Below are 53,155 nucleotides of genomic sequence, written 5' to 3'. Positions count from 1 at the left end.
CGACCAGCCCGTCGTCCGCGAGCGCGCTGAGATGGTGCGAGACCGTACTCGGATCTCGCCCGAGTTCGTCCGCGAGCCGGCCGTTGGGAGCGCGACCGAGGTCTGCGAGCGTTTCGAGGACCGCGCGCTTTGCCGGCTCCGCGAGGGCGGCCCGCAGTTCGGCGTCGTCAGCATCGCGGAAGTACCGCCGCTTGCCGTTGATCTTGATCCCAGTCACCAGGCCCTCGTCCTCGAGCACCCGAACGTGGTGGCGGACCGTCGAAAGCGGGATGTTGGTCCGGTTGCTGACCTCTGAGAGGTACGAACCGGGCTCGCGCTCGATCACCTCGTAGACCGCCCGCCGGCGGTCGTGCTCGAGCGGGTCCGAATCGTCGTACGTACTGTATCGAAACAGCGGGAGGATCTTCCACGGGAGGGCCGAGCCGGCCCGCTGCAGGTCGCGGAGGGTTCGGAACTGTCCCAGCCAGTTGGCCGTCGCGGTGCTCGCGCCGCTCGTGGCCCCCGAGCCGCCGGCAGCGCCAGCCGCCGCGCCGGAGGCGGTGATCGCACCCAGGGCCCCGACGAGCACCGCGTCGGTCGCCGTCTCCGTCGGACCCGATGTCCCGGCCACGCCGGCGTCGCTCCCGTCGCCACCGTCACCGTCGCTCGTGCTGTCGGCCGTCGCCGCGCCATCGCTCGAGTCGCCGCCTGCGTCCGAACGCTGGCCGCCGACCGCGGTCTCGGTCTCGAGCGAGGCGTCGACCGCCGTTCCGTTACTGGGTTCGCCGACGGTGCCCGTCGTCTCGTCGACCGTCGCGTCGACGGTGTCGGTCGTGGTCGAGACGGTGTCATCGATGACGGCGGTCGTCTCGTTGACGGCCGTGCCGACCGACCCGTTCGATCCGACCACCGCTCCGGTGGTGTTCTCGACCCCGTTGGTCACGGTGTCGGTGGTCTCTCGAAGCGTATCCGTGGTCTCGTTGGTGGTGTTCTCAATGGTCCCCGTTGTTCCATCGGTGGTATTGAGCGAGTCGCCGACCGAAAGGGCGCTCGAATCCGCAAGCTCCGAGCCGCCGCTCGAGGTGCCCGCAGCGATACCCGCGACGCCCCCACCGAGGAGCGCCGCAGCGACGATGATCGCGACTACGCGCGTCGCGACCGATGGGGTCGATGCCATATCGGTTGCTCGGCTATGGGTGATCGACCGTAATACGCTTTTTCCGTTCCGTGACGGTCGGCCGATCTGAGCAGCGAGATTCGGGGCCGTCGTAGAATCGATCCAGCAAGGTATTTCAGCGTCGGGCGGCCGAATTCGGGTATGGATCCGGCGCTCGGCCCGCCCGAGGCGATGGCCGCAAAGCGCGACGAGCTGACGCCCATGATGGCGCAGTACCACGACCTCTGTGCGCGGTACGACGACGCGATCGTCCTCTTTCAGGTAGGGGACTTCTATGAAACCTTCTGTGGCGCGGCCGAACGCACCGCGCGCCTGCTCGAGATCGCCTTGACGAGTCGAGAGGATAGTACCGGCGAGTACCCGATGGCCGGCATCCCGATCGACAACGCCGAGTCGTACATCGAGGAGTTACTCGAGGCCGGCTACCGGGTCGCCGTCGCCGATCAGGTCGAGGAACCCGGTGAAACGTCGGGCGTCGTCGAGCGCGCCGTGACGCGCGTGATCACGCCCGGAACGCTCACCGAGGACGAACTGCTCGCGAGCGACGACAACAATTTCGTCGCGGCGATCGCCTGCGACCGCGGCTCGAGCGCCGAGGATCGCGCCCTCGCGCTCGCCCTGCTCGACGTCTCGACGGGGGACTTCCTCGCGACGAGTTCGACCTCGCGGGAGGCGATCGCCGACGAGGTGAGTCGGTTCGATCCCGCGGAAGCCGTCGTCGGCCCCGACGCGCCCACCGACTTGGTTCCCGATGGCTGCATGGTTTCGCCCTACGACGCGTCGGCGTTCGACCGCGAGCGGGCCGGCGAGAAGGTCGCCGCGTACTTTCGCAATCCCGACGCCCTGCTCGCCAGCGACGTCGAAATTCGGGCCTGCGGTGCGCTCCTCTCCTACGCCGAGTACGTCCGCGGCGGCACACACGAGGGCGAGCGCGGCGAGACGGACGATAGCAGCGCAGACGAAGCCGCCGATGCCGCCCCCGTTGAGGGCGACGATACTCGCCTCGAGTATCTCACCCACCTCACGCGGTACGACCCGCGTGAGTACCTGCTACTCGACGCAGTTGCCCTCCGGAGCCTCGAGCTGTTCGAACCGCGCGCGGTCCACGGCCGGGACGACGCGACGCTCGTCGGCGTCTTAGACGAGACCGCCAGCGCGCTGGGCGGTCGCAAGCTCAGAGACTGGCTCCGGCGACCGCTGCTCGAGCCCGACCGGATCGAGGCGCGACTCGACGCCGTCGAGGAACTCACGAGCGCGGTCCAGACGCGAGAGCGGCTCCACGACCGGCTGCGGGATGTCTACGACCTCGAGCGGCTGATCGGCCGGATCTCCCGCGAGCGGGCGAACGCGCGAGATCTGCGCTCGCTGCGGGACACGCTGGCCGTCGTCCCCGAGGTCCGCGAGCAACTCAAAGACGCGGACTGCGAGCGCTTACAGCGGCTGTACGACCGCCTCGATCCGCTGACCGACGTCCGCGAACTGATCGAGGATGCGATCGTTTCGGACCCGCCCATCGAGATCACCGAGGGTGGGATCATCGCCGAGGGGTACGACGAGGACTTGGATGACCTGCGCGGGACCGCCCGCGACGGGAAGCAGTGGATCGACGACCTAGAGGAACGCGAACGCGAGCGGACCGGGATCGACTCGCTGAAGGTCGGCTACAACTCGGTCCACGGCTACTACATCGAGGTGACGAATCCGAACCTCGAGTCGGTGCCAGAAGACTACCAGCGCCGCCAGACGCTGAAAAACTCCGAGCGGTTCGTCACGCCGGACCTCAAAGAGCGCGAAGACCAGATCGTCGGCGCAGAGGAACGCGCGGACGAGCGCGAGTACGAACTCTTCCGTGCGGTGCGCCGTGAGATCGCAGACGAGGTCGAACGCGTCCAAGGGCTCGCCGAGGCGCTTGCGACGCTCGACGCGCTCGTCTCGCTCGCGACGGCCGCTGCCCAGTACGACTACTGCCGGCCCGACATTCTCGAGCGAGATGGGGGTCAGACCCTCGAGATCGAGGGCGGCCGTCACCCCGTCGTCGAGCGCACGCAGGAGTCATTCGTCCCGAACGACGCCCGCTTTACCGACGACCGGCGGTTAGCGGTGATCACGGGACCGAACATGTCGGGCAAATCGACGTACATGCGGCAGGTCGCCCAGATCGTTCTCTTGGCGCAGGTCGGCAGCTTCGTCCCTGCCAGCGCCGCCCGGATCACGCCCGTCGATCGCATCTTCACCCGCGTCGGGGCCAGCGACGACATCGCCGGCGGGCGCTCGACGTTCATGGTCGAGATGGACGAACTCGCGACGATCCTGCGCGAGGCCGATGAGCACTCGCTCGTGTTGTTAGACGAGGTGGGCCGAGGCACTTCCACAGCCGACGGGATGGCCATCGCGCAGGCGATCACCGAACACCTCCACGACGCCGTCGGCGCGACGACGCTGTTCGCGACTCACCACCACCCGCTGACCGAACTCGCCGACGACCTCGCGGCCGCGTTTACGCTCCACTTCGAGGTCGACCAGCGCGACGGCGAGGTCGTCTTCCACCACGAGATCGCCCCCGGCGCAGCGACGGGGTCCTACGGAGTGCAGGTCGCGACCGCCGCGGGAGTTCCCGAACCCGTCGTCGACCGAGCGCGGACACTGGTCGCGGACGCGGAGGACGGCGACCTCGAGGCAGGCGGCGAAATCGATGCAGGCGGCGAAGCAGCCAAAGAGACGACGATCAAGTCGGCCGACGAATCGGCGTCGACGGCCACCGCAGATGGTGGCGACGTGCCGACCGACGTGGCCGCGGAACTCCGTGCGCTCGATCTGGCCCGACTCACCCCCGTCGAGGCGCTGACGGAACTCGACCGCCTGAAGCGGTCACTCGAGGACTGATCCCCCGTCGGCCGTCACATCTCGGCCAGCGATTTTCGGTAGATAAGCAACTCGAACGGCTCGTCGAACCCGTCGATTCGTTCGCGGTGTACTTCTTCGAAGCCCTGGGACTCGTACAGACTGCAGGCCGCGGTCTGTCTCGCCATCGTATCGAGGACGAGCTCGTCGGCTCCCGTTGATCGGGCGCGGCGCTCGAGAGCCTCGTACAGTCGTCGGCCGTAGCCGCGTCGCTGGTGGTCGGGAGCGACGCGCAGCCGCGTGAGTTCGACCGCCGATGGCGCGAGGTCGGAAACGACCGTCGCGACGGACTCCGACCCGTCGACCGGGCGGAACGCACCCATCGCGACGATTGTATCGTCGCGTTCACCGACGAGGAACTCGCCGCCAGCGTCGACGTAGGTCTCGCGGACTCGCTCGAGGTCGTCGTCCGAGACCGACTCGACGTAGGCCCCGACATCGCGCATGGCCGCTTCGTGGAGTTCGCGAACCCGCGAACCGTCTGCCGGCTGGTACCGTCGGATCGTCACTGCTGGAGTCACGGCCGAACGAACGAGACGGATAATGAATAGTTGACGGGATGATAGTTGCAGAGATTGCGAGGACCTGCAGAACACACAACTATTTGGCCATCAACACACTCATATGACATATCGAACGACGATCGGCTGGTCGCTCATCTCCTCGGGCATCGTCACACTGCTGCTCGCGTATCTGCCGGGGAAGTCGTGGTGGTGGGGCGTCGGGCTCCTCGCTCTGGGAATCGTGATCTTCACCGTTCGCCGGTAGCTGTCCGCCAGAACTCGAGTCGCCCGACGGTACCGGCCAACGTGGAGTCGAGCTCACCGATCGGCTGTAAGGTTCTTTTACGGTGGCGGTGAACGGCCGACGTGACGGCACACGGAGGTACGAACCGTGGCACCACTCACACTCGAGAGTCCGACATTCGACGACGGCGAACGGATCCCCGAGGAGTACGGCTATACAGAGACGAACGTCAACCCGCCGCTCGAGATCGATGGCGTTCCCGACGACGCCGAGTCGCTCGCGCTGCTCGTAGACGACCCCGACGCGCGGGAGCCGGCAGGGAAGGTGTGGGACCACTGGATCGTCTGGAACGTGTCGCCCGAGCGGACGACGATTCCGGAGGAGTGGGACCCCGACGAGGCGGTCGAAGGAACGAACGACTTCGGCGGCCGCGGCTACGGCGGCCCGAACCCGCCGGACAGAGAACACACCTACCGATTCCGGCTGTTCGCACTCGACACCACGCTCGAACTCGACTCCGACACCGACGCGGACGCCCTTGAATCGGCGATCGAGGGCCACGTCCTCGCGGAGGCGAGCCTCGACGGGACGTACCCGCCCTGACGGACCGACGATTCGACCAAGAACGGGACGAAATCACTCCGCTGGCGGCTCGAGCGCGACGAACTCGAGGTCGTGTTCGGCGAGCAGCCGCTCCGCGCGGCCGGTCACCGACGGTGCGACCAGAATTCCGCGGACGGCGGCGTCAGCGTGTAAATCTCGCTCGAGAGCGTCGACGTAGCGCCGGAGCTGACTCACCGCGTCGGGACCCACCCGACGACGCTTCAGTTCGACCACGACGGCCCGGCCGGCGTCATCCTCGCCGTAGATGTCGACCGCACCCGCCGGCGTGTCGCGTTCAGTAGCCAACGGTGTGAAGCCGGCCTCGAGCAGGTCGGGCTCCTCTAAAATCCGCTGGCGGAGGTCCTCCTCGGTGCCGACGAGGGCAAGTTCCGTCTCGTCGGAGCCCGAAAACGCCGACACCTGTACCACCTCCCGAAAGCGGACCCGTAGGCGCTCGTCCGGCGTCGACCGCAGGCTCTCGATGACGAGCGCGCCGTCGTCGCAGACCGCCTCGTGGTCACAGCCCGGCGGCTGCCAGTTGACCGGCTGTTGTCCCTCGTCGGTGTGGACCAGCGCCGCGCCGTCGGGCTTGAGCATGACGTGACGGTCCCCCGCCTCGAGGTAGCTCGTCGCCCGACCGTCGTAGTCGACGGTACAGCGGCCGTAGACGGTCACGATCGCGTCGCGGTCGATCCCGCGAGCGACCGTATCGCGCGCGGCCGCCGCCGTCGGATGCTGGAGGGTCTCCGTCCGCCGTTCGTCCGCTGGATCGCTCACTGGAATCGAGTAGGAGTGGGACGGATAAAAGGTGCCCGACGGCGGGCCGGCTCGGTCGTCTGCATCGCGCCGTCAGACCCAACGCAGAAGGTACTTCTGCACTCGTCTCCGCGCTCGAAACGCGATGTCGAATATACCCACTCGTCGCGGATTCCTCGCGCTGACCGGCACCGGCGCGGCCGCGTCGCTCGCCGGCTGTTCGCAACTCGAGTCGATCACCGGGGGCGGCTCCGGCTCCGACGAGGCGCTGACGGTCACGGTCCAGCCCGATCAAGAGCCGCTATCGGCTCTCGAGGAGGAGCTCCGTGCCGGTCTTGAAAGCGGCAACATCAGCCAGCAGGAGGCCCGGCGGCGGTTTCGAGAGAAACAGCGGAGCCTGACCGAGGAGGCGGCGTCGACGTTCGAGGAAACGGCCGCGAGCAGCGACGATATCTCGATCACGAAGTCGGCCCCGTCGTATGGCTTCTTCCTCGTCAACGCGTCGGGATCGGCGCTCGTCGACGCGCTCCGCCGTGGCGAGATCGCCGCGATCTATCCCCAATCCCAGTACGAGCAGTTCGCCAAGCAACGGGATCGGTTCGAGCGACAGCGCGCGACGATGCGCGGCCAGCAAGACGGGAACGGCACGACGACCGGTGGAAACCAGTCTCCCGCGAACGAGTACGGGAACAGTACCGAGTCCGGGACGTAGCCCGCCTCGAGTCGCTCACCTCGAGCGCGCGAGCGCCGTTCACTCGACGGCGAACGGGCTGTCGCGATCGACCCAGTCCCACCCTGGCAGCCGTTCCTGGAAGCCGGCGGCCAGTGCGGCCTCGCAGTCGTCGACGCCGGCGTTTTCGCTCTCGTCACCGTGGTGACCGACGTCGACGTAGTGAAACGTGGCTTCGCCGAGCGTCCGCAGGGGCTGGGTGCCGGCGATCGTCGCGGCCAGTTCGCGACCGAGGAGTTCGTCGACGACGAACCCCGGATAGTCTCCCTCGACATCGAGTTCTCTGAGGAGCGCGACCATGGCGGCGACGTTAACGGCCAGGTCGCCGTCCGCGAAGACGGTATCGACTTCCCCGCGATACTGCGCTTCGGTGACCGCGTCGACCTCGGTATCGAAGCGCTCGCCAAGGTCGTCGCGGACGTCGTTGATGAGCGGGACGACCGTCTCGGCTCGATCGGCGACCCAGGACCGTTCCTCGCTGACGCGGGCTGGCGTGAGACGCATGTGCGATGACCGACGGTTCTGTCCGCCAAAACGCTTTGCTCACCGCTCGTAAACCGATTCTCGACCGGCCGTTAACCGTCGTTCGACGGTCTCCGTCCAATTGGCCCCGATTTTTGCGAAGGCTTTTATACCACGCAAAGAATAGCCTCGGGTAAGCGGGTTCTCCCTGGAATTGTCCCGCACGGACCAGGATAACCGATCCGGGAGCGTGTTCGTCAGGCACGGAAGAGGATACGATGATCCGGAAGGCGAGACGGAGTGTGAGCTACGTTGTCCCACGCGGGCGACGGTGCTCGCGCTCACACCCGGTTCCGACGCGGTGGTCACTGAACGGCGGCCGCTGCGGAACCGGGTTCCGATCTCAGTCACCGATTGATGATCCGTCGCCTGCCGTCGCGGACCCCGGGCGGCGAGTTCACGCAAGCCACATTCGGCGATTATGAGCACTGTAGAGCAGCAACTCGACGATTTGAAAGCACAGATCACGAGCGAGCTACCGAGCGATATCTCGGTCTCGTCAGTGAAATACGAGGGCCCCGAACTGGTGGTCTATACTCGCGATCCGAAGAAGTTCGCCCAACAGGGCGATCTCATCCGCCAGCTCGCAAGCAAGCTCCGCAAACGGATCACCGTCCGACCGGACCCAAGCGTCCTCTCGCGGCCCGAGCAGGCCCGCGAGGAGATCATGAACGTCGTCCCCGAGGACGCGGGCGTGACCGACCTCGACTTCCACGCCGACACCGGCGAGGTCGTCATCGAGGCCGAAAAGCCCGGTATGGTGATCGGCCGCCACGGCTCGACGCTCCGCGAGATCACCAAAAACGTCGGCTGGACGCCCGAAGTCGTCCGCACGCCGCCGATCGAGTCCTCGACCGTCTCGAACGTTCGCAGCTTCCTCAAGCAAGAGCGCGACGACCGACGCGACATCCTCGAGAAGGTCGGCCGCCAGATCCACCGCGAGGAGATGTCCGACGACGAGTACGTCCGCATCTCCACGCTAGGCTGCTGTCGCGAGGTCGGTCGGGCCTCCTTCATCCTCTCGACGCCCGAGACACGGATCCTCATCGACTGCGGCGACAAACCCGGTGCCGAAGACGAGGTGCCGTATCTCCACGCACCCGAGGCCCTCGGCGCGGGCCCACAGACCATCGACGCGGTGGTGCTTACCCACGCCCACCTCGACCACTCCGCGCTGATCCCACTCCTGTTCAAATACGGCTACGACGGCCCGATCTACTGTACCGAGCCGACCCGGGACATGATGGGGCTGTTGACGCTGGACTATCTCGACGTCGCCGCCAAAGAAGGCCGCGCCCCGCCCTACGAGAGCGAGCAAGTCCGCGAGGCGATCAAACACTGCATCCCGCTCGAGTACGGCGACGTCACCGACATCGCGCCGGACGTCAAACTCACCTTCCACAACGCCGGCCACATCCTCGGCTCGGCCGTCTCGCATTTCCACATCGGCGACGGCCTCTACAACGTCGCCTTCTCCGGCGACATTCACTACGAGGACACCCGCCTGTTCAACGGCGCAGTCAACGACTTCCCGCGCGTCGAGACGCTCGTCCTCGAGTCGACCTACGGCGGTCGCAACGACTACCAGACCGACCAGGAAGACTCAGAGCGCAGCCTAAAGGAGATCATCAACGACACCTACGAGCGCGGCGGCAAGGTCGTCATCCCCGCGTTCGCGGTGGGTCGCTCCCAGGAGATCATGCTCGTCCTAGAAGAAGCAATGCGAAACGGCGACATTCCGTCGATGCCGGTTCACTTGGACGGGATGATCTGGGAAGCGACGGCGATTCACACCACCTATCCCGAGTACCTCCGCGACGATCTGCGCGACCGGATCTTCCACGACGACGAGAACCCATTCCTCGCCGAGGAGTTCAACCACATCGACGGCGGTGAGGAGGAACGACAGGACGTCTCCGACGGGGAGCCCTGTATCATCCTCTCGACCTCGGGGATGGTCACCGGCGGGCCGATCATGTCCTGGCTCTCTCACATCGGTCCCGACCCGGACTCGACGCTCGTCTTCGTCGGCTACCAGGCCCAGGGGACGCTCGGTCGCCGCATCCAGAACGGATGGGACGAAATCCCCACCAGCGAAGTCGGTGCCATGGGCAACGGCGGCGGCCGCGGCACCCTCTCGCTAAACATGGACGTCGAGACGGTCGACGGCTTCTCCGGCCACGCCGACCGCGCCGGCCTCGAGAACTTCGTCAAGACGATGAATCCCCGTCCCGAGAAGGTGCTCTGTGTCCACGGCGACGAGCGCTCCACGCAGGACCTCTCCTCGGCGCTCTATCACAACTACGACATGCGCACCTTCGCGCCGAAGAACCTCGAGACCTTCCGCTTCCTGTGAGACCCCTCGGGAAACTTCCCCATAACGCGGGCACGGCATCGTCGGTCCGTCGACAGCGACCGAGCTCTCAGTCGTGAGGAGGAGCCACGGTCGGTCGATTCGGCCCCCGTTGGAACCGTCGTCGCCGCGTGACCGAACCGCCGCTATTTTCGATTTGATATAACCGATATAAAGTTTTATTTACTAGTTTATTGGTGTGCCAATTGCGATGCAAGAAGATCCGCATGATGACAGTGGTACCGATTCCCCGAACCGTCGGGACGTTCTCAAATCTCTCGGCGTCGCGAGCGCGGTTTCGGTGAGCACGTTCACGGCCGTCGGGGCGGCCGAAGAGGGGTCGTCCGTCGAGTACGATCAGACGGTTATCGACGAAACTCTTGAGGCACACGCGACCGAGACGGTCGAGCTGCTCGCCGACGCCAGCCTCCTTGAGACGCCGTCTCTCGACGGATTTCCAACCGACGTGCACGTTCCGATGCACGAACAGTTCGAACGCGGCGAGGGAACGACCGTTCTGACCCCCGATATGAACGGCATCTCGAAAGCGACGGTCGAGACCGCGACCCGGACCAACGACGGAACGCTCACACTCGTTGCCGAGATTGACGAGGGGCGGAGCTACGCGATCTACGATCCGGACGACACCGAGTCGAAGTACGCCTACGATCCGAAGCTACAGCGTCTCACTGGCGGGTCGAACGCGAGCCCCGCCGCTGCCACGAGCGACGGCGGTATCAGGCCGGATGGGAGCGTCGCTATTGGGGGAGAGAACGAGGCCGAGAAACGCGACGCAACAGATCGCTCCGGCGTGAGCGTCGCATCCCACGATTTGAGCTGGGTTCCGTGCCAACAGTTCTCGACGGGCGAGTGGCAAGGGGAGGATTGTCACCGCTGTACCGACCGGCCCTGTAGCGACGCGCACTACGGCCTCTCCGACGGTTATATCAAGCGGGAAACGTCGTGTGCGACTCGTTTTGACTGGTCCTGTTACGATCACAATACGTGCAAATGCGCCAGTCCGGGTCCGGACGACCCTGCGTGAAAACCGACCGCGGTTTAGAACGGAGACCAGGCGCCGGTCGGTGACGCCCCTCGTCCCAGGTGCCATCAGGAGAGTTGCTTCGAGACCCACTCGAGGTTCGTCGCGAGAACCGCGAGCGCGAGCGCGCCCAGCGAGAAGAGGATCAGGAACGTCGAGACGACGCTCACAAGCGGATCCAGCGCCTGCCGGATCTCGGTCCAAGCAAGGACCGGAATGGTCTCGGTGGCGGGCGTCGAGAGGAACATCGCCATCACGAACTCCTGGAGGCTAATGATGAACGCGAGCAGCGTCCCGACGAAGATGCCGTGTCTCACGTTCGGCAAGACAACGTGTCGAAACGACTGTAGCGGTCCAGCGCCGAGGTCGTGTGCGGCGTCTAGTTGCTGCCAGTCGAACCGACTGAACACCGACCGCATCACGAAGTAGACCAGCGGCATCGCCCAGAGCGTGTGCGCGAGGATAATGCTCAGGTAGGAGCCGCGCAGGCCGACCTCGTTGAAGTACATCAGGAGCGTGATCCCGAGGATGACCGGCGGAATCAGCAGCGGGACGAGGACGAGCGGCGTCACCAGCGAGCCGAGCGATCCGTCGTCGATCTCCTGTCCAAAGGCACCCGCGACGCCGAGTCCCGTCGCGAGGATCGCCGTCCCGACGCCGATGACGATGCTGTTCGTGAACGCTCTGAGCCAGCGCGTGCTATCGAGGAACTCGGTATACCAGGTCAGCGAGAGACCCTTGGGCGGGAACGCGATCTGGCCGGACGCCGAGAACGACGTCGCGACGATGACGAACAGCGGGAACAACATGAACGCGAGCAACAGGAGGTAGCCCGCGCGGAACGCCACGGTCTCGAACGTTTCCCTATGCAAGTTCAAACTCACCTCCGAGGCGATTGAGAGCGGTTACGAGGACGGCGATACATCCGAACATCGAGACGAGCATGACGACCGCCAGCGCGGCGGCGATCGGATAGCGCAGATCGGACAGCATCAGGTCCTCGATATGGATGGCGAACGTGACGCCGTTTGAGAGGAGTTCCGGCGCGGCGTAGCCCCCGACACTCCACGCGAACGAGATCACCGTCGCGACGATTATCCCCGGCATCGCCTGCGGGATAACTACCTCAAGGACCGCACGCGGCCGGCTCGCACCGAGGTCGCGGGCGGCCTCGACGACCCGCTGATCCATCGTCGCCATGACGCTGTAGATCGCCAACACAGCGTACGGGAGGACGATATACAGCTGTCCGACCACCGCACCGACGGTGGCGGGGACGAACTGGATCGGGCTCGAGACGAGATTTAGCGACAGCAACACCTTGTTGAGCGTCCCGGTCGGTGCCAGCAACGGATTGAACGCGTACGCCCTGATGACCAGCGTCGTCAGCAGCGGCATGACGACCGAGAACAGCAGGAGCGACTTTACGAGGCCGGTCGACTGCCAGATCGCGTACGCGTAAAACAGGCCAATCGCGACGGACAGAACCGTCACGACCGCGCCGAGCCGGAACGAGTAACTGATGACGCTCAAGAGGAGGTCGTCGGTCAGTACCGTCGCGTACGCGTCGAGCGACCACGTGCCCTTGGCGTAGACGAGGTCGCTCGAGCCCTCGGCGACGCTGATACGCAGCAGGATGACGAAGGGGATCACGAAGATCAGCAGCTCGAAGGCGAGCAGCGGCGCCATGATCAGCAAGGCCCGGTTCGAAGGCGACCGCTCAGTGATCGAGGCCCAGTAAGACGCGATCGGCCGCGGGAGGTTCGATTTCACTCTCGTCATGGTCGTCACAGTTCGACCCGCGTTCCGTCAGTGCGGAACGCGAGCGCGTCGGCCCCGTTCCACTCAATGCGGACCTCGTCGCCGGCGGCCAGCGTTTCCACGCCCGCGTCCGATCGTTCGACGAAGAGCGACGCACCGTCGATCGAGACGGAGTAGCGAACGGTCGAGCCGCGATAGACGACGTTCCTGATCGTTCCGGTGACGGCGTTTGCCGTGCTCCCGTCGGCGACGGCTCGCTGCTTGGTGGTGCCGTCGCCGGTAGCGTCGGCCGCCCGATCGATCGAGAGAATTTCGGGCCGCAGCGAGATCGTGAGGTCGGTCCCCTCGTCGACGGCGGGCTCACGGTCGGTCGGGAGGACGAGTTCGGCGCCGAGTTCGGTGTCGACGTACGCTGCCTCCGCGGTCGTCCGCGAGACCGTCGCATCGACGAAGTTCGTATCGCCGAGGAACGCCTCGATGAAGCGGTTTTTCGGGTTCTCGTAGACCTCGTGTGGGTCGCCGATCTGGATCAGTTCGCCCTCGTTCATAATCCCGATCCGATCGGCCAGCGTGAACGCCTCGTCCTGATCGTGCGTGACGTGGACGAACGTCTTCTCCAAGTCGTCGTGGATCTCGCGGAGTTCGATCTGCATGTCCTCGCGGAGCCGCTTGTCGAGGTTCGACAAGGGTTCGTCGAGCAGGAGGACGTCGGGATTGACCGCGAGCGAGCGGGCGAGCGCGACCCGTTGTTTCTGCCCGCCGCTCAGCGTGGTCGGATCATCGTCGCCGTAGCCGGCCATCTGAACGCGCTCGAGCATCTCTCGGGCGCGGTCGCGGCGTTCGTCCTTCGAGACGCCTTGCATCTTGAGCCCGAAGGTGACGTTCTCCAGAACCGTCTTATGGGGGAACAGCGCCCAGTCCTGAAACACCGTCGAGGTCGTTCGGTCGTAGGCCGGTTGGTCGGTGACGTCGTCGTCGCCGATCCGAATCGTCCCGTCGGTCGGCGTCTCGAGGCCGGCGATCATCCGCAGCGTCGTCGACTTCCCGCTGCCGCTGGGGCCGAGCAGACAGAGCAACTCGCCGTCGTCGATATCGACCGACACGTCCTCGACGGCGGTCGTCTCTCCGTAGCGCTTCTCGAGCCCTTCCAGTGTGATTTCAGACATTGTCTCGGTGATTAGGACTGCTGTTGCATGCTGGTGAACGCGTCCGAGAGGTCGCTGCTGTAGTCTGCGAGGTAGCTCCAGTCGGGGAACGCGATGTTTTCGGCTTCCTCGGTGGTGGTCGGGAGGTCTTCCTCGAGGCCCTTCGCGTACTCGATGTTCCGGTTGCTGAACATCATGGGGTGATGTTGGGACCACTCCGACTGGACCTCTGAATCGAGCAGGAAATTGATGAATTTCTCGGCCTCGTCTCGCTTGTCGGTACCTCTGACGACGCACCAGTTGTTGAGCCAGCCGGTCGTCTGTTCGGGCATCGTGTGACTCAGTCCGTCGTAGTCGTCGATGTCGTAGGCCGTCTGGTCGTAGTACCACTGAGCGGCGTCGATGACGCCGTTGTCGAAAGCCTGCCAGATATCCGCGCCGGAGCTCGCCCAGCTCTCGATGTTCCAGCCCTCGATCGTCGAGAGGACGTCCTCGTGGAGGGACGCGTCGTACATCTCTTCGGCGCTGGGTTTCGCGTCCATCGCGATCGCCGCGGCGTAGAGCGGATACCACCAGAAGCCGGTGTCGATGCCGACGGCGGTGTCCGTTGCGGCGGTGTTGAACTCGCTCCAAGTACCGGGTTGGACGTCGGCGGCGTCGCGGTGGATGATCGTACACGGCGCCCCGTCGACGGGCATCCCGTACTTGGGCTCGCGGATCTCCGTGTAAAAGTCCATGATTTCCTCGGCGTTAGGAACGTTCTTAGTGCGGATCGGCTCGAAGAGATCGTCCTGCCGGCCGTAGTAGTAGAAGTTCCCCTCCGCGACGGTGAGGTCGAACGGCGGGTTGTCCTTCGGCGCCGACCGGATCTTGTTGAGGATTCCGGCCCACTCAGGCTGGAGTTGGATCTCGATATCGTGTTCCTCCTCCCACTGGGAGACGACGCCTTTCTCGAAGCGATCGGAGTAGTTCCCGCTCCAGACTGCGACGCGCAGTCCCGGGTCGCTCCCAAGCAGTTTCGCACAGCCTGCGAGCGCGGTCACCGAACCGACCGCTGTCGTCGTCAACAGTTGGCGGCGTGACGCAGAAACAGCCGCGGCGTCAGTTGCTGAGGTAGTCGTACTTTCGCTCGTCTCTGCAACCCGATCAGGGTCTGCAGGCATTGGTACCCCGGGCATCACTTGTGGTGACATAAAGTAGTTGTGGACTCACCAGAACGTTTCAGTTACTTACCAATCTCGTCGTCTACTTTCCCTCCCTCACGTTTCTCGTCCCATCTTCCGTGGTGGCGTGAGTTCAGTTCGAGACTATGAGACCAGCGACCGGGATCGCTGGCACCCATCAGCGTGTTCGCTTTACACGAGCGCTACGAAGTCCTCGTGGTGGGGCGACACGGCCTCGAGGACGTGCAGCGACGATCGAGCGCCACGGGCTAATCGGATCGATCGGCACTTAGTCGTCGTTCACAGCGCCCTCAGCCGCCTCGGCGGCTTCGGCCGGATCGACGACATCGCCGGTCGCGGGGGAGACGCCGACCCGTTCGCAGCGGTCGGCCATCGGACAGGCGTCGGGACCCTCGAGACAGACCGGCTTCCGAGCCGTGCAGTACTCCCGACCGAACTGGATCGTCGCCGTGTGGCCGAAGCCGCACTTGGTCGCGGGCACGTCCCGTTCGAGGATCTCGCGTACCGCTTCGTGGTCGGCGTCCGGCGGTGCGATCCCCATGCGTCGATAGATCCGATGGACGTGGGTGTCGACGGGGAAGACGCCGCTGCGACCGCCGGCGAAGAGCAACACACAGTCCGCCGTTTTCGGACCGACGCCGCGGATCTCGAGCAGCGTCTCTCGGACCGTCGACGGCTCCTCGTCGCTGATGAAGGCGTCGAACGCTGCGGCCGAGCCGAACTCCGCCATGACCCACTCGGCCGTGCCGATGAGAACGTCGGATTTCCGGTTGTACAGCCCCGCGGAGCTGATCGTCTCCGCGAGTCGTGACTGCTCGGCGTTCGCGAGGGACTCGGCGAGGTCGGTCTCGTCTCCGCCGTACCGTTCGATCAGCGCGTCGTGAGCCGGTTGGCTCGCCTTGTCGCTGGTGTTCTGGCTCAAAACGGTGCGGACGAGACAGGTGAAGGCATCCTGCCCGCCGTAGGTCTTCTGCCAGTACAGTTCGCCCAGCCGGTCGACGACCTCCTCCGCGCGGGTGTCGGCCGTCGCGGGGTCGAATTCGGCGGCCGCGCCACCGCCCGCCCGGCCGCCGCTGATGTTGACGGCCGGCTCCAGATCATCGCTCATGCGCGCGGGTACGCCCCGGCGATACGTGTGCATACCGGATTCGCGGCGCTCGAGATCGATCGGTGGTCAGCTCACTCCTGTACATAACGAATCGCCCGCTTTCCGTCACTGGGATGGCCGCCGTAGGCCGGCAGCCAGTCTGGATAGGTCACTGGAACGACCGTCGCCAGACCCTGAACGAACGCCCAGTACGCCCCGGTCCGACAGACGACCGCGACCGCGTCGGTCGCTATCGACGCGGCACCGAGCAAGCCTACTCCGAAGCCGAGCGAACTGATCGGTCCGATCAGCACGATCGCCACGCCCCTGTATCCCTTGGGCGTCGCCGCCGATCGATAGAAACCGGGCCACCACGACCGCCAACCGCCAGGGTCGATACCGAGCTCGAGTCGCCCACGGGTCACTTCCCAGCGGGGGTCGGTGCCGACCGTGACCCGTATCGGTCCCGGAAGTAACGCAAAGCCCATCGCGGCGTGGGCGAGTTCGTGAGCGAGGACGAGCAGCGGCACGACTGTCAAATACGCCAGCAGGACGAGTGCCAGTGACGTGATCGGATCGACCATTCCCGTACCCGGGGCTATCATTCCAACTGACTAGTAGTTTGAGCGCCCGCAGTAATCTACGCTCGCGATCGACCCGCAGTGGTCCGATGGGAAGCCAACCGCTCGAGCGGCGGGACGGAGGGCATGCCGCTATGGCTCGACGCGAAGCGTCACCGTCGCCTCGGCACCGTCGGCCAGCGCCGCTACGAGATCGCGGTCGAATCCCTCGGCCGCGAACGCGGCGTCGTTCATGATCGTCCGGTCGTCGACGTAGTCGCTAGTCCGGCCGACGGCGCTGCGCTCGTTCGTGAACTCGAGGGCGGTGCCCCCCCGACCGGTCACCGACTCGCGGTGGCCGTCGGCCTCGATCTCGAACGTGATCGTCGCGTCCGGCTCCCGACAGGCCGCGACGAACTCCGGGTCGAAGTCTGCGGGCGCACGGTCGGCGTCGATCGCGAGGATGCAGTCGCCGGCGGGGGTGAGGTAGTCGTCGGTCGTCACTTCGAACGTGCTTGCATGCTCGGCGGAGACGTTCTCGTGGCCGCGAGCGTGAATTACTTCTTCCATGCGTTGCGGTTCGGTGCCGGCCGGAAAACGGGATCGAATCGGCACGTCTCCGTCGCTGGGATTACGGCGACCGATAGCCGGCACGGAACTCGCGGACGGCCGTTCCGAGGGTGGTTCCGAGAACGACGACGAGCAGGATTGCGACGAGTCCGCCGCTCCATTCTGCGTTCGGGGACCCCGTTACGACGCCAGCGATCACCGCGACCGCCGCGCCGACGACCGCGAGCGCGGCCAGACCGAACTGGAGCGCCGACTCGTCGCGACGCGAGAGCAGGAACTGCGGGAATCCAATTCCGACGGCCAGATAGACGGCGATCCCGACCGGCGTGGTACCGAGCACGGCTGGACTCTCGGTGAGTACACTGACGATGCCGGCGAACAGAAACGCCAGGGTGAAACTGATACCGACGAGTCGGGCGTCTCGCATACTGAGCGATCGCACGTCAGTGAAAATATAGCTTCTGGAGATCCGAGCGAACCGGCGGAGACGCTGCTCAGATGAGACTCGCGCCGTCGAACTCGCCGCGACCGTAGTCGATGTCCATCAGTTCGAGGATCGTCGGCGTGATGTCGAACAGGTCGGCGTCCTCGATCGTCGCGTCGGGATTGTCGATGTACAGCGACGTGTTATCGAAGCTATGCATCCCGTTTCGCGGCCCGGACGTGAAGATATCGGAATCGGCCTTGAAGCCGGACTTGAGGTCGAAGCCCTTGTTCGGAATCGCGACCAGATCCGGTGCGATATCGTCGTGATCGCCGCGGAACGCCTTTTCTTTCTCGACGACGCGCTCGACGACGTTGTTGCCGTTTGGCCCCTCGAGCGCCTCGAGGTCGGCCTTCAACTCGTCGCGGACCGCGTCGTACTCGTCCTGAGGAACGGAGCCACGGGGCTCGCGGCCCTCGAGGTTGATGTAGAAGCGACCGGGGATAAAGGAGTAGGCCGTCGTCTCGTCGGCGATGTCGCCCAGTTCTTCGGGCTCGTCGGTCCGGAAGGAGAGCCAGCCCTCCTCGCGGAGCCACTCGTTGAAGTGGACCTCGTAATCGAGGCTCGTAAAGCCGTGGTCGGAGGCGACGATCATGGTGACGTCATCGGGCAGCGCCTCGCGCAGTCGGCCGATGTAGTCGTCGACCTTCCGATAGAACTCGATGAACTCCTCTTTGTACTCACCGTCGCGCTCGTAGTCTTTGAACAGGAAGTGATTGACCCGATCGGTCGTCATGAAGACGCCGAAGAACAGGTCCCAGTCGTCCTCTTCGATATAGTGTTTGAAGGCTTCGAACTGAGCGTCGACCGTAGCGTGGGCGTCCTCGATGAACTCGGATTTGTCTTCCTGGTGGCCGAGTTTCGGATTGACGTCGATTCGGTAGTCGAGCGTCTCTAAGTACTCGCGGACGTCGTCGGGGTAGGCGGCCTTCTCAAGGCCGGGCGAGAGAAAGCCCGAGACCATCCGCTGGACGTTGCGCTGGGGCGGGAACGTGACGGGGACGTTCAGCACGGTGGCCTGGCGGCCCTCCTCCTGAACGCGGTCCCAGACGCGGTCGGCCTGGACCTCCCGGCCCATCGGGACGTAGGTGTCGTAGGTGCCGACTTCCCGATCCTGAAAGCCGTAGACGCCGGTTTCGCCGGGATTGACGCCGGTGGTCAGTGACGGCCAGCAGGCGCTGGATTCGGGCGGCACGATGCTCGAAATCTCGCTCGCCGTGCCCTCGTCGGCGATCGCGGCGAAGTTGGGAAACAGTTCCTCGTTCTCCGCGAGGAGACTATACGGCACGCCGTCAACTCCGATAAATGCGACCCGGGGATCGCCGTCGCCCCGCAATCGATCGAACAGACCCATGGGCGGACGTAGTCCGACCGCATACAAGAAGGTTCGTTTCGAGATAGTGTTTTGCGAATGTCTGACACGCTTTCCCACGCCGATCGATAGTCAACGACGCCGTCTGGGTCGTAGTCGGAACGGGAAACCGGTGAGTTGTCGGAAATTGAATTAGCTGTCTCGGGCGCTCGCGTCCTCGGGATCGAAGTTGGTCGGCACGACGGTGAGATGGGCCATACCGACACTGGCGTCGGTCGCGTCGTCGGCGGACGAAGACGGTCGTCGTGCGGATGAGTCGGATGCTGCCATACAGAACGTGATACGGCAAGCGTAGAGATAAAATTACCCATGATCATAATGCATGCACCGGACGGGCGTGGATAACTCTCGGGAATCGGCTCAGTGACGGAGGCAGAAGAAATCGCGCTGCGGGCCGCTATTGGAAGTGCTCTTCGTAGAGCTCCTGTGCGTGTTCGATCGCGTCGTAGGCGGCCTGCTTGTCCTCCCAGCCCTGCGTCTCGACTTCCTTGCCCGCTTCGAGGTTCTTGTAGGTCGCGAAGAACTCGTCGATCTCGTCGAGTTGTTGTTGGGGGATGTCCTCGAGGTCCTCGATGTGGTCGTATCGGGGATCCTCGCTCGGGACGGCGATGACCTTGTCGTCCTGTTCGCCGTCGTCATCCATCTTCATCAGCGCGACGGGACGGGCCTCGATGACGCAGCCGGGGAACGTCTGGTCCTCGACGAGGACGAGCACGTCGAAGGGGTCCTCGTCGTCGTAGTACGACTGCGGGATAAATCCGTAGTCACTCGGGTAATGGACGTTACTGTGGAGCACGCGGTCGAGGACGACGCCCGGAACGTCCTTGTCGTACTCGTACTTGTTCCGCTCGCCTTTGAGACACTCGACAACGGCGTAGATCTCTTCTGGCGGGTTCGGTCCAGTTTCGAGGTCTTCCCAGAGGTTGACCATGTACCGGAAACTCCACCGTGGATCAAAAAGTACTTTCGTAATCGAGTCTCAATAACGAGGTGACGGTTGCCAGATCCCCGACAGACGCGATTCGGACACGTGCCACCGGTGTCCAGCCGCATAGCGGTCAGTAGCAGGCTGTCTGACCGACTGATACGAAGGGGTAGTTGACAAGTCTTAAATAGTCTGGTGACATTTGCACACGTATGTCAGAGGCACAATCAATCACCGGCGAACAGGGCATCGCACGCGAACTCACCGCCTTCCAGAACAACATCCTCGTTATCCTCGCCAAAGAGCCCATGTACGGGCTCGCGATCAAGCGAGAGCTCGAGGATTACTACGGCACGGAGGTAAACCACGGGCGGCTCTACCCCAACCTCGACGAGCTCGTCGATCTGGGTCTAGTCGAGAAGAGCGAACTCGACAAGCGAACCAACCAGTACTCGCTGACCGACGACGGCTACGACGCCGTCCTCGACGGGATTCAGTGGACGCTCTCGAAGGTCGTCACCGGCGATGACCGCGCCGACGAGATCGCTGAGATCGTCGAGAACAGCTACTGACGCTCCGGAACCGTTTCTCCGGCCGCGTCAAAAACGAGCTCGATCGACTCCCCGATCATCTCCTGTTGTTTGTCCGATGGCCAGGCGTTCCGCACGAAGTACTCGGTCCGAAACTCTGCGAGTTCCTCGCTCGTCAACGACGTGATCGGCTTCGCGTAGTGGTTACCCGCGAAATCGGCGAGTAGCGCCGCGTTGTCGCCGTGAACCTCGCCGTTGGCCTCCCTGACCGCCGCGACGAGCTCGCGGTTGCGCGCGTCGACTTCGCCCCAGTCATCCGGATCGCCCGTTCCCTCGAGTGGGATTTCCACTGCGCGATCGATGTCTTCGATGCGGTCAGTCCGGATGACGCCGTCCTCGTGCCACTCCGCAGGGTGGCAGACGAGCACGTCGTCACCGTCGTCGTCACGAATCCGCGACGTGAAGTCGTGGTCGTCGAGCAGGTCGGCCCGCCGCGTCTCGTACGCGTCGGTCTCGTTCTCGTCGACCGCGGCGCGCTCAAGGCGGGTCAGCCGCTCGACTTCGTCGACGACGCCTCTGGGGAGTTCCCCACTGTTACTATCGTTCGCACCGTCGTCCGAGCGCTCGTCGCCGTCCACCGCGTTCGAATTCGGCATGTTCGGTTATACGTACTCGAGCGGTTTTGCCCTTGCCGATCCGGTCTCGCTCGCGTCGACTGCCGGTCAGATCGAGTCGACGTCTCGACTACCGGGCTCGCGACAGACGAGACGAACCAAAGCGGTCTCGGTCGCGTAGTGATACGGGGTTTTCACGCCCTCTTCAGCCGATTTCTCCGCACGGAGCAAAGTCCCGTTCCCCGCTTGGACGGTGCGCGGAACTCGGGTCTGTGCCAGCGCTTGCACGGGTATTGTCGGTCGCCAGCGCACACCACTCACCAGCATGTGCTACTGCTGCTAACTGACTGACCCGCTCCGAGAATCCCCACTTTCGAACGCGTTCAGGCCTGATCCAGCGCCTCGTTGACGTGACCGTCAGCGCGCTCGTTGACTTCCCGCGGGACGTACTCGAGCGTCCACTCGTCGAACGCGGCCAGCAGTTCGTGGACGGTCACGCGCTTCTCGCGGAGTTCGGGGTTGTTGGTGTCGTACTCGCCACGGACCTGTTTGACGATGAGTTCCGAGTCGCCGCGGACGTGGACCTCGTCGTAGCCGTAGTCGCGGGCGGCCTCGAGGCCGGCGATCAGGGCCTCGTACTCGGCCTGGTTGTTCGTCGCAGTGCCGATCGTCTCGCCATCCTCGGCGACGATGCCGTCGCCGGTGACGATCACCCAGCCGATGGCGGCAGGGCCGGGATTTCCACGGGAACCCCCGTCGAAGTAGACGTGGGCGCGCCCACCGCCCTCGCGCAGCAGCGCCTCGAGGTCCCGCGGGTCGGCACCCTGAATCACGACTTTGTCGTCGTAGGCGACGGCGGTCGCGTCACCGCGGCTCGCACGCCAGCGTTCGTGGTCGGTGTTGCCCGACTCGACGGCAACGTTTGCCGCCTCGAGCCGCTCGCGAGCCGCCTCAACATCGCACTCGATGACCGGCATTCGTCTCCGTGATCCGGGGGATCCAGATAAAGGTTTTCCGGTTCCAAATCGTAAACCACGATCGTGAACCGTTGTAGGGCCAATTTTCCGGAGATACAGATCTGAGGGACGAAACGCTTACCAAATACTTATATACCGTGGTGATACTACTATAAAAGTGCGATGACACGGTCCACCCGCCAGCGGGAGCGAACGCGCGAGACGGACGAGACCGAGGATCAGGAAGGGGTACGTGCCTGCCCCGAGTGTGAATCGGACAATCTCGTTAAGGATTCTGACCGGGGAGAGCTCATCTGCGAAGACTGTGGGCTCGTCGTGGAGGAAGAACAGATCGACCCCGGCCCGGAGTGGCGGGCGTTCAACCACCAGGAACGGCAGGAAAAGTCCCGCGTCGGCGCGCCGACGACTCAGACGATGCACGACAAGGGGCTGACGACGACGATCGACTGGAAGGACAAGGACGCCTACGGACGCTCTATTTCCTCGAAAAAGCGCAGTCAGATGCATCGACTGCGCAAGTGGCAAGAACGGATCCGCACCAAAGACGCCGGCGAGCGGAACCTCCAGTTCGCGTTGAGCGAGATCGATCGGATGGCATCCGCGCTGGGCGTGCCGCGCTCGGTTCGGGAGGTCGCCTCGGTGATCTACCGGCGCGCGCTCAAGGAAGACCTCATCCGCGGTCGCTCGATCGAAGGGGTCGCGACCTCGGCGCTGTACGCCGCGTGTCGAAAGGAAGGGATCCCGCGAAGCTTAGAGGAAATCTCGGAAGTCTCCCGCGTCGAACGCAAAGAGATCGGTCGCACGTATCGATACATCTCGCAGGAACTCGGCCTCGAGATGCGTCCCGTCGACCCGAAAAAGTACGTCCCGCGCTTCTGTTCGGAACTCGAACTCTCCGAAGAGGTCCAGACCAAGGCCAACGAGATCATCGAGAAGACGGCCGAGGAAGGACTACTCTCCGGCAAGTCGCCAACGGGCTACGCCGCGGCCGCGATATACGCCGCCTCGCTGCTGTGTAACGAGAAGAAGACCCAACGCGAGGTCGCCGACGTCGCACAGGTGACCGAGGTGACGATCCGGAATCGGTACCAGGAACAGATCGAAGCGATGGGCATCCACGGGTAACCCGCCCGCTCACCGATATCGTTCGGTACCCGTCTTTTTATCACGCGTCCGTCCAGTCGTTACTTGCTGCTCACCGACCGTGTCGCGGGCCGTTCCCAGCGACGGCGAGGCGGATCGGCGGCTCACGCGAGCGTTCGATCGAGGAACCGTTCGATCGCGTCCGGTCCCGCCGGCGGGACGCTCTCGAGCAGGCCGTCGGCGGAGGCTCCCGCCTCGAGGCAGGCGGTCGCCGTGACCGTCTGTGCGGGCCGGGACGCTGCCGTCAGCTGGGCCATCGCTGTCCGTTCTGACTCCGCCCCGAAGACGTGACCCAGTTCGTGGAGTTCGTACATGGTCGCGCCGACGCCGGACGCTTGCAGCGCCTCGAACAGCAGTTGACTCTGGTCGATAGGAACGACCTGATCATCGCGGCCGTGCATGAATAGACACGGCGGTGTTTCGGGCCCCGCGTACGTCGTCGGACTCGCACGCCTGGCTTTATCCTGGTTCTTGGAGACGTCACCGCCGAGGAGGACCGATTCGAGGCCGCTCGGCCGGCCGGGGAGTTCGAGCAGGTTGCTGATACCGTACCAGTCGATCACCGCCTGTACGGCCCCCGATCGGTCGGGGGCGACTACTTTCGTGACGGCGTCGTCGGGATAGGCGTCGCCGGGGAGGGTTTCGATATCGTCGAGCGTCCCTGCGAGGGCTGCCAGATGCCCGCCGGCCGACGCGCCCCACGTTGCCACGCGGTCCGGATCGAACCCGAACTCGTCGGCGTTCGCCCGGAGCCACCTGATGGCCGCCTTCACGTCGACGATCTGGGCCGGGAAGACGCCCCGCGGCGTCGGGTTCGCCGCGATGCGGTCGGCCGGTAGCTCCGTATCGTCCGGGACCGGTGCCAGCCGGTAGCTTACGCTCGCCATCGCACACCCCCATTCTGCGGCGTATCGCTTCAGATCCGGCGCGTTCTTCCGAGTTTCGAAGACCCAACCGCCGCCGTGAACGTACACGACCAGCGGCGGATCCCCGTCCGTCGCCGATCCCTCAGGGACGTACAGGTCGAGTTTCATCTCGCCCGCCTCGCGGACAGTGTACGTAACGTCTTCGCGAACCGAGACGGAGGTCGCCCGGTCGTCCGCCGTCCCGTCGTCCGACTCCTTCGAGAAATCCGCGTCCGATTCCTCGTCCGCGGTCGACTGCGAACGGCCCGCGGTCTCGAGCGTGCCGAACGAGCCAGTCGTTTGCAGGGATTGCTGTCGCAACACCGCCGCGCGGTCGGTATCGATCATGGTCGGATGACTCAAACGTCCTTTCTTACCGAAGGCTATAGCCTTAGTGGAACGGGAAAGGACGATGACAGCGTGTCGACCCGGATCCGATCGTCCGGGCGGCCGTTCACTCGTTCTTGCCGACGCTGATGACCTGCAACAGCGAGTAGACGGGGACTCCCTCGAGTTCCTCGAGGCCCTGCTTGTCCGCGAGGACGATGCAGGCCAGGGGTTTACCGCCCTCGGCGCGGATCGCTTCGATTGTCTCGCGCATGGTGGTGCCGCTGGTGATGGTGTCGTCGACGATGTAACATTCGCGGTCGCGGATACCGGCGAAGTTCCGTGAGAAGGTGCCGCCCAGTTCCTCGATGTCGCCTTCTTCCCACTGATGTTTCGCAGGGGTGTAGGTCCCGAGGTCGGTCTCGAGTTCACGGGCGACCAGCGTCGCGATAGGGCCGCCGGCCTTCTCGATGCCGATCGTCAGATCGACGTCTTCGCCGTGTTTGGCGAGCATGTCGGCCATCGCCGAGGCGACGTCGCTCATGCGCTTGCTGTCCCGGCCGATCGCCGACCAGTCGACGTGGATGTCCTGTGGCCTGCTGGCACCGTTGTCCGGTCGCTGTGGCGACTGGTCGGTCGCCGTCGGCGTCGTCCCGCTGCGCTCGACGAGCCAGCTCGCGGTCTCCCGCGAGACGTTCAGTTCGTCTGCGATCTCACCCTTGGAGAGACCTCGAGCCGCGAGTTCGGCCGCGCTCTCGATCAGGTCGTCGACGTTTTTCATATGCCCGTGAATTCGACCGCCGTTTTTATAGTCGTGTCGTCATCCGGGACCGTGGTCGATCCGTGTCCGGCCGGGACGGTCGTAGTCGCCTTCGGGAAGGCGTGGTCGACCGCCTCGAGGCCGTAGATTCCCGTCGTGATCGTCTCGAAGACCTCCTTGGGAAGCGCCGCGAGCGTGTCGACGGCCGCCTCGAAGTGGTCGCGGTTGGAGTTGACGCTGCCGACGATCGCCTTGTTGTGGAGGACGAGTTCGCGGTGAAGGCGGCCGCCGTCGATCTCGAACGACCAGTCGGCGGGGACGCCGAGCAAGGCGGCGACGCCGTTGGGTGCGAGCGCGTCGACCGACTCGAAGGCGTGTTTCGCGTACCCGGTCGCCTCGTAGACGATGTCCATCGGTTCGTAGGCGGCCGGTATCTCGGAGAGTGGTGTTTCGCGGGAGTCGATGTAGGTCGCGCCCAGCCGTTCGATGATGTCGATCGACGGGTCGGGTCGGTCGCGCTGGCCGAGACAGTAGACACGATCGTAGTCGAGCGTCGTCGTGAACATCGCGACGGTCAGCAGTCCAAGCGAGCCGTTACCGAGAACTAGTGCGGACTCCGGCTGCCAGTCGAACGCCGAGCGGGTTGCGTACATGTGCTCGAGGGCCTTCTCGGTGATGCTGATCGGTTCGACGAGGAAGCCCCACTCCGCGAGGTCGGCGGGGATCGGGACGAGGGTGTCGGCCGGGCTCGTGATGTACTCGGCCATGTAGCCGTGGGCCCCGACGATGCCGCGTTCGACGTATTCGCCCTCGGGAGCCATGTCGGGTTCGCCGCGCTCGAAGTAGTCGTTGGTCTCGACGTCCGCGGGCGGTCGACGAACCGTCGGCACCACGTATTGGCCCTCCTCGAGGGCCGTTCCGTTCGCATCCTCGACGATACCGACGGCCTCGTGGCCGAGAACGAGTCGCTCGTCGCCGTCGGGGACGCCGCCGTGGCTCCCCTCGATGACCTCGTAGTCGGTGCCGTCGACGCCAACGCGGTGGATACGAACGAGCGCCTCGCCGGGGGCTGGTTCTGGAACGGGTCGCTCGACGATCTCTGGGATACCCGCTCCGGGCTGGACTGCGATGGCTTTCATGCTAGAGGGGGAGGAACCGACATCTTAAATATTTATTCCTATTCGAGTAAATACGTGTATCGGCGGGTCGGCCGAACGCCGATTTCCGCTTCACCGCTGAGACGACGACCGACTTCCCACTGCAAACGATTATCCGGCTGCCCCTACCTGTGTCCACCATGGAACGGTACGACCTCGTCTACCAGCTGTACGACGAGTACGACACGAAGACGCTACGCGAGTATCAGGAGTTCGTCGACGTGTTCCCGGCCGTCGACTCCCGGGTCGCCCTCGAGCACTGGCAGGGCGCGACGGAGGAACTCGAGGAGCGCAAAGACGAGATCCGTTCGTCGTTCGCGGCCGGTGAGACGTTCGCGGAGATCGCCGCACGGGCGACCCGCGATCAGGCCTTTACCGCGCTGGACCTCGAGGCGAAGTACGGCCGGGCAGTGAACGTCCTCGTGCTCGACGTCGACGAGACGCTGCGCTCGGCCGGCGGGACCGACAACGAGATCCCGCGGGACACGCTGCACATGCTGACCGAGTTCCACGATGCCGGCGTCCCGATCGTCATCTGCACAGGCCAGACCTTAGAGAACGTCAAGGGGTTCGCGATTCAGGGGCTGGGCAGCGAGATCGTCCACTCCGGCGACCTCTCGATCGTCTACGAGGCGGGGACGGGGGTGTTCGCGCCGGGCCATGGCGCGGACACGAAGCAGTTGCTCTACGAGGATCTGGGGGAGGAGATTCGGACGGTCTTCGACGACGTCCGCTCGCGAGTGTTGCCGGAGGCTCCCGAGGACCTCCGGCGAGGCTGTCACCTTCAGGGCAACGAGTTCAACGTCACGATGAAACCCAACTACGAGACCGGCTCGACGGACGCCCGCGAGGTCATCGACGAGGCGCTGGTCTACCTCATCGACCTGCTCGCCGACGCCGTCGGCACGGCGCTCGAGGGGGAATCGCGAGACGACGCTCCCGCCGAAACCGACGCCGGCCGGTCAGCGGCCGCGTCGGACGACGCCAACGGCGAACCGTCCCTGTCCGGCGAGACCGTCGTCGACTGGACGCGCGCTTACTACGCCGCACAAGACCCCGAGATCAGGGCCGTCCTCGAGGGCGAAGGGGCCTACCCCGACCTCGATACCGCCGCAATCCCGGACCCGCTCACGGCGATCTTAGAGCGCATCGACGTAGCCTACTACGAGGCCGACGCGGCCGAGATCGGCAGTCTCGAGCTGAACAAGGTCGTCGGCGTCGAGCGCGCACTGGCCGTCCTCGGGGTCGACGATCCGTTCGCGCTCGTGATGGGCGATTCCAAGAGCGATCTGCGCGTAATGGAGTGGGCCGCCGAAACCGACGCCGGCATCGCTGCCGCGCCGGAACACGCCTCGCAGGACACGTTAGAGCACGTCCTCGAGACGGACGAACTCGTCTTCGATCGCGGGAAGAGCGTCGACGTGCTGCGGACGGTGTATGCGCTCAATCGGCTCGCTCGGCTGGGGTGACGGCCCCATTCGGAAACCCCTTGTCACTGCTATGTCACGCGATTCCGCTCGTCGCCGGAGGTGACGACTACGTAAAAGGCCTGAAGGGGAAAGCCCGCTCATCAACCGTCTCGGAGTCCTCTTTCTCATCAGCACGATTCGCACGAACGCGGTCGCTCGCGGCGGTCTCGTGACCGTTGTGGCGGCCCGTTTCGGACCGAGCGGATCGTTCGAGTGCGGACGAAACGCATCGAGTCCCGTTCCCCACGACAGCGGCGTCGTTCGCCGATCGGACTCGAGTCAGCGCTACAAGGTGACCTCCCAATGACGACGATCGCAGAACTTTCGCTTTCGACGGACGGGTTCGCGCTCGCAGAGACCTTCCAGCAACTACCGGCCCTCGAGGTCCGCGTCGAGAGTGTCGTCGCGGAAGGGCCGGTCCGGACCACGCCGCTCGTCTGGTTCTCCAACGTCGAGTCCAGCGAGATCGAGGAAACGCTTCGGTCAGATCCGACCGTCGCCGAATACCGGCAGTTACTCGAGGACACCGAGGACGGCGAACTATTCTACCGGCTCCAGTACACCGAGGAGGTCGGCTCAATCTGCCGCTGCGTCTATACGCACGGCGGGACGGTGCTCGACGCTCACGTCACGGACGGGCAGTGGACGCTCAGACTCCTCTTCCCGCACCGCGAGGACCTCTCGAGCGCCGTCTCGGACATCGAAGAGCGCGGCGTCCGAATCGACGTCAAACGCATGGTCGAAGCCGGGCAGGACGAGGACCTCGAGACGACGGCGGCGGCGCTGACCGAACCACAGCAGGAAGCCATCGCCGAGGCCTACCGACAGGGATACTACGACGTCCCTCGCGAAATCTCGCTCGAGGAACTTGCGAACGAACTCGATATCTCTCATCAGGCGCTCTCCGAGCGGCTTCGGCGGGCGAATCGCGTCCTCGCCGGCGAGCAGTTAGACGAGCCGGCCGGCGAGATGGCGACGCCGGAGTAAGCTAAAGCGGGGAGAGCAACCGATTCCGCCGGTGTCGAGTACAGACGGCAGACGTTTTTTGACCGTGCCCGCCGGACGGTCGTGCATGTCGTATCACGACCCCGGTACCGCCGACCCGCTGTCGCTGCACGGCGTCGTGCCGCCGACCGTCACCGCGTTTCGGAGAGACGAGTCCGTCGATTACGAGGCGACGGCCGCCCACGCCCGGTTCGTTGTCGATCGGGGTGCGCACGGTGTCTTCCCGCTCGGAACGAACGGAGAGTTTCCGCTGCTCTCGGACGTGGAACGCGACCGCGTCGTCGAGGCCGTCGTCGAGGAAGTCGGCGACGAGGTGCCAGTCATCGCCGGTGTCGGTGCGCCGAGTACCTATCGGACGGTCGCTCGCGCCGAACATGCCGAATCGGTCGGTGCAGACGGCGTCGTCGTCGTCACGCCCTACTACTACCCGCTGGACCACGAGGGCGCACTCGAGCACTACCGCCGGGTCGCCGAGGCCGTCGACCTCCCGGTCTACGTCTACCACATCCCGAGCAAGACCGGCAACGAACTCTCGCTCGAGACCCTCGCCGATCTCGCCGAAATCGACAACCTCGTGGGCGTCAAGGACTCGAGCAAGGACGTGCCGTGGCTCGCCCAGGCGATCGACGCCCACCCCGAACTGACGTTCCTCGCGGGGTCGGACTCGCTGATTTTCACCGGGCTCGAGATCGGCTGTTCGGGCGCGGTCAGCGCCGTCGCGAACGTTTTCCCAGAACTCGTGGTCGACTGTTACGAGGCGTACGACGACGGCGACGAGGACCGCGCACGCGACCTCCAGAGCGATATGTTCCGGGTGCGAGACGCGTTCAAGACCGGCGGCGCGTACATGTCCGGCGTCAAGACCGCGCTCCGCATGCGGGGGTTCGACGCCGGCCCGCTGCGGAGCCCGCTGCGCCGGAAAGACGACGAATCGGCCGCGGAGATGCGCGAAGGGCTCCGGGAACTCGACCTCGAGGGGCTCTGAGATCGGTCCGCGCCGCGACCGATCTCGACGCGGAACCTTTTGTCGCGGCCGTCGAACGGTCGGTATGGAACTCACCCCGGAACAGGAGGCGGTCCGCGAGACCGTCCGGGAGTTCGCCCGCGAGGAGATCAGGCCGACCGCGCTCGAGGCCGACAGGGAATCGGCGTTCCCGGAAGACGTCTGGGACGGCCTCGCCGACCTCGACCTGACCGGGCTGACGGTCCCCGAAGCGTACGGTGGCTACGACGCGGACCCGGTCACTGCAGCCGTGGTCAACGAGGAGGTGGCCTACGGGATGTTGGCCGTGGCGACTGCCCTCTCAGTTCACTCGCTCGCGACCTCTTGTCTCGCGGCGTTCGGCAGCAAAGCCCAGCAGGAGCGCTGGTTACCCGAGATGGCCGAGGGTCGTCCCGTCGGAGCCTTTGCGCTCTCGGAGCCCCACGCGGGATCGAACCCCGCTGAGATGGCCACCGAAGCGCGACGGGAGGGTGACGAATACGTCATCGACGGCGAGAAGCAGTGGATCACGAACGGCGAGCGCGCGGGCGTGTACATCGTCTTCGCGAAGACCGACCGCGACGATCCGTCGACGATCACGCAGTTTCTCGTCCCCGGCGATGTCGACGGGCTGGCCGTCGGCGAGCCCGAGGCGAAACTCGGTCTACGCGCGAGCGACACCACGAGCCTGACCTTCGACGGCGTCCGAATTCCCGCCGAAAACCGGCTAACCGAGGAGGGAGCGGGACTGTCCGCAGCGTTTCACATCCTCACCGGCGGTCGGATCGCCATCGCCGCCCAGTCGGTCGGCCTCGCCCGATGTGCGCTCGACGAGGCGCTGGCGTATAGCAAGGAACGCGACCAGTTCGGCGGTCCGATCGCGGACATTCAGACCATCCGCCACAAGCTCGCCGAGATGGCGACCCGCATTCGAGCCGCACGACTACTAACGCGGGACGCCGCCCGGACACGAGAGGCCGACTTGAGCCCGGGCAGCGCGGCACTTGAGGCCAGCATGGCGAAGTACTTCGCGAGCGAGGCGGCGACGTTCGTCACGAACGAGGCCGTCCAGATCCACGGCGGCTACGGCTACGTCACCGAAGGCGAGGTCGAGCGCCTCTACCGCGACGCGAAGATCACCGAGATCTACGAGGGAACGACAGAGATCCAGAAGACGGTCATCGCGCGGGAACTGCTCGAGTGAGCGCGAGTGAGTACGGCGGGGGTCGGAACGAGACGGGATCGGAACGCGAGACGGGGTCAGAACGAGACGGGATCGGAACGCGAGACGGGGTCAGAACGAGACGGGGCCGAAACGGCGAAGCGGAGATGGAGCGACGAGACGCCGAACAGTATATTCGGCGTCCGCACCTACGGTGGGCCGTGACCGGATACGAGGCCATCGTCTACGACCTGGACGGAACGCTCGTCGATCTTGACGTCGACTGGAACGCCGTCGCCGTCGACGTCCGCGAAGTGTACCGCGACGCGAACCGCGAGCCGCCGGGCAACGGGCTCTGGGGAATGCTCGAGACGGCGAGCGATGCGGGGCTGGCCGCCGAGGTGGAGTCGGCCATCGCGGCCCACGAACACGACGGCGCGCGAACGTCGGACCGGCTCGCCCACGCCGAGGAGTTGCTCGAGCGGTCGGTGCCCGCCGGCGTCTGCTCGTTGAACTGCGAGCAAGCCTGCCGGATCGCGCTCGAGGAACACGCACTCGAGCCGGCGGTCGACGCGGTCGTCGGGCGCGACACGGTCGGGACGTGGAAACCAGATCCAGAGCCGCTGCTCGCGACCGTCAGCAAACTGGACGCTGATCCCGAGCAGGCGCTGTTCGTCGGCGATTCGGTGCGCGATCGGAAAACGGCGGATCGAGCGGGCGTCGCCTTCGAGTTCGTCGGCGACAGTCCGTCCGGCGTCTGAAGTCCGTTTCGGGCGGTCGGATCGGCTATTCCTGTTTACGCTTCGCGTAGGTAAAGACCGTAATCGCCGTGAGCAACCAGACGACGGCTCCGATCCGGATCGCGAACTCGGCGCGCGAGTTCCAGGTTGGCAGCGAGGCGGTCGTCGACAGGCCGGCGACGACGGGCGCGCCGACCATGATGGTGGCGACGAACGTCGTCTGCATCACCCAGCCGTAGTCGACGCCGTCGGGCGAGGTCGTTTCGACGCGTTCTGGCACGGTTGAAAATCGCGATCCAGTCCTCTTAAGCGTCGCGGGTGTGGTCGCGAGCCGCGGCAGAACAACGACGTTTAATCGCGGGAGACCAACCTGTGGGTATGCCTACCGTGCGGGACGTACGAGCGAAGGCGGGCGAGGAGCCGATCACGATGCTGACGGCCTACGACGCGCCGACGGCGGCAATCGTCGACGAGGCCGGCGTCGACATCATCCTCGTCGGGGACAGCCTCGGAAACACGAGCATGGGCTACGAGACGACGCTTCCGGTGACCGTCGACGATATGGCGCGCCACACCGGCGCGGTCGCGCGCGCGACCGAGGACGCCCTCATCGTCGCCGACATGCCATTCCTCTCGATCGGCGTCGACGAGTCGGCGAGCCTCGAGAACGCCGGCCGAATGCTCAAAGAGGAAGATGCCCACGCGGTCAAACTCGAGTGCGGGCCACACACCGTCGAACTGACCGAGAAGCTGGTCCAACTCGGGATTCCCGTGATGGCCCACCTCGGGTTAACGCCCCAGCACGTCAACCAGTACGGCGGCTATCCCCGGCAGGGGACGGATCGGGAGGCGGCCGAGCGCATCCTCGAACTGGCGGAGGCTCACGAGAAGGCGGGCGCGTTTTCGCTCGTCCTCGAACACGTGCCGTCGAACCTCGCGGCCGAGGTCACCGACGCGATCGACATCCCGACGATCGGGATCGGAGCGGGTCCCGACTGCGACGGGCAGGTCCTCGTGGTCGACGACGCCGTCGGGTTGAGCGAGTGGACGCCCTCGTTTTCGAAGCAGTTCGGGAACGTCCGCGCCGAGATGGAGTCGGCGATCGACGACTACGTCTCGGCCGTCACGTCGGGCGCGTTCCCCGCCGAGGAACACGCCCACGAGGAGGCCGACCTCGACGATCTCTACTGAGCGCCATTGAACCGCGGTTGACAATATCGACCAGATAGGGGCCGATCTCATCGTCACAATGCGTCACCGGCAAGCGGATCGCATCGTAGCCCATGCGGTGTTTCCGCGAACGATCGACCGCACGCACGATGGGCCGTGTCGCTCGCTCACCCGTCGACGCCCGTCAGAAACTCGTCGACGACCGCGTTGAACGCCGCCGGCCGCTCGAGCATCGACAGATGGCCCGCGTTCTCGATTTCGGCCAGTTCGCCACGTTCGATCTCGTCGGCGAGATACTCGTGGAACCACGGCGGGGTCAATTGGTCGTACTCGCCGTACGCCGCGAGCGCGGGCGTCTCGATGTCGCCGAGCCGATTGCGAACGTCGAACTCGTGGCAGGTCAGGAAGTCACGGCGCGTCACCGCCCGTCCGCAGTCGTACATTCGCTCCATCGACCGCTCTCGCTGGTCGGGAGCGGGATCGTGAAAGAGCCGATCCGGCTCGTGGAGGAACTCGACCGCTCGCTCGAAATCGTCGTCGAGCCACTCGAGGAGGTCATCGAGGACGCCGAGGCGAGCGCCGGTGCCCGTCAAGACGACCGCGTCGGGGTCGAACGACCGCTCGAGCAGGACGTGCAAGACGATGGCTCCGCCGAGCGAGTTTCCCAGTAGGACCCGGGCGTCGGTCGCCTCGGCGACGGCCAGCACGTCGTCCGCGTAGGCCGACAGCGCCGTGTAGCCGGCACTCGCATCGACGTCGTCCGAATCGCCGTGGCCGCTGAGATCGACTGCGACGAGTGGATACCGATCCGCGAGCGGGTGCTGACCGGTCCAGACGTCGCGCGAGCCGCCGCTTCCGTGGAGACAGCAGATCGGTGGACCGCTACCGCCCCGATCGACGATCTCGTACGCCGTCTCCCGACCGTTGTGTGATACCGTTTCCATGCGTGGTGAAACGATCGGGACCAGTATAAAGTCACGAGCCGGGCGACCGGAAAACGCCAGCAGCGGGGCTATACACGCGGCGAACGAAACGAACGTGATTGACTCGATCGAGCGTTCCACGGACGGCCGCAGCTGTGAACTGCGAACAATCACTTTTCTCCCGGACGCATTGCCGTACTGCGATTCGCGGAGAAACACTTATATGTCTCCGGTGCTTACCTCGGGTTAGTTGAAGCATGACTCTCGAACAATTCACTCGTGAAGAGGGGCAGTTAGCCCGTCGGTACGACTACGACGACGGCACGGTGCTGGCCGTCGACTTCGGCACCGACGGAGCCGACGCCTCCGTCGATTTCGTCGATGACACGGTCATCGTCGTCGTTGACGATGAGCAGTACGAGATCGATCTTCCCGTGGCGGTCGACGACGCGCACACGTTTATCAAAAATGGGGTCCTCACTGTCGAACTGGAGGAGGAACTATGAAGCTCACCGTCAAACCCCTGAAGCAGAAGGACGCGGGCCGCGGATTGGCCGCGATCGATCGCGTCTCGATGAACGAGCTCGGCCTCGAGAACGGAGACTACATCGTTATCGAGGGCAAGGGCGACGGACAGGCCGTCGCGCGCGTCTGGCCCGGTTACCCAGAAGATGAGGGACGCGGAATCGTCCGGATCGACGGCCGCCTCCGTCAGGAGGCCGACGTCGGGATCGACGACAGCGTTACCGTCGAATCGGCCGACGTCAAGCCCGCGAAGTCCGTCACCGTGGCGCTGCCACAGAACCTGCGGATCCGCGGCGACATCGGCCCGCTCGTCCGCGACAAGCTTTCCGGTCAGGCCGTCACCGAAGGCCAGACGGTTCCGTTCTCGTTGTCGTTCGGCCCGATGGCCAGCTCTGGCCAATCGGTGCCGCTGAAGATTGCGAGCACCTCGCCGTCCGGAACGGTCGTCATCACCGATTCGACGAGCATCGAAATCTCCGAGACGCCGGCCGAACAGGTCAGCTCCGGGAGCGGCGCATCCGCCGAGGGTGTCCCGAACGTCACCTACGAGGACATCGGCGGGTTAGACGACGAACTCGACCAGGTTCGCGAGATGATCGAGTTGCCGATGCGCCACCCCGAGCTGTTCCAACAGCTCGGCATCGAACCGCCGAAGGGCGTCCTGCTACACGGCCCGCCGGGGACCGGGAAGACCCTGATGGCCAAAGCCGTCGCCAACGAGATCGACGCCCACTTCGAGACGATTTCCGGGCCGGAGATCATGTCGAAGTACTACGGCGAGAGCGAAGAGCAGCTCCGCGAGGTCTTCGAGGAGGCCGAGGAGAACGCGCCCGCGATCGTCTTCATCGACGAACTCGATTCCATCGCCGCCAAGCGCGAGGAGGCCGGCGGTGACGTCGAACGGCGCGTCGTCGCGCAACTGCTCAGCCTGATGGATGGCCTCGAGGAACGTGGTCGCGTCACGGTCATCGCTGCGACCAACCGCGTCGACGCAATCGATCCCGCGCTCCGCCGCGGCGGTCGCTTCGACCGCGAAATCGAGATCGGCGTCCCCGACAAGGAGGGCCGCAAGGAGATCCTGCAGGTCCACACCCGCGGGATGCCCCTCGACGAAGGGGTCGACCTCGAGCAGTACGCCGAGAACACCCACGGCTTCGTCGGGGCCGACCTCGAGTCGCTGGCTCGCGAGAGCGCGATGAACGCGTTGCGGCGCATCCGTCCCGAACTCGACTTAGAGTCCGAAGAGATCGACGCCGACGTCCTCGAGTCGCTCGAGGTCAGCGAGGGCGACGTCAAGGAGGCACTCAAGGGCATCCAGCCCTCGGCGCTGCGCGAGGTCTTCGTCGAGGTGCCCGACGTCACGTGGAACGACGTCGGCGGCCTCGGCGACACCAAAGAGCGCCTCCGCGAGACGATCCAGTGGCCGCTCGACTACCCCGAGGTGTTCGAGCAGATGGACATGGAGGCCGCCAAGGGCGTCCTCATGTACGGCCCGCCGGGCACCGGGAAGACGCTGCTCGCGAAGGCCGTCGCCAACGAGGCCCAGTCGAACTTCATCTCGATCAAAGGCCCCGAACTGCTGAATAAGTACGTCGGGGAGTCCGAGAAGGGCGTCCGCGAGGTCTTCGAGAAGGCCCGCGAGAACGCCCCGACCGTGATCTTCTTCGACGAGATCGACTCGATCGCGGGCGAACGCGGCCAGCGTCAGGGTGACTCCGGCGTCGGCGAGCGTGTCGTCTCCCAGCTGCTGACCGAACTCGACGGTCTCGAGGAACTCGAGGACGTCGTCGTCATCGCGACGACCAACCGGCCGGACCTGATCGACAGCGCCCTGCTCCGGCCGGGCCGGCTCGACCGCCATGTCCACGTCCCGGTCCCCGACGAAGACGGTCGCAAGAGGATCTTCGAGGTCCACACCCGTAGCAAGCCCCTGGCCGACGCGGTCGACCTCGAGTGGCTCGCGAGCGAGACGGAGGGCTACGTCGGTGCCGACATCGAAGCGGTCTGTCGCGAAGCGTCGATGGCCGCCAGCCGCGAGTTCATCAACTCGGTCGATCCCGAAGAGATGGACGACACCATCGGTAACGTCCGCATCAGCCGTGAACACTTCGAGCACGCGCTCGACGAGGTTAGCCCGAGCGTGACTCCCGAAGCCCGAGAGCAGTACGAGGAACTCGAAGAGGAGTTCCAGCAGGCCGAGCCCGCACAGGAAGAGCAGGTCGGGCGGACCTTCCAGTAAGGCCGCCGACCGCGGCTCGGGTGACGGCGATTCATTCTTCGCATGTTTCACAGTCGGCAGCGACATCGCCCGTCAGTGAGCCGTCACCGGTGACGAACTCGAGGCGCGCCAGTCGCCACTCGAGGGCGTACCGGAACCAGCCGACGAGCCCGTGGCCGCGCTCGCTGGCCCAGATCCCGGACTCCGTCCGCTCGTCCGGAATGAGACCCGCCGTCAGCGCGCTCAGGACGACTGTCCGCCGGTCGACCAGCAGCAGGCGGCCGAGCGATCGCTCGACTCGAACGTGCGAATCGAACGCGAAGTCGGAGACGGCGACCGCGGCCGTCGGCACGATGTCGTGAACGCGTCGCCGGTCGGCCTCCGAGGGGACTTCAACGAATACGGTGACGTTTCGGTCGCGCGCCGCGTCGAGTGCCTCGAGTAGCGGCTCCTCGAGGACGCTCCCGTCGGCCGCGAGGAGATAGGCCTCGCTCGTCGCGTCCGCGAGGGCCGTCCGGGTCCGATTGTCGACGTCGCGGGGACCTGCGACTTGCCAGACGCCGTCTTCGTCGATCGTCCGCTGTTCGAGTTCCTGCAAATGGGCCGTCGCGGTCTCGAGGTGGTCGCGGTACTCCCGTCGGAGTCGCTCTCGAGCGGCCTCTACGGGGACGACGGTGTATCGGCGCGGATCGGATTCCTGTACGTCGACGAGGCCGAGACGGTGGAGTTGATCGACGACATCGTAGACCCGCGACTGCGGAACGTCGGCGACCTGACTGATCTCGTTGGCAGTCCCCTCCGAAAGCTGCGTCAACGCGACGAAACACTGCGCCTCGTATTTACGAAGCCCGAGTTCTTCCAGCGCTTCGATGGCGTCCGCTTTAGACATGGTCAGTGGGAGCGTTCATCAGGGAAGTCATGGCGTCCAGAAAGTGTACTTGTGTCGACAAAAGTCTATTCCATATCTTCAGCCCCGCGAAACTAGGCCGGACGAGTCGACTCGTCCACCGCGAAAGGGGAAGAGACACGGTCTCCATGTGTACTGAGATCGAAGTACTGATATCGTCACGTCGATCAAACTCACCATTCAAGCCGAAGCTTCGTGGGGGAGAAGCTGGTACCAGCCGGTAATGGGCGGAATACCGACCGACCGGTGTCAGCGAATCGCCGTGTCACGAGAACGTCGGGGGAGGGAAGACGGAGCATGACCGACTCCGACCGCGATCCGCCAAACGGGCGGCCGATACTCGCCGAGCGGACGTACGACGAGACGACGCCGGCCAGTATCGCCGCCGTCTACGCGATCGCAACCGCGCTCGACACCGACCCGATCGAGTGTTCGACAGAACTCGGCTTCACGCTGTACGATCACGTCGACCCCGAGGCCCTCGATGCGCTCGTCACACACAACCAACGCGAGGGCACCGTCACCATCGAGCTATCGCTCGAGGAGTACCTGCTCCGGGTCACGGACACGGGCCGCGTCCGCGTTCTGGGGGCGGCCGACCCGTCCCCGGAATCGGACCGGTAAGCCGAGTCCCGTGCGACCGATACCTCAGTGGGCGATATCGACCGCCTCGAGGTCCGCGAGAACCTCGTCGGCGTGGCCGTCGGGCGAGACGCCCTCGTAGACCGTCTCGATACGACCGTCCGGTCCGACGAGATACGTGTTGCGGAAGACGCCGTCGAAGGTGTTTCCGAACAGCCGCTTTTCGCCGTAGGACTCGTAGAGCGTCGCGACTTCGCCGAACTCGTCCGAGAGGAGATCGAACTCGAGTTCGTACTCGGCCGCGAAGTCGGCGATATCGTCGACGGAATCGTCGCTGATCCCGACGACCGCGGCGTCGCGGTCTGTAAATCGGGAGAGCGCGTCGTTGAATCCACAGGCTTCGGTGGTGCAGCCCTCAGTGTTCGCCCGCGGATAGAAGTAGACGACCAGCCATTGACCCTCGAAATCCGAGCGGCGGACCGTCTCGCCGTGTTGGTTCCGCAGTTCGAACTCCGGTGCTTGATCGCCGACGTCGAGCATGCACGGGAGTTAGCGACGGCTCCCGTATACGTTACGGTTCCACACGGAACTCTCTTTTTCGTACAAACGCCTACAGAAGCGGCAGCGAGCGGGGATATATTGCCGATCGCGGTGACGCAGTTACTCGAGCCGTTCGGCCGCCTCCCGATCGACCAGCGGAGCGGCATTTTGTTCCGGCAACGTCACCACGTCGTCGCTCGTCAGCGTGTACTCACGGTCGTCTACGCCGAGGATCGAGCCGATATCGCTGGTGATTCGGACGGTCGTCCGGTCGACGTCGGCGGACTCGGGAGCGGTCGATCCGTCCGCACCTGCGTCCGCCGTCTCGTCGTCGGCCTCGGACATCGTGGAGCCGACCTCGGTGTCGGGTTCGGAAGCGGGATCCGCAGCCGGTTCGTCGGATTCGGCCTCGCGTCGCGGTCCGGACGACTGCGTCGGTGGCCCGTCACCGCCCATGACATCGGCGGCGGAGACGCCACTCGAGTCCGCCGTTCCGGTTCCCGTCTCCGTCTCGGATGCCGGGTCGGCGCTCACCGGCGGTTCTTCCGGCGGAACTGGTGGGGAATCATCCGTCGATGCCGTCGATGCGTCCTCAGGAGCCGACTCGACCGAGGCGGACTGTGGGTCACGTGTTTCCTCGGTGTGGGTCGGATCGGGCGCAGCCGCCGTGTCGTTCGCAGCGTCGGACTCGGCCGGCGATGCCTCAGCGCCCTCGAGGACGTCGAGCACGCGAGACTTATTCGATCCGATGCGATCGACGAGATCGTCGAACAGGTCGACTTCCTCGGCGGTCAACCCCTCGTCGTCGGCCGGCATCCCGGCCGCGGCGAGGCTGGCCTGTTTGACGAGTTTGCCCATCCGCCGTTCGTAGATCGCCTCGACGACGTCCTTGGCAGTCTCGATCTCGTCGGTCAGGCGGCCCACTTCGGGGGAGGCAAACGGATCGTCGACTCGCTCGGCGACGCGGTCGCGTTCGTCCTCCAGCTCGGCGATGTACTCGCCGACTTCCTGATAGAACGAGGGGCGCAGGTTCTGGAGGCTGTCCTTCTGGCGCTCCTTGCTCTGGACCGACCGCAACTCGTCTAAATTCATTCTTTTTCCTTCTCGGCTCGGCCGCGTGCCATCAGGAACACGGCGACGTACTCCGGTAGTGACTGGTCGCCTTCCCGGACCGTAAAGCTGTCTCCTCCCAGTTCGACCTCGCCGCCGTCGGTCACGTCGACGGCGATTTCGTGACCCGTGAACGTTTCGGGGACGGCGTCGACGATCGGATCGAATCCGTCGAGTTCGTCGCGCTCGAGGCGCACCGTCTGCAGACCGCTGCCGCCGTGGAGACTTCCCGGGAGACGGATGAGCCGGTTCGTGTCCGTGGTGACCGGTTCGTCGATCGGCGCGTTATCTCGCTCGACGGCCCTCTCGGCGAACCGTTCGGCCAACTGGGCGATCGCGGTGTGGACGGTGACGTTGCCCGCCTCGAGCCCGTCGCGGTTGGTTCGGGCCGCGTTCAACGTGGCCTCGGCTTTGCCTTCGCCGATGCCGTCGAACGCCTGTAAGCGCTCGAGGGCCGCGTCGTCGTCTAACTCGAGCAGTTCGTCCACGAAGGCCATGAAGTGCTCGTGCGTTCTGGCTCCCCACCCGCCTTCGATCTGGAGCGTCCGACGCTCCGTCGGCGTCTTTCGGCCCAGCCCCGCGACGGTCTCGGTCTCGATCAGTTCGTCGTACTCGAGGCCGATGCCGCGGACGTAATCGACGATCTCGCGGCGGTGCTCCCGCTCGAGGTGCAAGACGTTCTCGTCGCGGACGTGGACGTGATAGCCCCGGCCGCCCGAGAAGACGATCTCGAGGTCCTCGAAGGCGAAGTCATCGATGAGGAACTCGAGCAGTCGGCGGAGAGCGTCTTTACATTTCGCGAGCATCTCGGCATAGCTGTCCTCGCCGAGGGTAACACTCGGCAGATGGTCGGCGTCGAGATCGAAGACGAGATCCGCCGACTGCCAATCTTTGGCGTGCATCGAACTCGCACCGGGATCCCGAAAGCGTCCCGCGGAGAAGTAGACGTGTCGCGGGCGCTTTCGGACGAGGAACTCCGAGAGATCGCCCAACTCGAGGAGCGATCGGTGGCGGACCATCGTCGTGTCCGGGCCTTCTGTCCAGGGGATAAAGCCCCACTCGCGCTCGTTCGCGGCGGGCGGCGGTGTGATCTCCGTGCGCCGGTAGTGATCGCGGAATCGCCCCCGAAGATAGGCCCTCGTTCGCTCCTCCATACGACTTGGGTAGTCGTGGATGGGGGGCTATAATCCTGCCGAATAGTGCGAACGCGAGTGCCGTCGTCGGTCCCCGTTGTGAGCGTCGAACGCGAGCGCTGTCGTGTTCGATCGGCCCGTTACCGACGAATCAGGTCCGTTATTCGGTCGGCAATCCCGACGTCGGCCCCGAGTTTCAGGTAATAGGCGTCGCCGCCGTCCTCGTAATAGTTATCGATCCGGCGTTTGATCTCGAAGCCGAGATGCTCGTAAAACTGGAGGGCGTTCTCGTTGCTTGTGCGGGCGTGACACGTGATCGTGTCGTGGTCGTCGGCCACGTGGGCGACGAGCCGTTTGCCGATCCCTTCGCCGCGGTACTCAGGCGAGACCGCCAGAAAGAGAATATATCCGTCGCGGCGAACGGCAGCGAACCCAATTAGCTCTCCGTCTTGGACGTAACAGTGTACTTTCGACCGGCGATACGCGTCGGTGAAGAAGTCGTATCGCTGCTTGAGCACACCTTCCTGACGGTTGATCGCCTCTTTTAGCTGCCAGGCTTCGTCGACGAAATCGTCGCTCCCCGGGGCGACGACGCGACTGTCGATGTTGACGCTCACTAGTCCATACTACCAGCGTCGCCAATATAATTCCACCGGCAGTCGGTCCTCCGGAAGGTCAGAGGGTATCGATACGTCGCGGTGATACATGTCCGCGTCCGACCGCGAGACACGCTCGAACCGACGGACATAGGACCCCGACCGCCGAAGCGAGGTCCGAATGGGGTTCGAACTGCGCGACCACACGGCCGACGTCGCGGTGTCGGCGACCGGCGAGTCGCTCGAGGCGGTTTTCGCGGCGGTGGCCGACGGCCTCGCGGCCGCGTCGTGCGACGACATTCCGGCTGCAGATGCGGGCGGGAGTGGCGATCGATTTTCCTTCTCCGTCACCGCCGAGAATCGCGAGGCGCTGCTCTTTGACTCCCTCGACGAACTGATCTACCTGCGGGACGTGCGCGCGGAACTGCCCGTCGACCACTGCGTCGACTCGATCACCGTCGACGAATCCGCCGACGGGTCCGAGATGTGGTCTCTCGAGGGAAGCGCACGCGGCATCCCGCTGACCGACGTCGACGCTCGCGAGGTAAAGGCCGTGACCTATTCTGAAATGCGACTCGAGCGCGTCGATGGTGCGAGCGGGACCGACGAGGGCTGGGACGCGTACGTCGTGTTCGACGTCTGAGCGAGCCGATCGGACTCGATTCCGCCGCCGCACTCGCTGACCGCGAGTCGAGAGACGAACATCTTTCTTCGATGCGACCCGACGTTCGAGTATGACCACGTTCGACGCCAATGGCATCACGCTCGAGCGGGTGCGTGAGTACGTCTGGGAGATTCCCCAGACCGACGGGATGCGCGCCCCTGCACGCGTACTGGCCAGCGAAGCGCTGCTCGAGGAGATCAAAGACGACAAGACGCTCGAGCAGATCACGAATACGACCCATCTCCCCGGAATCACCACTCACGCGATCTGTATGCCCGACGGCCATCAGGGCTATGGCTTCCCTGTCGGCGGGGTCGGCGCGCTCGACGCCGAGAACGGCTGCATTTCGCCGGGAGCGGTCGGCTACGACATCAATTGCGGCGTCCGCATGATGCGGACGAACCTGACCTACGACGACCTGCAGGGCCGCGAGGAGGAGCTTGTCGACTCGCTGTTCACCAATATTCCGTCAGGTCTTGGTGGCGGCGGTATCGTCGAGGCCGGCGTCGACACCGTCGACGAGATCCTCGCCCGCGGCGTCGACTGGGCGCTCGAGAACGGCCACGCCGTCGAGGACGACCTGCTGCACTGCGAGGACGAGGGGATGCGCGAGGGTGCGGATCCCGACAAGGTCAGTCAGAAGGCCAAGGACCGCGGGAAGAACCAGATCGGCTCGCTGGGCTCGGGGAACCACTTCCTCGAGGTCCAACGCGTGACCGACGTCTTCGACGACGAGGTCGGCGAGGCGTTCGGATTGACGGAAGACCAGATCGTCGTGTTGATCCACTGCGGTTCGCGCGGGCTGGGCCACCAGACGTGCAACGACTATCTTCGGAAGATCGAACAGCAACATCAGGGGCTGTTGAACCAGTTGCCGGACAAGGAACTGGCCGCGGCTCCGGCCGGATCCCAACTTGCCGAGGACTACTACGGCGCGATGAACGCGGCGATCAACTTCGCGTGGGTCAACCGCCAGCTGATCATGCACCGCACGCGGCAGGTCTTCGAGCGCGTCTTCGGCCGCTCGTGGGAGGAGATGGAGATGGATCTGCTGTACGACGTGGCCCACAACATCGCGAAAAAGGAGACGCATACCGTCGGCGACGACGGGGACGAACGCGACCTCTACGTCCACCGCAAGGGGGCGACGCGGGCGTTTCCCGCCGGCCACCCCGAAATTCCGAACGCGTACCGCGATGTCGGCCAGCCGGTGATCATCCCCGGCAGCATGGGTGCCGGAAGCTACGTCCTCCGAGGCGGCGACAACTCGATGGATCTCACCTTCGGCTCGACGGCCCACGGTGCAGGTCGGCTGATGAGCCGTACGCAGGCCAAAAACGAGTACTGGGGCGGCGACGTACAACAGCAACTCCAGGAGCAAAACCAGATCTACGTCAAGGCCCAGTCGGGTGCGACCGTGGCCGAGGAAGCGCCGGGCGTCTACAAGGACGTCGACGAAGTCGTCCGCGTCTCAGACGAACTCGGCATCGGCGACAAGGTGGCGCGGACGTTCCCCGTGTGTAACATCAAGGGCTGACTCGGAACGAACGCCTATAGGTCCCCGATCTACTCGCTCGCTGTGAGCGGAATTCGGTGACGGAGAGACTTCGAATTTCTCGATCGAGGCGATCAGCTCGAGCGAGGCGGATCACGACGGCTACGTCGAACGGATATCGTTCGAGAACCTGCGTCGCGCTCCCTACTTCACTCGAAACGGGCTCTCGTCGTCCTCGTCGCCGCCGTCGTGGTCGCTCTCGTAGGGCTTTCGCGCAGTGATCGTCACGGTCGCCTCTGGATCGTCCTCGTCGGCCCACGGGCTGTCGTAGGCCGAAATCTCGAGGTCGGTCACGTCCCATCCCTCGTCTTCGATGAGTTCTACGAGGCGGCGCTGGTCCGCGAGCATGTCCTCGTCCATACGCCCCCGTTCGGGCGTGAGTGGGGTAGGTCTTCTGCCGTTGGCGGAAACGGTTCGAGGGACAACACCGCTTACGCTCTCGCCCGATTCACCGATAGCGACTGCCTGCTCGCCGACCGACCAGCGGACCTGATAGTCGTTGATCGCTGACAGCAAACGAAACCCAAACCGGTTACGAAACGGTGAATTCCCCGGCGCGTTTAAGCAGGTCCGACTGTAATTCGATAGCATGCTCACCGACAAGTTCGGGCGCGAGGTGACCGGGGTCCGCGTCTCGCTGACCGATCGGTGTAACTTCGACTGCGTCTACTGTCACAACGAGGGGTTAGGCGATACTCGCGGGCCGATGGACCCGCAGGACGACGAGATGTCGACCGACGACGTCGTTCGCTTTCTCGAGGTCGCCGCCGAGTTCGACGTCGACGCGGTGAAGTTCACCGGCGGCGAGCCGATGCTCCGAGACGATCTCGAGGAGATCATCGCACGCACGCCCGACGAGATGGAGGTCTCGCTGACGACCAACGGCACGTTCCTTCCCGGCCGCGCCGAGGGGCTGGTCGACGCCGGCCTCGAGCGAGTCAACGTCTCCCAGGACGCGCTCGACCCTGCAGATTTCGCCGAGATCACCAAGAGCGGAGCCTACGAGCGGGTCATCGAAGGGGTCGACGCGGCGCTCGAGGCGGGCCTCGACCCGGTCAAACTCAACATGGTCGTCTTCGAGCACACAGCGGGATACGTACCGGAGATGGTCGATCACGTCGCGGAAAACGACGGGCTTCAGCTCCAGCTGATCGAGTACATGCCCGAGCTAACGGGCAAGCCCGAGTGGAATATCGACATCCAGCGGGTTCACGACTGGTTGGCCGAGCAGGCCGACGAGATCGAGCACCGAGAGATGCACGACCGGAAGCGGTACTGGATCAGCGGGAACGAGGACGGCGACCGCGGAATGGTCGAAATCGTCGATCCCGTCGAGAACCCCACGTTCTGTGCGAACTGCCACCGCGTTCGGGTCACCCACGAGGGCTACCTGAAGGGGTGTCTCAACCGCAACGACGACCTCAGGCCGATGGGCGAGATGACGAACCCCGAAATCCGCGAAGCGTTCCGCGAGGTCGTCGCGAACCGTGTTCCCTATTACGGCGAGTACATGGTCCAAAACGACGAGGGCGAGTGGGAGGTAAACGAAAAGTACATCGAGGAATACGCCGGCGCGTAGCGTCGGCCGATCGGACCTGGCTTGACCGCACACTCCGACCGTGTTCGGGTGCAGCTTTCGCATCGAATGCGAATTGGTACCTGGCCTATCGCTCCGGGACCGTCGCCACCTTTCGTTGCGCTTAAGTAGTCGACGGGGGTAGGTCCGGGTGCAATACGTGTAGGGGAGCGATCCCCGAGTCCGCGAGGGCGATGATAAACCGACCGTGTTGTGGTAGCCAAGCGGCCCAAGGCGCATGGTTGCTAACCATGTGGCGTCAAGCCTCCGGGGTTCGAATCCCCGCCACAACGTCGGATACTCCGCTGGCGTTTTCCCGCCAGTCGATTTGCAACGCACGCAGACCAGACACAAATACACGACACATGAGCGCGGAAGAACCTCAAGAACAACAGGACGACGAAGATCTCCAGTACTTCGTCCGCATCGGGCAGACCGACCTCGATGGGACGAAGTCCGTCGAGCGCTCGCTCACGGAGATGAACGGGATCGGCCGCCGAACCGCCCGTCTCATCGCCGAAGAAGCGGGCGTCGACCGGACGGCGACGTTCGGTCGACTCGACGACGACGTCATCGACGAGGTCGTCGAGGTCGTCGAGAACTACGCCGACCAAGTCCCCGACTGGCTCAACAACCGCCGCGAGGACTTCTACACCGGCGAGACGACTCACGAGATCGGCAACGATCTCCAGTTGACCCGTCAGCACGACATCAACCGGATGAAGATGATCGACTCCTACAAGGGCGTTCGCCACAAGCGCGGCCAGAAGGTCCGCGGCCAGCGAACGAAGTCCACCGGTCGTACGGAGGGCACCATCGGGGTCAACGTCGAAGAGATCCGCGAAGAACAGGCCGAAGAAGCCGGCGAAGAGGGTGAGGGCGAATAATGCCACTCGGCACCGACACCAAGCAGTACGAGACGCCGAACCACCCTTATCAGGGTGAGCGCATCGCCTCCGAACACTCCCTCATCGACCGCTACGGGCTCAAGAACAAGGAAGAACTCTGGCGCGCCCAGTCCGAGCTTCGCTCCTACCGGCGCGAGGCCCGCGACCTGCTCGGCCAGGCCCAGGACGACGAGACCGTCGTCCGCCGCTCCGAGGAGTTCCTCGGACGACTCAAGCGCGTCGGCATTCTCGACGAAACCGACGAGCTCGGCGACATTCTGTCGCTCGAGATCGAGGACATCTTAGAGCGCCGGCTGCAGACGATCGTCTACCGGAACGGACTGGCGAACACGACCGAGCAGGCACGCCAGTTCATCACGCACGGCCACGTCGTGATCGGCGACCAGCGCCACCGCGTCCCGTCCTACGTCGTCGACGTCGACGAGGAGGACCTGGTGACCTTCGACGAGAACAGCCCGCTCGCGGACGAACTCCACCCCGAACGCGCGGAGGGTCAGTAACATGAGCCAAGACGACGAGAAATGGGGCATCGCCCACGTGCACGCATCGTTCAACAACACCGTCATGACCGTGACTGACCTCACGGGCGCGGAGACGATCGCCAAGTCCTCCGGCGGGACGGCGGTCAAGCAAAACCGCGACGAGGCGTCGCCGTACGCGGCCATGCAGATGGCCGAGTCCGTCGCCGAGGAGGTCAAGGCTGCCGGCATTACGGGTCTGCACGTTCGCGTGCGCGGCCCCGGCGGCAACCTCCAGAAGTCCCCCGGTCCCGGCGCGCAGGCGACGATCCGCGCACTCGCCCGCTCGGGCATCGAGATCGGGCGCATCGAAGACGTCACGCCGATCCCACACGACGGATCGCGCGCTCCGAAAGGTAAGGGCGGCTACTAGATTATGACTGCAGCGTACGACGTCGAGTTCGTCGAACGCGAGGATCGGGAAGCACGATTCCTCGTTCGCGGCGTGACGCCCGCGTTCGCCAACGGCATCCGTCGCGCGATGGTCGCCGACGTGCCAACGATGGCGGTCGACACCGTCCGGTTCGTCGAGAACTCGTCGGTCATGTTCGACGAGCAACTCGCCTTACGGCTCGGACTCGTTCCGCTAACGACGCCACCAGTTGGCGAGTTCGACGAGGACGACACCGTCACGCTCTCGATCGACGTCGAAGGGCCGGCCACCGCTTATTCCGGGGATCTCGTCTCTAGCGACGACCTCGTCCGTCCCGCGGACGAGAACGTCCCGATCATCGAACTCAAAGACGGCCAGCGCCTCGAGGCCGAGGCCGACGCCGTTCTCGACCGCGGCAAGGACCACGCCAAACACCAAGGCGGGGTCGCGGTCGGCTACCGTCATCTCCAGCGCGTGGAGGTCGACGGTGACCTCCCCGAGTTCGAGGAGCAAGAGACCCGGATCATCCGCGGTGTGGTAGAAGACGACGGCGAGCTCGTTCCGACAAGCGAGTTCGATCACGACCTCTCGAACCGCTATCCGGGCAAGCAGGTCCGGGTCGAGGACGTGCCAAACGCCTTCGTCTTCCACGTGGAGACGGACGGCTCCTTTACCGTCGAGGACCTAGTCACGCGAGCCGCGGAAACGATCGCGGCGCGTGCGACTGAACTCGAAGAGGCAGTACAGCTATAGCAATGCACCGACGCCCCCGACCCGAACAGGACGCGCCGCTCGCCGACGCCGTGAGCGACGAGGTCGGCGATCGCACGTCCATCGGAATCGAAAGGGGTTTGAAGGGGCGACGGATAGACGGAAGTGCGAGCAGGGATAGCCAAGTCAGGCCAACGGCGCAGCGTTCAGGGCGCTGTCTCGTAGGAGTCCGCAGGTTCAAATCCTGCTCCCTGCATCACTTCTTACAGATCGATTCCGACCGCGCTCGCAGAGACAATTCCTCGTCTCGGCGGGCGGTTGCAGTATTTGGAGGAAACCAATGAGTAGCAAGACTAATCCGAGGCTCAACGATCTCATCGCCGAGTTGAAGTCGACGTCCCGCGAGACGGACGCCGATGTCTGGCGAGACGTCGCGGATCGACTCGAGAAGCCCCGGCGCACCCACGCAGAGGTGAACCTGGGCCGCATCGAGCGGTACGCGCGTGAAGAAGAGACCGTCGTCGTTCCCGGCAAGGTGCTGGGATCGGGCGCACTACAGAAAAACGTCACCGTCGCCGCCGTCAACTTCTCTTCGTCCGCCGAGACGAAGATCGAACAGGTCGGCGAGCCGGTATCGCTCGAGCAGGCGCTCGAAGCGAACCCCGACGGATCCAACGTCCGGGTGATCCGATGAGTATCGCAGAGTTCGACGCAGATCTCGTCGTCGATGCCCAAGACTGCATCCTCGGTCGCGTCGCCAGCGAAGTCGCCCAGCGCGCGCTGGACGGCGATCGCGTCGCGATCGTCAACGCCGAGGACGCGGTCATCACCGGCGACAAAGAAGACATCTTCGAGACGTACCGCACGCGGCTGCAGATGGGTTCGGACAGCGGCCCATACTACCCCAAGCGACCGGACACGATCTTCAAGCGGTCCGTTCGCGGAATGTTGCCGTACAAGAAACCGCGCGGTCGCGAGGCGCTTGACGGCGTCCGCGTCTACGTCGGCAACCCCTACGAGAACGACGACGACCGCGAGTCCGAGGTGCTCGAGGGGACGTCGCTGGATCGGCTGTCGAACATCCGCTTCGTCCACCTGCACGAAGTGTCCGAACAGTTAGGTGCTAACGTCACATGGTAACCAACACGAGCGGCAAGAAGAAGACGGCCGTCGCCCGCGCCACGGTTCGCGAGGGCGAGGGTCGCGTTCGAATCAACTCCCAGCCTGTCGAGCTGGTCGAACCGGAGATGTCCCGGCTCAAAATGCTCGAGCCGTTCCGCATCGTCGGCGAGGACCTGCGCGGCGAGATGGATATCGACGTCCGCGTCGAGGGCGGCGGCATCAGCGGGCAGGCCGATGCCGTCCGCACCGCCATCGCGCGTGGCATCGTCCAGCACACCAACGACGCCGAGCTCCGGGACGCGTTCATGGAGTTCGACCGCTCGTTGCTGGTCAACGACGTCCGCCAGTCCGAACCGAAGAAGTGGGGCGGCCCGGGCGCTCGGGCGCGCTACCAGAAGTCCTACCGCTAAGGTGATTCAATCATGATGGTACCGGTCCGGTGTTTCACCTGTGGCAACGTGGTCGCCGAACACTGGGAAGAGTTCGACGAGCGGGCAAACGAGGGCGACGAGGATCCCGAGGAGGTCCTCGACGAACTCGGCGTCGATCGCTACTGCTGCCGGCGCATGCTCGTCAGTCACACCGACCTCGTCGACATCGTCTCTCCGTACCAGTAACCAATGCAACAGCAACAACACAACCGCTACGAGAAAGCACGCATCCTCGGCGCGCGAGCGCTACAGGTCTCCTACGGCGCACCGGTGCTGATCGAGACCGATCAGACCCAGCCGATCCTCATCGCCGCAGAGGAGTACGACGCGGGCGTGCTTCCGTTCACGGTCAAGCGGGGGTACGACCGTAAATGACGCTCATTACCGACGTCCGACTGCGCCGGATTCTCGACTCGCGGGGCAACCCGACGGTCGAGGCCGACGTGGTGACCGAAAGCGGCGGTTTCGGACGCGCCGCGGCACCCAGCGGTGCCAGCACCGGCGAGTACGAGGCCGTCGAGCGCCCACCGTCCGAGGCGATCGCCGCGGCTCGAGAGCGCGCCGTCCCCCGACTCGTCGGTGAGGTCTACGCTGGCAACCAGCGCGACGTCGACGCGGCGCTCCACGCCGCCGACGGCACCGACGACTTCTCGGAGATCGGTGCCAACAGCGCGGTCGCCATCTCGATGGCCGCCGCGAAGGCCGGTGCCGACGTGCTCGGTGCTCCGCTGTTTCAGCACCTCGGCGGGACGTTCCGCGGCGAGAGCTTCCCGGTCCCGCTCGGCAACGTCGTCGGTGGCGGCGAACACGCCGCCGACGCGACCGACATTCAGGAGTTCCTCGCGGCACCCGTCGGCGCACCCAGCGTCACGGACGCAGTCTTCGCCAACGCGGCCGTCCACGCCGCCGTGTCCGATCTGCTCTCCGAGCGCGGCCACCCCTGTGGCAAGGGCGACGAGGGCGCGTGGGCACCGTCGATCGACGACGGCGAGGCCTTCGAGATCGTCGACGAGGCCGTCTCGCAAGTCGAAGACGAGGTCGGCTTCGAGATCAAGTTCGGGCTCGACGTCGCCGGCGCGGAGCTGTACGACGCCGATTCCGGCACGTACGAGTACAGCGACGGTGAGCGCGACACCGACGAGCAGATCGCGTACATCGCCGAGTTAGTCGACGAGTACGACCTCGTCTACGTCGAGGATCCCCTCGACGAGGACGACTACGACGCCTTCGCCGACCTCACCGATCGAGTCGGCGATCAGACGCTGATCTGCGGTGACGACCTGTTCGTCACCAACACCGACCGACTCCGCGAGGGGATCGACCGCGACGCGGCCAACAGCATCCTGATCAAGCCGAATCAGATCGGGACGCTAACGGACGCGTTCGACGCGATCGAACTCGCGACCGAGCACGGCTACGACTCAGTCGTTTCTCACCGGTCGGGCGAGACCGAGGACACGACGATCGCACACCTCGCCGTCGCGACCGACGCGCCCTACATCAAAACGGGTGCCGTCGGCGGCGAGCGAACCGCAAAGCTCAACGAGCTCATTCGAATCGCAGACGACGCGACATGACAGACAACGACGCAACCCAGGAAGGGCTCGACGCCGCCGAGGAAGACATCGACGAGGAGCCGGCCGAAGGGGCCGGCCCCGCCGCCGAGGAGGACGTCGAGCCAGTTGACGAACAGCCCGCAGACGCCGAGGGAGCACCCGCGGCCGACGCCGAACCAGCCGACGACGCCGAGGATACCGGTCCGACCCTCGACGACGACGTCATGTCCGACGAAGAGGCGGACCTGCTGATCCCCGTCGAGGACTACCTCGGCGCTGGCGTCCACATCGGGACCCAGCAAAAGACCGCGGACATGGAGCGGTTCATCCACCGCGTCCGAACCGACGGTCTCTACGTGCTCGACGTCTCGAAGACCGACGGCCGCATCCGCACGGCCGCGGACTTCCTCTCGAACTACGACCCCGAGCAGATTCTGGTCACCTCGAGTCGCCAGTACGGTCGGTTCCCGGCCGAGAAGTTCGCCGAAGCCGTGGGCGCACGCGCCCGCACCGGCCGCTTCATCCCGGGCACCCTGACGAACCCGAAGTACGACGGCTACATCGAGCCGGACGTGCTCGTCGTCACCGACCCGATCGGCGACGCGCAGGCCGTCAAGGAGGCCATCACGGTCGGTATCCCGGTCATCGCGATGTGTGACTCGAACAACCAGCTCAGTAACGTCGACCTCGTCGTCCCGACGAACAACAAGGGTCGCAAGGCCCTCTCGGTCGTCTACTGGCTGCTCGCCAACGAAGTCCTCGACCGCCGCGGTGCCGAGCCGTCCTACTCGCTCGAGGACTTCGAGAGCACGGTCTAACGCGTTCGATTCGACGCTGCACTGTTCGTTTTCTCGCTGCCATCGACTGTAGCGACGGGTTTCGAGCCGACGTGATCGGGTCCGGCGCGAGCTATGCGGCTCCGGCCTCGAGACAGTGCTCGTAGACGCCACGCAGGCGCGCCCCCATCTCGGCGGCGGTATAGCCGGTGATCCGTTCGCGTCCGTCCGCGGGCTCGTCGGTCGCGAGGACGTCGGCCAGCCGCGCTCGGAGGGCGTGTTCGTCGTCGACGACGTGGGAGTTCGAAACGCCGTCGAGCACGTCTCGAGCGAAGCCGACATCGCGCGAGACGACCGGAACGTTACAGGCGGTGGCTTCCTTGATCGTCATCGGTCCGCTTTCGAACCGAGACGTGATCAGGACGGCATCGGCGGCGTTCAGATAGTACGGAACGTCCTCGTAGGGCCGATTAGCGACGGTCTGGAGGGTAACGTCGCACTCGAGTCCGTCGACGACGCGTTTCGCCAGCGGATAGTCTTTCTCCTCGCGCGAGGGCGCGTACGGGAAGAGGACGATTCGCTCGTCGGTGTCCCAGCCGACGTACCCGCGTGCTTCGTCCGTGGGAATCGGTCGGAACAGCGCCGTATCGATCGGGAATGGGATCACGTCACAGCGATGGTCGATGCGGTCGACCATGACGTTCGACGGGACGACGAGACGGTCCGCACGCGACACGAACGGCTCCATTACCGGTGTGTACCGATTGCCAACGTACTCGCCGCCCCAGAGGGTGCAGACGAACGGCAACTCGGTCGTCGGGAGTGCCGATGCCGCGGCGGCAAACGGCGCGGTGAGGCCGTAGTTTGCGTGGACGAGGTCGTAGCCGGTGGCGGCCTCGCGAAGTACCTGTGGGAGGTATCGGAGGTAGTCGGCCGGGGTTCGGCGACGAACGTCGTCATCGAGTGCCCGGTGGTCGCCGGGGACGGGGAGCGTCGTCACCTCGATCCCCTCGGACTCGAGTGCCGCGACCTGGGTTTCGTAGAAGCTTCGCCAGTCGGTCGTCGTGAGGCTTAGTACGCGGAGAGAGGTCATGAGTTTGGAATTGGCTCGTCGGGCTGTCGGTCATCGGCTGGCCGTCGCTCGAGCGTGACCGGTTCGGGCTCCGTCTCGCGCAGTTCCTCGAGGTCCGCCTCGTCGAGGAGTTCTTCGAGGACGTACTCGGTGACATCGACTTTGGCCTCGAGGAGCCGCTCTCGGCGCTCCGCCCAGACGGTAGCTGCAGCGGGATCGCGGTAGAGGCGCTCGACGGTTTCGATCGCCTCGTCTTCGCGGTCTACCGGGAACGATTCGATGAGGCCGTACTCCTCGAGTTCGAGGAACTTCCCCATGTCCGCGGAACCGGCGAATGGGCTGATGCGAACGGTGGGCGTGCCGAGGACGCCGGCCTCCATCGTCGTCGTGGCGACGTCACCGACGACGAGGTCGGCGAAGGCGAGCAACTGGTGGAAGTTCGCCGGTTCGACGGGAATCGGATCGGCGTTTGCCGGGAGCGGACGGCCGCTCTCGTCGGATACGTACACCGTCCCGTCTT

The 53,155-nt window shown here is 64.9% G+C and carries 61 protein-coding genes and 2 tRNA genes (2 of these 63 running past the window's edge); 33 read left to right on the top strand and 30 right to left on the bottom strand.

The features are described 5' to 3' along the window. Positions 1-1,156, bottom strand: partial view of a winged helix-turn-helix transcriptional regulator gene (locus ACJ70B_RS16965; RefSeq protein ID WP_408958168.1) — the 5' portion only. The gene continues 116 nt to the left of window position 1, outside the view; only the first 1,156 of its 1,272 coding nucleotides appear in the window; the start codon lies at positions 1,154-1,156; its stop codon lies off the left edge, out of view. 141 nt (positions 1,157-1,297) lie between these two features. Between ACJ70B_RS16965 and mutS the strand changes: the two genes are divergently transcribed. Beyond that, positions 1,298-4,039, top strand: a complete 2,742-nt coding sequence (gene mutS / locus ACJ70B_RS16960; protein ID WP_408958167.1) for a DNA mismatch repair protein MutS — start codon at positions 1,298-1,300, stop codon at positions 4,037-4,039. Between the two features lie 14 nt (positions 4,040-4,053). Here mutS and ACJ70B_RS16955 read toward each other — a convergent pair whose 3' ends face one another. Further along, entirely contained in the window at positions 4,054-4,578 is a 525-nt protein-coding gene (locus ACJ70B_RS16955) for an N-acetyltransferase family protein (protein WP_408958166.1), read from the bottom strand. Positions 4,579-4,681: 103 nt separating this feature from the next. Here ACJ70B_RS16955 and ACJ70B_RS16950 point away from each other — a divergent pair, with 103 nt between their 5' ends. Together ACJ70B_RS16950 and ACJ70B_RS16945 are read left to right on the top strand one after the other, a co-directional pair. Further along, positions 4,682-4,825 carry a hypothetical protein gene (locus tag ACJ70B_RS16950; protein WP_408958165.1) on the top strand — a complete coding sequence of 48 codons (144 nt, stop codon included), beginning with the start codon at positions 4,682-4,684 and terminating at the stop codon, positions 4,823-4,825. A 126-nt stretch (positions 4,826-4,951) separates the two neighbouring features. Continuing rightward, on the top strand, positions 4,952-5,407 hold the full coding sequence (locus ACJ70B_RS16945) for a YbhB/YbcL family Raf kinase inhibitor-like protein (RefSeq protein ID WP_408958164.1): 456 nt from the start codon (positions 4,952-4,954) through the stop codon (positions 5,405-5,407). Between the two features lie 33 nt (positions 5,408-5,440). Here the strand turns inward: ACJ70B_RS16945 and nucS are convergent, their stop codons facing one another. Next, the gene (gene nucS / locus ACJ70B_RS16940) at positions 5,441-6,184 is read right to left on the bottom strand and encodes an endonuclease NucS (RefSeq protein ID WP_408958163.1); all 744 of its coding nucleotides are present in this window, start codon (positions 6,182-6,184) and stop codon (positions 5,441-5,443) included. Positions 6,185-6,308: 124 nt separating this feature from the next. On the opposite strand from nucS, the gene ACJ70B_RS16935 reads away from it, so the two are divergent. Further along, entirely contained in the window at positions 6,309-6,875 is a 567-nt protein-coding gene (locus ACJ70B_RS16935; RefSeq protein ID WP_408958162.1) for a hypothetical protein, read from the top strand. Positions 6,876-6,914: 39 nt separating this feature from the next. On the opposite strand, the gene ACJ70B_RS16930 is transcribed toward ACJ70B_RS16935, so the two are convergent. Further along, positions 6,915-7,397 (bottom strand): hypothetical protein, encoded by a 483-nt coding sequence (locus tag ACJ70B_RS16930; RefSeq protein ID WP_408958161.1) that lies wholly within the window; start codon positions 7,395-7,397, stop codon positions 6,915-6,917. A 439-nt stretch (positions 7,398-7,836) separates the two neighbouring features. Here ACJ70B_RS16930 and ACJ70B_RS16925 point away from each other — a divergent pair, with 439 nt between their 5' ends. Further along, positions 7,837-9,771, top strand: coding sequence for a beta-CASP ribonuclease aCPSF1 (locus tag ACJ70B_RS16925; RefSeq protein ID WP_408958160.1), 1,935 nt, complete (start codon positions 7,837-7,839; stop codon positions 9,769-9,771). Positions 9,772-9,979: 208 nt separating this feature from the next. Beyond that, a complete protein-coding gene (locus ACJ70B_RS16920; RefSeq protein ID WP_408958159.1) occupies positions 9,980-10,813 on the top strand; it encodes a hypothetical protein in 834 nt (277 codons plus the stop codon). A 65-nt stretch (positions 10,814-10,878) separates the two neighbouring features. Here ACJ70B_RS16920 and ACJ70B_RS16915 read toward each other — a convergent pair whose 3' ends face one another. The 11 genes from ACJ70B_RS16915 to ACJ70B_RS16865 all read right to left on the bottom strand — a co-directional run bounded on the left by ACJ70B_RS16915 (position 10,879) and on the right by ACJ70B_RS16865 (position 19,904). Beyond that, a complete protein-coding gene (locus tag ACJ70B_RS16915; RefSeq protein WP_408960128.1) occupies positions 10,879-11,682 on the bottom strand; it encodes an ABC transporter permease in 804 nt (267 codons plus the stop codon). Next, the gene (locus ACJ70B_RS16910) at positions 11,675-12,592 is read right to left on the bottom strand and encodes an ABC transporter permease (protein WP_408958158.1); all 918 of its coding nucleotides are present in this window, start codon (positions 12,590-12,592) and stop codon (positions 11,675-11,677) included. The genes ACJ70B_RS16915 and ACJ70B_RS16910 overlap by 8 nt, the downstream gene beginning before the upstream one ends. A 5-nt stretch (positions 12,593-12,597) precedes the next feature. Next, a complete protein-coding gene (locus ACJ70B_RS16905) occupies positions 12,598-13,737 on the bottom strand; it encodes an ABC transporter ATP-binding protein (RefSeq protein WP_408958157.1) in 1,140 nt (379 codons plus the stop codon). Between the two features lie 11 nt (positions 13,738-13,748). Then, complete coding sequence (locus ACJ70B_RS16900) at positions 13,749-14,879, bottom strand: PotD/PotF family extracellular solute-binding protein (RefSeq protein ID WP_408958156.1); 1,131 nt, start codon at positions 14,877-14,879, stop codon at positions 13,749-13,751. Positions 14,880-15,168: 289 nt separating this feature from the next. Then, positions 15,169-16,008, bottom strand: a complete 840-nt coding sequence (gene nth, locus ACJ70B_RS16895) for an endonuclease III domain-containing protein (RefSeq protein ID WP_408958155.1) — start codon at positions 16,006-16,008, stop codon at positions 15,169-15,171. Positions 16,009-16,079: 71 nt separating this feature from the next. Then, complete coding sequence (locus ACJ70B_RS16890; protein WP_408958154.1) at positions 16,080-16,571, bottom strand: hypothetical protein; 492 nt, start codon at positions 16,569-16,571, stop codon at positions 16,080-16,082. A 129-nt stretch (positions 16,572-16,700) separates the two neighbouring features. Beyond that, a complete protein-coding gene (locus tag ACJ70B_RS16885) occupies positions 16,701-17,117 on the bottom strand; it encodes a DUF371 domain-containing protein (protein WP_408958153.1) in 417 nt (138 codons plus the stop codon). Positions 17,118-17,178: 61 nt separating this feature from the next. Then, a complete protein-coding gene (locus ACJ70B_RS16880) occupies positions 17,179-17,544 on the bottom strand; it encodes a hypothetical protein (RefSeq protein ID WP_408958152.1) in 366 nt (121 codons plus the stop codon). Between the two features lie 67 nt (positions 17,545-17,611). Further along, positions 17,612-18,955, bottom strand: coding sequence for an alkaline phosphatase family protein (locus tag ACJ70B_RS16875; RefSeq protein WP_408958151.1), 1,344 nt, complete (start codon positions 18,953-18,955; stop codon positions 17,612-17,614). Between the two features lie 150 nt (positions 18,956-19,105). Next, complete coding sequence (locus ACJ70B_RS16870) at positions 19,106-19,243, bottom strand: hypothetical protein (RefSeq protein WP_408958150.1); 138 nt, start codon at positions 19,241-19,243, stop codon at positions 19,106-19,108. A gap of 127 nt (positions 19,244-19,370) precedes the next feature. After that, the gene (locus ACJ70B_RS16865; RefSeq protein WP_408958149.1) at positions 19,371-19,904 is read right to left on the bottom strand and encodes an inorganic diphosphatase; all 534 of its coding nucleotides are present in this window, start codon (positions 19,902-19,904) and stop codon (positions 19,371-19,373) included. A gap of 206 nt (positions 19,905-20,110) precedes the next feature. Here ACJ70B_RS16865 and ACJ70B_RS16860 point away from each other — a divergent pair, with 206 nt between their 5' ends. Further along, a complete protein-coding gene (locus tag ACJ70B_RS16860; protein ID WP_408958148.1) occupies positions 20,111-20,470 on the top strand; it encodes a PadR family transcriptional regulator in 360 nt (119 codons plus the stop codon). Here ACJ70B_RS16860 and ACJ70B_RS16855 read toward each other — a convergent pair. Continuing rightward, a complete protein-coding gene (locus ACJ70B_RS16855; RefSeq protein ID WP_408958147.1) occupies positions 20,464-21,084 on the bottom strand; it encodes a rnhA operon protein in 621 nt (206 codons plus the stop codon). The genes ACJ70B_RS16860 and ACJ70B_RS16855 overlap by 7 nt on opposite strands. A 341-nt stretch (positions 21,085-21,425) precedes the next feature. Next, positions 21,426-22,019: a ribonuclease HI gene (rnhA, locus tag ACJ70B_RS16850; RefSeq protein ID WP_408958146.1), complete on the bottom strand. Its 594-nt coding sequence runs from the start codon at positions 22,017-22,019 to the stop codon at positions 21,426-21,428. A 162-nt stretch (positions 22,020-22,181) separates the two neighbouring features. Between rnhA and ACJ70B_RS16845 the strand changes: the two genes are divergently transcribed. Next, the gene (locus ACJ70B_RS16845; protein ID WP_006184711.1) at positions 22,182-23,144 is read left to right on the top strand and encodes a transcription initiation factor IIB family protein; all 963 of its coding nucleotides are present in this window, start codon (positions 22,182-22,184) and stop codon (positions 23,142-23,144) included. Positions 23,145-23,266: 122 nt separating this feature from the next. Here the strand turns inward: ACJ70B_RS16845 and ACJ70B_RS16840 are convergent, their stop codons facing one another. From ACJ70B_RS16840 to ACJ70B_RS16830, 3 genes are all read right to left on the bottom strand, one after another. Then, the gene (locus ACJ70B_RS16840) at positions 23,267-24,415 is read right to left on the bottom strand and encodes an alpha/beta hydrolase fold domain-containing protein (RefSeq protein ID WP_408958145.1); all 1,149 of its coding nucleotides are present in this window, start codon (positions 24,413-24,415) and stop codon (positions 23,267-23,269) included. A gap of 106 nt (positions 24,416-24,521) precedes the next feature. After that, positions 24,522-25,175, bottom strand: a complete 654-nt coding sequence (gfcR, locus tag ACJ70B_RS16835) for a transcriptional regulator GfcR (RefSeq protein WP_408958144.1) — start codon at positions 25,173-25,175, stop codon at positions 24,522-24,524. Further along, complete coding sequence (locus tag ACJ70B_RS16830; protein ID WP_408958143.1) at positions 25,172-26,293, bottom strand: glucose 1-dehydrogenase; 1,122 nt, start codon at positions 26,291-26,293, stop codon at positions 25,172-25,174. Before ACJ70B_RS16830 ends, gfcR begins: the two co-directional genes overlap by 4 nt. 158 nt (positions 26,294-26,451) lie before the next feature. Here ACJ70B_RS16830 and ACJ70B_RS16825 point away from each other — a divergent pair, with 158 nt between their 5' ends. From ACJ70B_RS16825 to ACJ70B_RS16805, 5 genes are all read left to right on the top strand, one after another. Next, a complete protein-coding gene (locus ACJ70B_RS16825) occupies positions 26,452-27,780 on the top strand; it encodes an HAD family hydrolase (protein WP_408958142.1) in 1,329 nt (442 codons plus the stop codon). A 303-nt stretch (positions 27,781-28,083) separates the two neighbouring features. Continuing rightward, positions 28,084-28,767, top strand: a complete 684-nt coding sequence (locus ACJ70B_RS16820; RefSeq protein ID WP_408958141.1) for a helix-turn-helix domain-containing protein — start codon at positions 28,084-28,086, stop codon at positions 28,765-28,767. 85 nt (positions 28,768-28,852) lie between these two features. Beyond that, positions 28,853-29,770 carry a dihydrodipicolinate synthase family protein gene (locus ACJ70B_RS16815; RefSeq protein ID WP_408958140.1) on the top strand — a complete coding sequence of 306 codons (918 nt, stop codon included), beginning with the start codon at positions 28,853-28,855 and terminating at the stop codon, positions 29,768-29,770. Between the two features lie 64 nt (positions 29,771-29,834). After that, positions 29,835-30,971 (top strand): acyl-CoA dehydrogenase family protein, encoded by a 1,137-nt coding sequence (locus ACJ70B_RS16810; protein ID WP_408958139.1) that lies wholly within the window; start codon positions 29,835-29,837, stop codon positions 30,969-30,971. A gap of 179 nt (positions 30,972-31,150) precedes the next feature. Continuing rightward, the gene (locus tag ACJ70B_RS16805) at positions 31,151-31,690 is read left to right on the top strand and encodes an HAD family hydrolase (protein WP_408960127.1); all 540 of its coding nucleotides are present in this window, start codon (positions 31,151-31,153) and stop codon (positions 31,688-31,690) included. A gap of 25 nt (positions 31,691-31,715) precedes the next feature. On the opposite strand, the gene ACJ70B_RS16800 is transcribed toward ACJ70B_RS16805, so the two are convergent. After that, the gene (locus tag ACJ70B_RS16800; RefSeq protein ID WP_408958138.1) at positions 31,716-31,949 is read right to left on the bottom strand and encodes a DUF5822 domain-containing protein; all 234 of its coding nucleotides are present in this window, start codon (positions 31,947-31,949) and stop codon (positions 31,716-31,718) included. Positions 31,950-32,047: 98 nt separating this feature from the next. Between ACJ70B_RS16800 and panB the strand changes: the two genes are divergently transcribed. Then, positions 32,048-32,860 (top strand): 3-methyl-2-oxobutanoate hydroxymethyltransferase, encoded by an 813-nt coding sequence (gene panB, locus ACJ70B_RS16795; RefSeq protein ID WP_408958137.1) that lies wholly within the window; start codon positions 32,048-32,050, stop codon positions 32,858-32,860. Between the two features lie 146 nt (positions 32,861-33,006). On the opposite strand, the gene ACJ70B_RS16790 is transcribed toward panB, so the two are convergent. Continuing rightward, the gene (locus ACJ70B_RS16790) at positions 33,007-33,783 is read right to left on the bottom strand and encodes an alpha/beta fold hydrolase (protein WP_408958136.1); all 777 of its coding nucleotides are present in this window, start codon (positions 33,781-33,783) and stop codon (positions 33,007-33,009) included. Positions 33,784-34,019: 236 nt separating this feature from the next. Between ACJ70B_RS16790 and ACJ70B_RS16785 the strand changes: the two genes are divergently transcribed. Further along, complete coding sequence (locus ACJ70B_RS16785; protein WP_408958135.1) at positions 34,020-34,268, top strand: Hsp20/alpha crystallin family protein; 249 nt, start codon at positions 34,020-34,022, stop codon at positions 34,266-34,268. Further along, entirely contained in the window at positions 34,265-36,526 is a 2,262-nt protein-coding gene (locus ACJ70B_RS16780; RefSeq protein ID WP_408958134.1) for a CDC48 family AAA ATPase, read from the top strand. The genes ACJ70B_RS16785 and ACJ70B_RS16780 overlap by 4 nt, the downstream gene beginning before the upstream one ends. A 31-nt stretch (positions 36,527-36,557) precedes the next feature. Here ACJ70B_RS16780 and ACJ70B_RS16775 read toward each other — a convergent pair whose 3' ends face one another. After that, positions 36,558-37,394: a TrmB family transcriptional regulator gene (locus ACJ70B_RS16775; protein ID WP_408958133.1), complete on the bottom strand. Its 837-nt coding sequence runs from the start codon at positions 37,392-37,394 to the stop codon at positions 36,558-36,560. A 315-nt stretch (positions 37,395-37,709) separates the two neighbouring features. On the opposite strand from ACJ70B_RS16775, the gene ACJ70B_RS16770 reads away from it, so the two are divergent. Further along, the gene (locus ACJ70B_RS16770) at positions 37,710-38,036 is read left to right on the top strand and encodes a HalOD1 output domain-containing protein (protein WP_408958132.1); all 327 of its coding nucleotides are present in this window, start codon (positions 37,710-37,712) and stop codon (positions 38,034-38,036) included. Positions 38,037-38,060: 24 nt separating this feature from the next. On the opposite strand, the gene bcp is transcribed toward ACJ70B_RS16770, so the two are convergent. The 4 genes from bcp to ACJ70B_RS16750 form a co-directional block, all read right to left on the bottom strand. Beyond that, positions 38,061-38,534, bottom strand: a complete 474-nt coding sequence (gene bcp / locus ACJ70B_RS16765; protein ID WP_408958131.1) for a thioredoxin-dependent thiol peroxidase — start codon at positions 38,532-38,534, stop codon at positions 38,061-38,063. Positions 38,535-38,654: 120 nt separating this feature from the next. Continuing rightward, positions 38,655-39,626 carry a hypothetical protein gene (locus tag ACJ70B_RS16760; RefSeq protein WP_408958130.1) on the bottom strand — a complete coding sequence of 324 codons (972 nt, stop codon included), beginning with the start codon at positions 39,624-39,626 and terminating at the stop codon, positions 38,655-38,657. Then, positions 39,623-40,798 (bottom strand): DNA primase small subunit PriS, encoded by a 1,176-nt coding sequence (priS, locus tag ACJ70B_RS16755; protein ID WP_408958129.1) that lies wholly within the window; start codon positions 40,796-40,798, stop codon positions 39,623-39,625. Before priS ends, ACJ70B_RS16760 begins: the two co-directional genes overlap by 4 nt. Before the next feature lie 119 nt (positions 40,799-40,917). After that, the gene (locus tag ACJ70B_RS16750; RefSeq protein ID WP_408958128.1) at positions 40,918-41,394 is read right to left on the bottom strand and encodes a GNAT family N-acetyltransferase; all 477 of its coding nucleotides are present in this window, start codon (positions 41,392-41,394) and stop codon (positions 40,918-40,920) included. 160 nt (positions 41,395-41,554) lie between these two features. Here ACJ70B_RS16750 and ACJ70B_RS16745 point away from each other — a divergent pair, with 160 nt between their 5' ends. Both ACJ70B_RS16745 and ACJ70B_RS16740 read left to right on the top strand, forming a co-directional pair. Then, positions 41,555-42,016: an archease gene (locus ACJ70B_RS16745; protein WP_408958127.1), complete on the top strand. Its 462-nt coding sequence runs from the start codon at positions 41,555-41,557 to the stop codon at positions 42,014-42,016. Positions 42,017-42,107: 91 nt separating this feature from the next. Beyond that, positions 42,108-43,574, top strand: coding sequence for an RtcB family protein (locus tag ACJ70B_RS16740; protein WP_408958126.1), 1,467 nt, complete (start codon positions 42,108-42,110; stop codon positions 43,572-43,574). 162 nt (positions 43,575-43,736) lie between these two features. On the opposite strand, the gene ACJ70B_RS16735 is transcribed toward ACJ70B_RS16740, so the two are convergent. After that, positions 43,737-43,952 (bottom strand): hypothetical protein, encoded by a 216-nt coding sequence (locus ACJ70B_RS16735; protein ID WP_408958125.1) that lies wholly within the window; start codon positions 43,950-43,952, stop codon positions 43,737-43,739. A gap of 229 nt (positions 43,953-44,181) precedes the next feature. Between ACJ70B_RS16735 and moaA the strand changes: the two genes are divergently transcribed. From moaA to rpsB, 14 genes are all read left to right on the top strand, one after another. Further along, positions 44,182-45,171 carry a GTP 3',8-cyclase MoaA gene (moaA, locus tag ACJ70B_RS16730; protein WP_408958124.1) on the top strand — a complete coding sequence of 330 codons (990 nt, stop codon included), beginning with the start codon at positions 44,182-44,184 and terminating at the stop codon, positions 45,169-45,171. 207 nt (positions 45,172-45,378) lie between these two features. Further along, positions 45,379-45,461 (top strand) — tRNA-Ser (locus ACJ70B_RS16725). Between the two features lie 72 nt (positions 45,462-45,533). Further along, positions 45,534-46,055, top strand: coding sequence for a 30S ribosomal protein S13 (locus tag ACJ70B_RS16720; protein WP_408958123.1), 522 nt, complete (start codon positions 45,534-45,536; stop codon positions 46,053-46,055). Continuing rightward, complete coding sequence (locus ACJ70B_RS16715) at positions 46,055-46,576, top strand: 30S ribosomal protein S4 (RefSeq protein WP_408958122.1); 522 nt, start codon at positions 46,055-46,057, stop codon at positions 46,574-46,576. The genes ACJ70B_RS16720 and ACJ70B_RS16715 overlap by 1 nt, the downstream gene beginning before the upstream one ends. A gap of 1 nt (position 46,577) precedes the next feature. Then, a complete protein-coding gene (locus ACJ70B_RS16710; RefSeq protein ID WP_006182145.1) occupies positions 46,578-46,967 on the top strand; it encodes a 30S ribosomal protein S11 in 390 nt (129 codons plus the stop codon). 3 nt (positions 46,968-46,970) lie between these two features. Continuing rightward, positions 46,971-47,720 carry a DNA-directed RNA polymerase subunit D gene (locus ACJ70B_RS16705; protein WP_408958121.1) on the top strand — a complete coding sequence of 250 codons (750 nt, stop codon included), beginning with the start codon at positions 46,971-46,973 and terminating at the stop codon, positions 47,718-47,720. 129 nt (positions 47,721-47,849) lie between these two features. Then, positions 47,850-47,934, top strand: a tRNA-Leu gene (locus ACJ70B_RS16700). Between the two features lie 84 nt (positions 47,935-48,018). Continuing rightward, the gene (locus tag ACJ70B_RS16695) at positions 48,019-48,372 is read left to right on the top strand and encodes a 50S ribosomal protein L18e (protein WP_408958120.1); all 354 of its coding nucleotides are present in this window, start codon (positions 48,019-48,021) and stop codon (positions 48,370-48,372) included. Beyond that, the gene (locus ACJ70B_RS16690; protein ID WP_408958119.1) at positions 48,369-48,818 is read left to right on the top strand and encodes a 50S ribosomal protein L13; all 450 of its coding nucleotides are present in this window, start codon (positions 48,369-48,371) and stop codon (positions 48,816-48,818) included. Before ACJ70B_RS16695 ends, ACJ70B_RS16690 begins: the two co-directional genes overlap by 4 nt. Continuing rightward, positions 48,812-49,210, top strand: coding sequence for a 30S ribosomal protein S9 (locus ACJ70B_RS16685; protein ID WP_090614065.1), 399 nt, complete (start codon positions 48,812-48,814; stop codon positions 49,208-49,210). The genes ACJ70B_RS16690 and ACJ70B_RS16685 overlap by 7 nt, the downstream gene beginning before the upstream one ends. A 12-nt stretch (positions 49,211-49,222) precedes the next feature. Beyond that, the gene (locus ACJ70B_RS16680; RefSeq protein ID WP_408958118.1) at positions 49,223-49,417 is read left to right on the top strand and encodes a DNA-directed RNA polymerase subunit N; all 195 of its coding nucleotides are present in this window, start codon (positions 49,223-49,225) and stop codon (positions 49,415-49,417) included. 3 nt (positions 49,418-49,420) lie between these two features. Further along, positions 49,421-49,606, top strand: coding sequence for a DNA-directed RNA polymerase subunit K (locus ACJ70B_RS16675; protein ID WP_092931150.1), 186 nt, complete (start codon positions 49,421-49,423; stop codon positions 49,604-49,606). After that, on the top strand, positions 49,603-50,808 hold the full coding sequence (gene eno / locus ACJ70B_RS16670; protein ID WP_408958117.1) for a phosphopyruvate hydratase: 1,206 nt from the start codon (positions 49,603-49,605) through the stop codon (positions 50,806-50,808). Before ACJ70B_RS16675 ends, eno begins: the two co-directional genes overlap by 4 nt. Further along, positions 50,805-51,605, top strand: a complete 801-nt coding sequence (gene rpsB, locus ACJ70B_RS16665) for a 30S ribosomal protein S2 (protein WP_408958116.1) — start codon at positions 50,805-50,807, stop codon at positions 51,603-51,605. The genes eno and rpsB overlap by 4 nt, the downstream gene beginning before the upstream one ends. 91 nt (positions 51,606-51,696) lie before the next feature. On the opposite strand, the gene ACJ70B_RS16660 is transcribed toward rpsB, so the two are convergent. Both ACJ70B_RS16660 and ACJ70B_RS16655 read right to left on the bottom strand, forming a co-directional pair. After that, complete coding sequence (locus tag ACJ70B_RS16660) at positions 51,697-52,656, bottom strand: glycosyltransferase (protein WP_408958115.1); 960 nt, start codon at positions 52,654-52,656, stop codon at positions 51,697-51,699. Continuing rightward, a protein-coding gene (locus ACJ70B_RS16655; RefSeq protein WP_408958114.1) for a DUF354 domain-containing protein crosses the window boundary here: on the bottom strand, positions 52,653-53,155 show its end. 634 nt of this gene lie beyond the right edge of the window; only the last 503 of its 1,137 coding nucleotides appear in the window; the start codon falls outside the window, past its right edge; its stop codon occupies positions 52,653-52,655. Before ACJ70B_RS16655 ends, ACJ70B_RS16660 begins: the two co-directional genes overlap by 4 nt.

Source organism: Natrinema sp. 74, assembly GCF_046097095.1.
Lineage (GTDB): Archaea > Halobacteriota > Halobacteria > Halobacteriales > Natrialbaceae > Natrinema.
This window is presented reverse-complemented; position numbering and strand designations above follow the sequence as displayed.

Excerpts from the sequence above, each read along its gene's own strand:
- ACJ70B_RS16820 (WP_408958141.1), top strand. The coding sequence starts at position 28,084 with ATGACGACGATCGCAGAACTTTCGCTTTCGACGGACGGGTTCGCGCTC.
- ACJ70B_RS16815 (WP_408958140.1), top strand. The coding sequence starts at position 28,853 with ATGTCGTATCACGACCCCGGTACCGCCGACCCGCTGTCGCTGCACGGC.
- ACJ70B_RS16705 (WP_408958121.1), top strand. The coding sequence starts at position 46,971 with ATGACTGCAGCGTACGACGTCGAGTTCGTCGAACGCGAGGATCGGGAA.
- ACJ70B_RS16785 (WP_408958135.1), top strand. The coding sequence starts at position 34,020 with ATGACTCTCGAACAATTCACTCGTGAAGAGGGGCAGTTAGCCCGTCGG.
- ACJ70B_RS16695 (WP_408958120.1), top strand. The coding sequence starts at position 48,019 with ATGAGTAGCAAGACTAATCCGAGGCTCAACGATCTCATCGCCGAGTTG.
- ACJ70B_RS16675 (WP_092931150.1), top strand. The coding sequence starts at position 49,421 with ATGCAACAGCAACAACACAACCGCTACGAGAAAGCACGCATCCTCGGC.
- ACJ70B_RS16770 (WP_408958132.1), top strand. The coding sequence starts at position 37,710 with ATGACCGACTCCGACCGCGATCCGCCAAACGGGCGGCCGATACTCGCC.
- ACJ70B_RS16810 (WP_408958139.1), top strand. The coding sequence starts at position 29,835 with ATGGAACTCACCCCGGAACAGGAGGCGGTCCGCGAGACCGTCCGGGAG.
- ACJ70B_RS16680 (WP_408958118.1), top strand. The coding sequence starts at position 49,223 with ATGATGGTACCGGTCCGGTGTTTCACCTGTGGCAACGTGGTCGCCGAA.
- ACJ70B_RS16920 (WP_408958159.1), top strand. The coding sequence starts at position 9,980 with ATGCAAGAAGATCCGCATGATGACAGTGGTACCGATTCCCCGAACCGT.
- eno (WP_408958117.1), top strand. The coding sequence starts at position 49,603 with ATGACGCTCATTACCGACGTCCGACTGCGCCGGATTCTCGACTCGCGG.
- ACJ70B_RS16660 (WP_408958115.1), bottom strand. The coding sequence starts at position 52,656 with ATGACCTCTCTCCGCGTACTAAGCCTCACGACGACCGACTGGCGAAGC.
- ACJ70B_RS16910 (WP_408958158.1), bottom strand. The coding sequence starts at position 12,592 with ATGACGAGAGTGAAATCGAACCTCCCGCGGCCGATCGCGTCTTACTGG.
- ACJ70B_RS16925 (WP_408958160.1), top strand. The coding sequence starts at position 7,837 with ATGAGCACTGTAGAGCAGCAACTCGACGATTTGAAAGCACAGATCACG.
- ACJ70B_RS16760 (WP_408958130.1), bottom strand. The coding sequence starts at position 39,626 with ATGAATTTAGACGAGTTGCGGTCGGTCCAGAGCAAGGAGCGCCAGAAG.
- mutS (WP_408958167.1), top strand. The coding sequence starts at position 1,298 with ATGGATCCGGCGCTCGGCCCGCCCGAGGCGATGGCCGCAAAGCGCGAC.
- ACJ70B_RS16935 (WP_408958162.1), top strand. The coding sequence starts at position 6,309 with ATGTCGAATATACCCACTCGTCGCGGATTCCTCGCGCTGACCGGCACC.
- ACJ70B_RS16715 (WP_408958122.1), top strand. The coding sequence starts at position 46,055 with ATGCCACTCGGCACCGACACCAAGCAGTACGAGACGCCGAACCACCCT.
- ACJ70B_RS16690 (WP_408958119.1), top strand. The coding sequence starts at position 48,369 with ATGAGTATCGCAGAGTTCGACGCAGATCTCGTCGTCGATGCCCAAGAC.
- panB (WP_408958137.1), top strand. The coding sequence starts at position 32,048 with ATGCCTACCGTGCGGGACGTACGAGCGAAGGCGGGCGAGGAGCCGATC.
- ACJ70B_RS16830 (WP_408958143.1), bottom strand. The coding sequence starts at position 26,293 with ATGAAAGCCATCGCAGTCCAGCCCGGAGCGGGTATCCCAGAGATCGTC.
- gfcR (WP_408958144.1), bottom strand. The coding sequence starts at position 25,175 with ATGAAAAACGTCGACGACCTGATCGAGAGCGCGGCCGAACTCGCGGCT.
- ACJ70B_RS16720 (WP_408958123.1), top strand. The coding sequence starts at position 45,534 with ATGAGCGCGGAAGAACCTCAAGAACAACAGGACGACGAAGATCTCCAG.
- ACJ70B_RS16860 (WP_408958148.1), top strand. The coding sequence starts at position 20,111 with ATGTCAGAGGCACAATCAATCACCGGCGAACAGGGCATCGCACGCGAA.
- ACJ70B_RS16880 (WP_408958152.1), bottom strand. The coding sequence starts at position 17,544 with ATGCGAGACGCCCGACTCGTCGGTATCAGTTTCACCCTGGCGTTTCTG.
- moaA (WP_408958124.1), top strand. The coding sequence starts at position 44,182 with ATGCTCACCGACAAGTTCGGGCGCGAGGTGACCGGGGTCCGCGTCTCG.
- ACJ70B_RS16905 (WP_408958157.1), bottom strand. The coding sequence starts at position 13,737 with ATGTCTGAAATCACACTGGAAGGGCTCGAGAAGCGCTACGGAGAGACG.
- ACJ70B_RS16790 (WP_408958136.1), bottom strand. The coding sequence starts at position 33,783 with ATGGAAACGGTATCACACAACGGTCGGGAGACGGCGTACGAGATCGTC.
- rnhA (WP_408958146.1), bottom strand. The coding sequence starts at position 22,019 with ATGCCGGTCATCGAGTGCGATGTTGAGGCGGCTCGCGAGCGGCTCGAG.
- ACJ70B_RS16685 (WP_090614065.1), top strand. The coding sequence starts at position 48,812 with ATGGTAACCAACACGAGCGGCAAGAAGAAGACGGCCGTCGCCCGCGCC.
- ACJ70B_RS16780 (WP_408958134.1), top strand. The coding sequence starts at position 34,265 with ATGAAGCTCACCGTCAAACCCCTGAAGCAGAAGGACGCGGGCCGCGGA.
- ACJ70B_RS16775 (WP_408958133.1), bottom strand. The coding sequence starts at position 37,394 with ATGTCTAAAGCGGACGCCATCGAAGCGCTGGAAGAACTCGGGCTTCGT.
- ACJ70B_RS16950 (WP_408958165.1), top strand. The coding sequence starts at position 4,682 with ATGACATATCGAACGACGATCGGCTGGTCGCTCATCTCCTCGGGCATC.
- nth (WP_408958155.1), bottom strand. The coding sequence starts at position 16,008 with ATGAGCGATGATCTGGAGCCGGCCGTCAACATCAGCGGCGGCCGGGCG.
- ACJ70B_RS16930 (WP_408958161.1), bottom strand. The coding sequence starts at position 7,397 with ATGCGTCTCACGCCAGCCCGCGTCAGCGAGGAACGGTCCTGGGTCGCC.
- ACJ70B_RS16865 (WP_408958149.1), bottom strand. The coding sequence starts at position 19,904 with ATGGTCAACCTCTGGGAAGACCTCGAAACTGGACCGAACCCGCCAGAA.
- ACJ70B_RS16710 (WP_006182145.1), top strand. The coding sequence starts at position 46,578 with ATGAGCCAAGACGACGAGAAATGGGGCATCGCCCACGTGCACGCATCG.
- ACJ70B_RS16855 (WP_408958147.1), bottom strand. The coding sequence starts at position 21,084 with ATGCCGAATTCGAACGCGGTGGACGGCGACGAGCGCTCGGACGACGGT.
- ACJ70B_RS16870 (WP_408958150.1), bottom strand. The coding sequence starts at position 19,243 with ATGGCAGCATCCGACTCATCCGCACGACGACCGTCTTCGTCCGCCGAC.
- ACJ70B_RS16900 (WP_408958156.1), bottom strand. The coding sequence starts at position 14,879 with ATGCCTGCAGACCCTGATCGGGTTGCAGAGACGAGCGAAAGTACGACT.
- ACJ70B_RS16740 (WP_408958126.1), top strand. The coding sequence starts at position 42,108 with ATGACCACGTTCGACGCCAATGGCATCACGCTCGAGCGGGTGCGTGAG.
- ACJ70B_RS16735 (WP_408958125.1), bottom strand. The coding sequence starts at position 43,952 with ATGGACGAGGACATGCTCGCGGACCAGCGCCGCCTCGTAGAACTCATC.
- ACJ70B_RS16890 (WP_408958154.1), bottom strand. The coding sequence starts at position 16,571 with ATGGTCGATCCGATCACGTCACTGGCACTCGTCCTGCTGGCGTATTTG.
- ACJ70B_RS16840 (WP_408958145.1), bottom strand. The coding sequence starts at position 24,415 with ATGATCGATACCGACCGCGCGGCGGTGTTGCGACAGCAATCCCTGCAA.
- ACJ70B_RS16825 (WP_408958142.1), top strand. The coding sequence starts at position 26,452 with ATGGAACGGTACGACCTCGTCTACCAGCTGTACGACGAGTACGACACG.
- rpsB (WP_408958116.1), top strand. The coding sequence starts at position 50,805 with ATGACAGACAACGACGCAACCCAGGAAGGGCTCGACGCCGCCGAGGAA.
- ACJ70B_RS16875 (WP_408958151.1), bottom strand. The coding sequence starts at position 18,955 with ATGGGTCTGTTCGATCGATTGCGGGGCGACGGCGATCCCCGGGTCGCA.
- priS (WP_408958129.1), bottom strand. The coding sequence starts at position 40,798 with ATGGAGGAGCGAACGAGGGCCTATCTTCGGGGGCGATTCCGCGATCAC.
- ACJ70B_RS16845 (WP_006184711.1), top strand. The coding sequence starts at position 22,182 with ATGACACGGTCCACCCGCCAGCGGGAGCGAACGCGCGAGACGGACGAG.
- bcp (WP_408958131.1), bottom strand. The coding sequence starts at position 38,534 with ATGCTCGACGTCGGCGATCAAGCACCGGAGTTCGAACTGCGGAACCAA.
- ACJ70B_RS16745 (WP_408958127.1), top strand. The coding sequence starts at position 41,555 with ATGGGGTTCGAACTGCGCGACCACACGGCCGACGTCGCGGTGTCGGCG.
- ACJ70B_RS16885 (WP_408958153.1), bottom strand. The coding sequence starts at position 17,117 with ATGGAAGAAGTAATTCACGCTCGCGGCCACGAGAACGTCTCCGCCGAG.